This window comes from Rhabdaerophilum calidifontis (assembly GCF_008641065.1).
Taxonomy (GTDB): Bacteria; Pseudomonadota; Alphaproteobacteria; order Rhizobiales; family Beijerinckiaceae; genus Rhabdaerophilum; species Rhabdaerophilum calidifontis.
This window is the reverse complement of the sequence record NZ_VTRS01000008.1, coordinates 57,672-114,789: the sequence shown is the minus strand read 5'-3', so window position 1 is coordinate 114,789 and position 57,118 is coordinate 57,672. Positions and strand designations below refer to the sequence as shown.

At 65.9% G+C, this 57,118-nt stretch carries 53 protein-coding genes and 3 pseudogenes (2 of these 56 only partly in view); 38 read left to right on the top strand and 18 right to left on the bottom strand.

Translation table 11 applies throughout. The annotated features are described in order from the left end of the window. From phnE to tnpC, 6 genes are all read left to right on the top strand, one after another. Positions 1-14 carry the 3' end of a phosphonate ABC transporter, permease protein PhnE gene (gene phnE / locus FWJ24_RS12785; RefSeq protein WP_150288230.1) on the top strand. It extends 1,024 nt beyond the left edge of the window, so 14 of the gene's 1,038 nt are visible here — the last part of the coding sequence; its start codon lies off the left edge, out of view; the stop codon is at positions 12-14. 10 nt (positions 15-24) lie between these two features. Then, complete coding sequence (locus FWJ24_RS12780; protein WP_150288229.1) at positions 25-459, top strand: phosphonate C-P lyase system protein PhnG; 435 nt, start codon at positions 25-27, stop codon at positions 457-459. A 17-nt stretch (positions 460-476) separates the two neighbouring features. After that, complete coding sequence (locus FWJ24_RS14665; RefSeq protein ID WP_166443696.1) at positions 477-638, top strand: hypothetical protein; 162 nt, start codon at positions 477-479, stop codon at positions 636-638. A 63-nt stretch (positions 639-701) separates the two neighbouring features. Beyond that, positions 702-1,085: an IS66-like element accessory protein TnpA gene (tnpA, locus tag FWJ24_RS12775; RefSeq protein ID WP_166443709.1), complete on the top strand. Its 384-nt coding sequence runs from the start codon at positions 702-704 to the stop codon at positions 1,083-1,085. Continuing rightward, a complete protein-coding gene (gene tnpB, locus FWJ24_RS12770) occupies positions 1,082-1,429 on the top strand; it encodes an IS66 family insertion sequence element accessory protein TnpB (protein WP_150288227.1) in 348 nt (115 codons plus the stop codon). Before tnpA ends, tnpB begins: the two co-directional genes overlap by 4 nt. Positions 1,430-1,491: 62 nt before the next feature. Then, positions 1,492-3,063: an IS66 family transposase gene (tnpC, locus tag FWJ24_RS12765; protein ID WP_150288226.1), complete on the top strand. Its 1,572-nt coding sequence runs from the start codon at positions 1,492-1,494 to the stop codon at positions 3,061-3,063. 146 nt (positions 3,064-3,209) lie between these two features. Here tnpC and FWJ24_RS12760 read toward each other — a convergent pair. From FWJ24_RS12760 to FWJ24_RS12740, 4 genes and pseudogenes are all read right to left on the bottom strand, one after another. After that, positions 3,210-3,505, bottom strand: a pseudogene (locus FWJ24_RS12760) (transposase); the annotation flags it as partial. A gap of 62 nt (positions 3,506-3,567) precedes the next feature. Next, positions 3,568-4,754 (bottom strand): annotated as a pseudogene (locus FWJ24_RS12755) (IS3 family transposase); the annotation flags it as partial. 25 nt (positions 4,755-4,779) lie between these two features. After that, complete coding sequence (locus FWJ24_RS12745; RefSeq protein ID WP_166443707.1) at positions 4,780-6,888, bottom strand: putative bifunctional diguanylate cyclase/phosphodiesterase; 2,109 nt, start codon at positions 6,886-6,888, stop codon at positions 4,780-4,782. Further along, positions 6,863-7,684: an alpha/beta fold hydrolase gene (locus FWJ24_RS12740; protein WP_150288222.1), complete on the bottom strand. Its 822-nt coding sequence runs from the start codon at positions 7,682-7,684 to the stop codon at positions 6,863-6,865. Before FWJ24_RS12740 ends, FWJ24_RS12745 begins: the two co-directional genes overlap by 26 nt. A gap of 436 nt (positions 7,685-8,120) precedes the next feature. On the opposite strand from FWJ24_RS12740, the gene FWJ24_RS12735 reads away from it, so the two are divergent. Together FWJ24_RS12735 and FWJ24_RS12730 are read left to right on the top strand one after the other, a co-directional pair. Next, a complete protein-coding gene (locus FWJ24_RS12735) occupies positions 8,121-9,329 on the top strand; it encodes an IS256 family transposase (RefSeq protein WP_150288249.1) in 1,209 nt (402 codons plus the stop codon). 146 nt (positions 9,330-9,475) lie between these two features. Then, positions 9,476-11,221, top strand: coding sequence for a methyl-accepting chemotaxis protein (locus FWJ24_RS12730; RefSeq protein ID WP_150288221.1), 1,746 nt, complete (start codon positions 9,476-9,478; stop codon positions 11,219-11,221). 225 nt (positions 11,222-11,446) lie between these two features. On the opposite strand, the gene FWJ24_RS12725 is transcribed toward FWJ24_RS12730, so the two are convergent. Then, a complete protein-coding gene (locus FWJ24_RS12725) occupies positions 11,447-12,790 on the bottom strand; it encodes an IS1380 family transposase (RefSeq protein ID WP_150288220.1) in 1,344 nt (447 codons plus the stop codon). 131 nt (positions 12,791-12,921) lie between these two features. Between FWJ24_RS12725 and FWJ24_RS12720 the strand changes: the two genes are divergently transcribed. The 8 genes and pseudogenes from FWJ24_RS12720 (at position 12,922) to FWJ24_RS12690 (ending at position 23,674) form a co-directional block, all read left to right on the top strand. Further along, positions 12,922-14,124 (top strand): IS256 family transposase, encoded by a 1,203-nt coding sequence (locus FWJ24_RS12720; protein WP_150288219.1) that lies wholly within the window; start codon positions 12,922-12,924, stop codon positions 14,122-14,124. Positions 14,125-14,218: 94 nt separating this feature from the next. Next, a pseudogene (locus FWJ24_RS14845) lies at positions 14,219-14,378 on the top strand (integrase core domain-containing protein); the annotation flags it as partial. A 106-nt stretch (positions 14,379-14,484) separates the two neighbouring features. Further along, positions 14,485-15,972, top strand: a complete 1,488-nt coding sequence (locus FWJ24_RS12715) for a methyl-accepting chemotaxis protein (RefSeq protein ID WP_166443706.1) — start codon at positions 14,485-14,487, stop codon at positions 15,970-15,972. Positions 15,973-16,816: 844 nt separating this feature from the next. Further along, complete coding sequence (locus FWJ24_RS12710; RefSeq protein ID WP_150288217.1) at positions 16,817-17,695, top strand: substrate-binding domain-containing protein; 879 nt, start codon at positions 16,817-16,819, stop codon at positions 17,693-17,695. Next, positions 17,692-19,161, top strand: a complete 1,470-nt coding sequence (locus FWJ24_RS12705; protein WP_150288216.1) for a sensor histidine kinase — start codon at positions 17,692-17,694, stop codon at positions 19,159-19,161. The genes FWJ24_RS12710 and FWJ24_RS12705 overlap by 4 nt, the downstream gene beginning before the upstream one ends. Next, positions 19,151-20,491: a sigma-54-dependent transcriptional regulator gene (locus FWJ24_RS12700; RefSeq protein WP_150288215.1), complete on the top strand. Its 1,341-nt coding sequence runs from the start codon at positions 19,151-19,153 to the stop codon at positions 20,489-20,491. Before FWJ24_RS12705 ends, FWJ24_RS12700 begins: the two co-directional genes overlap by 11 nt. A 177-nt stretch (positions 20,492-20,668) precedes the next feature. Then, positions 20,669-21,193 (top strand): arsenate reductase (azurin) small subunit, encoded by a 525-nt coding sequence (locus tag FWJ24_RS12695; protein ID WP_150288214.1) that lies wholly within the window; start codon positions 20,669-20,671, stop codon positions 21,191-21,193. A gap of 15 nt (positions 21,194-21,208) precedes the next feature. Beyond that, positions 21,209-23,674: an arsenate reductase (azurin) large subunit gene (locus FWJ24_RS12690; protein ID WP_150288213.1), complete on the top strand. Its 2,466-nt coding sequence runs from the start codon at positions 21,209-21,211 to the stop codon at positions 23,672-23,674. Between the two features lie 105 nt (positions 23,675-23,779). Here the strand turns inward: FWJ24_RS12690 and FWJ24_RS12685 are convergent, their stop codons facing one another. Continuing rightward, a complete protein-coding gene (locus FWJ24_RS12685; RefSeq protein ID WP_150288212.1) occupies positions 23,780-24,373 on the bottom strand; it encodes a UbiX family flavin prenyltransferase in 594 nt (197 codons plus the stop codon). Positions 24,374-24,384: 11 nt separating this feature from the next. Further along, positions 24,385-25,908 carry a UbiD family decarboxylase gene (locus FWJ24_RS12680; protein WP_150288211.1) on the bottom strand — a complete coding sequence of 508 codons (1,524 nt, stop codon included), beginning with the start codon at positions 25,906-25,908 and terminating at the stop codon, positions 24,385-24,387. Positions 25,909-26,020: 112 nt separating this feature from the next. Here FWJ24_RS12680 and ubiT point away from each other — a divergent pair, with 112 nt between their 5' ends. The 8 genes from ubiT (at position 26,021) to FWJ24_RS12640 (ending at position 34,323) form a co-directional block, all read left to right on the top strand. After that, positions 26,021-26,581 carry a ubiquinone anaerobic biosynthesis accessory factor UbiT gene (ubiT, locus tag FWJ24_RS12675; RefSeq protein WP_150288210.1) on the top strand — a complete coding sequence of 187 codons (561 nt, stop codon included), beginning with the start codon at positions 26,021-26,023 and terminating at the stop codon, positions 26,579-26,581. Next, a complete protein-coding gene (ubiU, locus tag FWJ24_RS12670) occupies positions 26,578-27,570 on the top strand; it encodes a ubiquinone anaerobic biosynthesis protein UbiU (protein WP_150288209.1) in 993 nt (330 codons plus the stop codon). The genes ubiT and ubiU overlap by 4 nt, the downstream gene beginning before the upstream one ends. 10 nt (positions 27,571-27,580) lie before the next feature. Further along, the gene (ubiV, locus tag FWJ24_RS12665; protein ID WP_150288208.1) at positions 27,581-28,468 is read left to right on the top strand and encodes a ubiquinone anaerobic biosynthesis protein UbiV; all 888 of its coding nucleotides are present in this window, start codon (positions 27,581-27,583) and stop codon (positions 28,466-28,468) included. 142 nt (positions 28,469-28,610) lie between these two features. Beyond that, on the top strand, positions 28,611-30,536 hold the full coding sequence (locus FWJ24_RS12660) for a TonB-dependent receptor domain-containing protein (protein WP_166443705.1): 1,926 nt from the start codon (positions 28,611-28,613) through the stop codon (positions 30,534-30,536). A gap of 30 nt (positions 30,537-30,566) precedes the next feature. Further along, positions 30,567-31,562, top strand: coding sequence for an ABC transporter substrate-binding protein (locus FWJ24_RS12655; protein ID WP_166443704.1), 996 nt, complete (start codon positions 30,567-30,569; stop codon positions 31,560-31,562). A 6-nt stretch (positions 31,563-31,568) separates the two neighbouring features. After that, on the top strand, positions 31,569-32,381 hold the full coding sequence (locus FWJ24_RS12650; RefSeq protein ID WP_150288206.1) for an ABC transporter permease: 813 nt from the start codon (positions 31,569-31,571) through the stop codon (positions 32,379-32,381). Then, a complete protein-coding gene (locus FWJ24_RS12645) occupies positions 32,378-33,127 on the top strand; it encodes an ABC transporter ATP-binding protein (RefSeq protein WP_150288205.1) in 750 nt (249 codons plus the stop codon). The genes FWJ24_RS12650 and FWJ24_RS12645 overlap by 4 nt, the downstream gene beginning before the upstream one ends. Continuing rightward, positions 33,124-34,323 (top strand): NnrS family protein, encoded by a 1,200-nt coding sequence (locus tag FWJ24_RS12640; protein WP_150288204.1) that lies wholly within the window; start codon positions 33,124-33,126, stop codon positions 34,321-34,323. Before FWJ24_RS12645 ends, FWJ24_RS12640 begins: the two co-directional genes overlap by 4 nt. Positions 34,324-34,332: 9 nt before the next feature. Here FWJ24_RS12640 and FWJ24_RS12635 read toward each other — a convergent pair whose 3' ends face one another. Together FWJ24_RS12635 and FWJ24_RS12630 are read right to left on the bottom strand one after the other, a co-directional pair. Next, a complete protein-coding gene (locus FWJ24_RS12635; protein ID WP_150288203.1) occupies positions 34,333-34,785 on the bottom strand; it encodes a globin family protein in 453 nt (150 codons plus the stop codon). A 170-nt stretch (positions 34,786-34,955) separates the two neighbouring features. Further along, entirely contained in the window at positions 34,956-35,954 is a 999-nt protein-coding gene (locus tag FWJ24_RS12630) for an alpha/beta fold hydrolase (protein WP_150288202.1), read from the bottom strand. Positions 35,955-36,283: 329 nt separating this feature from the next. Here FWJ24_RS12630 and FWJ24_RS12625 point away from each other — a divergent pair, with 329 nt between their 5' ends. Beyond that, positions 36,284-36,760 (top strand): hypothetical protein, encoded by a 477-nt coding sequence (locus tag FWJ24_RS12625; RefSeq protein ID WP_150288201.1) that lies wholly within the window; start codon positions 36,284-36,286, stop codon positions 36,758-36,760. Positions 36,761-36,769: 9 nt separating this feature from the next. Here the strand turns inward: FWJ24_RS12625 and FWJ24_RS12620 are convergent, their stop codons facing one another. Then, the gene (locus FWJ24_RS12620; RefSeq protein ID WP_150288200.1) at positions 36,770-37,084 is read right to left on the bottom strand and encodes an ArsR/SmtB family transcription factor; all 315 of its coding nucleotides are present in this window, start codon (positions 37,082-37,084) and stop codon (positions 36,770-36,772) included. Between the two features lie 76 nt (positions 37,085-37,160). On the opposite strand from FWJ24_RS12620, the gene FWJ24_RS12615 reads away from it, so the two are divergent. The 7 genes from FWJ24_RS12615 to FWJ24_RS12585 all read left to right on the top strand — a co-directional run bounded on the left by FWJ24_RS12615 (position 37,161) and on the right by FWJ24_RS12585 (position 45,581). Next, complete coding sequence (locus FWJ24_RS12615; RefSeq protein WP_150288199.1) at positions 37,161-37,364, top strand: YgaP family membrane protein; 204 nt, start codon at positions 37,161-37,163, stop codon at positions 37,362-37,364. 20 nt (positions 37,365-37,384) lie between these two features. Then, positions 37,385-38,371, top strand: a complete 987-nt coding sequence (locus tag FWJ24_RS12610; RefSeq protein WP_150288198.1) for an efflux RND transporter periplasmic adaptor subunit — start codon at positions 37,385-37,387, stop codon at positions 38,369-38,371. Further along, complete coding sequence (locus tag FWJ24_RS12605) at positions 38,368-41,619, top strand: efflux RND transporter permease subunit (RefSeq protein ID WP_150288197.1); 3,252 nt, start codon at positions 38,368-38,370, stop codon at positions 41,617-41,619. The genes FWJ24_RS12610 and FWJ24_RS12605 overlap by 4 nt, the downstream gene beginning before the upstream one ends. A 126-nt stretch (positions 41,620-41,745) precedes the next feature. After that, positions 41,746-43,017, top strand: a complete 1,272-nt coding sequence (locus FWJ24_RS12600) for an FAD-dependent oxidoreductase (RefSeq protein WP_484335830.1) — start codon at positions 41,746-41,748, stop codon at positions 43,015-43,017. Between the two features lie 12 nt (positions 43,018-43,029). Beyond that, positions 43,030-43,380 carry a DUF5368 family protein gene (locus FWJ24_RS12595; RefSeq protein WP_150288195.1) on the top strand — a complete coding sequence of 117 codons (351 nt, stop codon included), beginning with the start codon at positions 43,030-43,032 and terminating at the stop codon, positions 43,378-43,380. A 132-nt stretch (positions 43,381-43,512) separates the two neighbouring features. Next, positions 43,513-44,136: a cob(I)yrinic acid a,c-diamide adenosyltransferase gene (gene cobO, locus FWJ24_RS12590; protein WP_150288194.1), complete on the top strand. Its 624-nt coding sequence runs from the start codon at positions 43,513-43,515 to the stop codon at positions 44,134-44,136. Then, on the top strand, positions 44,133-45,581 hold the full coding sequence (locus FWJ24_RS12585) for a cobyric acid synthase (RefSeq protein ID WP_246155683.1): 1,449 nt from the start codon (positions 44,133-44,135) through the stop codon (positions 45,579-45,581). The genes cobO and FWJ24_RS12585 overlap by 4 nt, the downstream gene beginning before the upstream one ends. 9 nt (positions 45,582-45,590) lie before the next feature. On the opposite strand, the gene bluB is transcribed toward FWJ24_RS12585, so the two are convergent. The 7 genes from bluB to FWJ24_RS12555 form a co-directional block, all read right to left on the bottom strand. Then, complete coding sequence (gene bluB, locus FWJ24_RS14660; protein ID WP_166443703.1) at positions 45,591-46,220, bottom strand: 5,6-dimethylbenzimidazole synthase; 630 nt, start codon at positions 46,218-46,220, stop codon at positions 45,591-45,593. After that, positions 46,217-47,173 (bottom strand): threonine-phosphate decarboxylase CobD, encoded by a 957-nt coding sequence (gene cobD, locus FWJ24_RS14655; protein WP_166443702.1) that lies wholly within the window; start codon positions 47,171-47,173, stop codon positions 46,217-46,219. The genes bluB and cobD overlap by 4 nt, the downstream gene beginning before the upstream one ends. Next, a complete protein-coding gene (gene cbiB, locus FWJ24_RS12575) occupies positions 47,173-48,123 on the bottom strand; it encodes an adenosylcobinamide-phosphate synthase CbiB (RefSeq protein ID WP_246155678.1) in 951 nt (316 codons plus the stop codon). The genes cobD and cbiB overlap by 1 nt, the downstream gene beginning before the upstream one ends. Before the next feature lie 115 nt (positions 48,124-48,238). Next, positions 48,239-49,027 (bottom strand): ABC transporter permease, encoded by a 789-nt coding sequence (locus FWJ24_RS12570; RefSeq protein ID WP_246155677.1) that lies wholly within the window; start codon positions 49,025-49,027, stop codon positions 48,239-48,241. Next, positions 49,024-49,914: an ABC transporter permease subunit gene (locus tag FWJ24_RS12565; RefSeq protein ID WP_150288192.1), complete on the bottom strand. Its 891-nt coding sequence runs from the start codon at positions 49,912-49,914 to the stop codon at positions 49,024-49,026. The genes FWJ24_RS12570 and FWJ24_RS12565 overlap by 4 nt, the downstream gene beginning before the upstream one ends. Before the next feature lie 3 nt (positions 49,915-49,917). Further along, positions 49,918-51,096, bottom strand: a complete 1,179-nt coding sequence (locus tag FWJ24_RS12560) for an ABC transporter ATP-binding protein (RefSeq protein WP_150288191.1) — start codon at positions 51,094-51,096, stop codon at positions 49,918-49,920. A gap of 18 nt (positions 51,097-51,114) precedes the next feature. Next, a complete protein-coding gene (locus FWJ24_RS12555) occupies positions 51,115-52,212 on the bottom strand; it encodes a polyamine ABC transporter substrate-binding protein (protein WP_150288190.1) in 1,098 nt (365 codons plus the stop codon). Positions 52,213-52,393: 181 nt separating this feature from the next. On the opposite strand from FWJ24_RS12555, the gene FWJ24_RS12550 reads away from it, so the two are divergent. The 3 genes from FWJ24_RS12550 (at position 52,394) to FWJ24_RS12540 (ending at position 55,262) form a co-directional block, all read left to right on the top strand. Further along, positions 52,394-53,296: a transketolase gene (locus FWJ24_RS12550; protein ID WP_246155676.1), complete on the top strand. Its 903-nt coding sequence runs from the start codon at positions 52,394-52,396 to the stop codon at positions 53,294-53,296. A 98-nt stretch (positions 53,297-53,394) separates the two neighbouring features. Further along, positions 53,395-54,360: a transketolase family protein gene (locus FWJ24_RS12545; RefSeq protein WP_206110844.1), complete on the top strand. Its 966-nt coding sequence runs from the start codon at positions 53,395-53,397 to the stop codon at positions 54,358-54,360. A 71-nt stretch (positions 54,361-54,431) separates the two neighbouring features. Continuing rightward, entirely contained in the window at positions 54,432-55,262 is an 831-nt protein-coding gene (locus FWJ24_RS12540) for a DUF2793 domain-containing protein (protein ID WP_150288188.1), read from the top strand. A 60-nt stretch (positions 55,263-55,322) separates the two neighbouring features. On the opposite strand, the gene FWJ24_RS12535 is transcribed toward FWJ24_RS12540, so the two are convergent. Continuing rightward, complete coding sequence (locus tag FWJ24_RS12535; protein WP_150288187.1) at positions 55,323-55,778, bottom strand: Rrf2 family transcriptional regulator; 456 nt, start codon at positions 55,776-55,778, stop codon at positions 55,323-55,325. Positions 55,779-55,879: 101 nt separating this feature from the next. Here FWJ24_RS12535 and FWJ24_RS12530 point away from each other — a divergent pair, with 101 nt between their 5' ends. The 3 genes from FWJ24_RS12530 to FWJ24_RS12520 form a co-directional block, all read left to right on the top strand. Then, a complete protein-coding gene (locus FWJ24_RS12530; RefSeq protein ID WP_246155675.1) occupies positions 55,880-56,317 on the top strand; it encodes a group III truncated hemoglobin in 438 nt (145 codons plus the stop codon). A 68-nt stretch (positions 56,318-56,385) separates the two neighbouring features. Beyond that, positions 56,386-56,643, top strand: a complete 258-nt coding sequence (locus FWJ24_RS12525) for a DUF2249 domain-containing protein (RefSeq protein WP_150288185.1) — start codon at positions 56,386-56,388, stop codon at positions 56,641-56,643. A gap of 56 nt (positions 56,644-56,699) precedes the next feature. Beyond that, positions 56,700-57,118, top strand: partial view of a hypothetical protein gene (locus tag FWJ24_RS12520; RefSeq protein ID WP_150288184.1) — the start only. 937 nt of this gene lie beyond the right edge of the window; 419 of the gene's 1,356 nt are visible here — the first part of the coding sequence; its start codon is at positions 56,700-56,702; its stop codon lies off the right edge, out of view.

Here is a 57,118-nt window from a genome sequence, read left to right as displayed (position 1 = left end):
GGCTGATCGGATAAGGACACTGAAATGAGACCGGAAAGAGAAGACTGGGCCATCGCCCTTGCCGCCGCTGACATCGCCAAGGTGGCGGCACTGGCCGACCGCATCCGCGCCCGCGCCACGGTGGTGGAGCCGCTTGCCCCACCCCGAGAAGGGCTGATGCTGATGCAGGCGCGCGACAGCGTCGCGGGCGTCGCGTTCCATCTGGGCGAGATCCCAATGGCGCGCGTCCACCTGCGTCTGACCACAGCGGAAAGCACAGCCGAGGGCGGTGCGGCGCTGATGAGCGATGATCTGACGCTGGTCACCCGGCTGGCCATTCTGGACGCTGCCCTTTCCACCGATTTGCCAGAGGCCCCCGAGATCGAGGCATTGATTGCTGAAGGGATGGCCTGTCCCCCGTCAGCACTGGCGGGACAGGATCGGGTGATTTGTGAAGGGAGGATTTCTGGCTCATCGTAGCTAATCAAGGAGCGAAGATGAGACAAAAATCCGGGCCGGATAAAGCGCCGGCAGAACAAGTGGTGAAGGATATCCGGCGGGCGACGCGCCGGCAGTTTTCGGCGGAGGAGAAGATCCGCATCGTTCTCGAAGGTAAGCGTCCGGTGAGTGCACCTTTCCGATTTCGGGCGAACAGCTGAAGTTACGTCACTAAATCCGTATTTAGCGACGTCACGAGGGTTCGGGTGGGACGGTTGGAGATATTGACGGGTGTCGAGCGCCGTCGTGGCTGGTCGGAAGAACAAAAGCGCGCGATCCTGCTCGAGGTCGCGACGAGCGGTCTGGGTGTTTCCGCCGTTGCGCGACAGCACGATATCCTGCCGCAACAGATTTACGCCTGGCGCCGTGCGTTTCGCCTTGCGGCAGCGGGGGACCAGGTTACCCCGTCGTTCCTGCCGGTGACGATCGTCCCAGCGTCGGAAGAACCTCCGCGATCTGACCGGTCAGGAGAGTGTGAGAAGACCGGCAGAGCCATCCGTGGCGGGAAGGTCGAGATCCGCTGCAAGGGTGGTCGTGTCCTGAAGTTCGACCATTCGCTCGATGCTGCGACCTTGCGGGCTCTTATCCGCGCGGCAGAAGAGGCATGATCGGGCCAGGATCTGGTGCCCGCGTCTATCTGGCCTGCGGGACGATCGATATGCGTAAGGGGATCGACGGTCTCGCCGCGCTGGTTCAGGCGGACTTGCGGCAAAAGCCGTCCTCGGGCGCGGTGTTCGCCTTCCGCGGCCGGCGGGGGGACAGGATCAAGCTTCTGTTCTGGGACGGTCAGGGCTTCTGCCTCTATTACAAGGTTCTGGACAGAGGCCGCTTCCCCTGGCCTTCGGCGGCAGATGGGACGGCAAGGCTGACGGCAGCTCAGCTGGCGATGCTGTGGGAGGGGATCGACTGGCGACGACCATCCTGGTCGGCGCCGCCCGCAAGATCGGCATAAAAACGAGTGATTCCAGCGTGATATGAGTATCGCCGCCCGGGCAAATCAGCTATGCTTCGCTGATGATCCCGGCTGCCTCCAACCTGCCTGATGACGTCGATGCCCTCCGGGCCATCATCGTGACGCAAGCACGCGAACTGGCCGAACAGACCCGGCGATTGCAGGCGCGGGACAGCCTGATCGAGACCTTGAAGGCGCAACTGGCGTTACTGCGGCGCTCACGCTTCGGGGCTTCTTCTGAGAAGGTCGATCGCGCCATCGAGCAGCTGGAACTGGCGCTTGAAGAGATCGAGGCTTCGGCATCTGAAGGGGCCGCGCCCATCCCCGCCGGGGAACGAGAAGCCCTCCGATCAAAGCCGTCGCGTCAACCCTTGCCGGAACACTTGCCGCGTCACGATGTGGTGCACGAGCTGGCGGATTGCGCCTGTCCGGCCTGTGGCGGCAGGAACTTCCTGAAGGCAGGCTCCACGATCAGCGAAGTACTGGATTATGTGCCGGCCTCGTTCCGGGTTGTCCGTCATCATCAGCACCGCTTTGTCTGCAAGGGGTGCGATACGACGGTCACCGCGAAGATGCCGGCGCCGCCGATCGAACGCGGCAAGCCCGGTCCGGGGCTCATCGCGCATGTTCTGATCAGCAAATACTGCGATCACCTTCCGCTCTATCGCCAGTCCGGGATCTATGCCCGCGAAGGTGTCGATCTTGCCCGCTCGACGATGGCCGATTGGGTCGGAAAGGCGAATGGGTTGCTCACCCCCCTGATCGGAGCCTTGCGGGATCATGTGTTCGCGGCAGAGCGGCTGCATGGGGACGATACGCCCGTTCCGGTTCTCGAGCCGGGCAAGGGCTCGACCAAGACCGGTCGTCTCTGGACCTATCTGCGCGACGGGCGGCCATGGGCCGATCCTGTGCCGCCCGCTGTCTGTTACTTCTACTCACCCGATCGCAAAGGCGAACATCCCCGGGGCCATCTTGCGACCTTCCGGGGTGTGCTTCACGCCGACGGTTATGCCGGCTTCAGGGAACTCTACGAACCGCGCAAGCATGGCGAGCCGGCATTGATCCGGGAAGCGGCGTGCATGGCGCATGTGCGGCGCAAGTTCTTCGATCTGACGGTTGCCGGGCCCGCGCCCGTTGCCGAGGAAGCCCTCCAGCATATCGGCGCCTTCTACGATATCGAGGCCACGATCCGCGGAGCCCCGCCTGACCGACGACGGGAGGTTCGGCAACAGGAGATCAGGCCACGCTTCGAGGCCTGGCGGCTCTGGCTGGACGGGGTGTTGAAGCAACTGCCGCGCAAGTCCGGGACGGCGGAGGCGATCCGCTATGCTATCACCCGATGGGAAGCCCTCGGACGCTTTATCGACGATGGCACCATCGAGATCGATAACAACGCGGCCGAACGGAGCATCCGGCCGATCGCGCTCGGCCGCAAGAACTGGCTCTTCGCGGGATCCGACAAAGGCGGGGAGCGTGCCGCCGGCATCCTGTCACTGATCGAAACCGCGAAGCTCAACGGCCTCGATCCGGAGGCCTATCTGCGAAACGTCCTCAGCCGCATCGCCGACCACCCCATCAACAGGATCGACGATCTTCTCCCCTGGAACATTAAGCCAATGCCGTCAGAAGCGTGACCGGACGCTTACGGTATGGCTTGCGGATGCGCTGGCGCGCATCGCCGACATGCCCCAGAAACGCCTGTCCGAGTTGCTCCCTTGGAACTGGAAAGCCATCCGAACCGAGTCGAAAGCAGCGTAGCCGCGGCCCACGCCGGATGGTTACACCTCATGTCACGTCCCTCGCGAAGTAGGCTGCGGCCTTTTTTAGGATGTCGCGCTCCGCCTTGAGCTTGGCGACTTCCCGCCGCAGCTTCTCGATCTCGAGCTGCTCGGGCTTCATCTGGCCATGTCCGGGAAATGCCTGCCCTGGATCGGCGGCCAATTCCTTCACCCATTTGCGAAGGACATTCTCGTGAACATCCAGATCGCGCGCCGCCTGGGCGACGCTCACACCGCGTTCCCTGATCAGGCGAACCGCCTCGACCTTGAACTCACGCCCAAACCGTCTTCGCTGCATATGCCACCTCCGGCTTCATGAAACACCCAATCTCGGTGTCCACAAAACCGGCAGCAGGCCAAGTCTTCGATCCATTCCGGGATCAACCGGAGGGTCGTTTCTGCCTCGGGAAGGATGGTGCAGCGGGCATAATCGCGCTTTAGGGTTTTGACGAAGGCTTCCGAGATGCCGTTGCTTTCTGGCGAACGCACCGGGGTGAAGGCAAGCGTCAGGCCCAACGCGGTGGCCGTTGTGGCCGTTTCCTTTGCGATGTAGGCACTGCCATTGTCCGAGAGCCATTCAATCGGATGCGGCGTTTTCGTATTTCCGAAGCGCCGCTCGACGGCTTCCACCATCAGATCGCGCACCATTTCGCCGGATTTGCCAGCATGCGCGACCGCCGAATGGGCGATGATTTCCCGGTCGCAGGCATCGATGACGAAGAGCACGCGGACGATATCGCCGTTGCGGCATGTGAGTTCGAGATGATCAGAGCACCAGCGGATATTTGACCGCAGGGCAATGACCACACCCTCATGGGTTCGCGCCGGGCGCAAAGCGGTATGCCGGGTCAACACCATCGCGTGGGCCTGCATGATGCGGAGAACCCGCTTGCGATTGACCGGCTCGAGGCCTTCCTTGCGCCTTTTCCGGTTCAACAGCGCCGCGATCCGGCGATAGCCATAGGTCTGACGCGCGCTCACCAGCTCTCTGATCGCCGGCAACAGCGCGATATCCTCCGGCTTCGCATAGGGGCCGCGTGGAAAGGGGCTTTCCGGGGAAGGCGCCTGCTGGTCCCGTCTCGCCTTCTCGGCCAGATTGGAGCGTGCGACGCCCATGACATCCGCGACGGTCTTCATGGCGAACCCTCCTCGTCGAACGAGCTCAGCCGCAAGGCCTGTTTTTTTGGGTTCGCGATGGCCAGCGCCTCCTTGAGGATTTCAGCCTCCATCGTTTTCTTGCCGAGCATGCGCTCAAGGTCACGAACGCGCTTCTCGAGCTCGCGAATGCGCGAGGCCGCGACAACGTCCTCATCGGCCTGGACGGCGACCGTGCCGCCCTCCAGCATGCGCCGCTTCCAGGCGAAGAGTTGGCTTGGTGCGATGCCCGCGCGTCGCGCAACCAGCGAGACAGAATGGCCGGGCTGCATTGTCTCTTCGACAAGCCGGACCTTCTCGGCAACCGACCAACGGCGCCGTCGCTGAACCGAGGTGATGACCTCAACGCGGGGTTTCGAGAAATTCGGATCAGAACTCATAGTCATAATCATAGGCGTATGCCTATGCCTTATCGAGCTATGCCCACTGTCCGGTCAAAACAGGGTGCAGTCCAAAGCGCATCAGATCGGATTGTCTTGCAATGTCGACCGCCTGATCGAGCTTGACTGGCTTTCCAAAAAAATATCCCTGGGCAATAAGCGATTGGAATGATTTCAAAAATTCGACCTGTTCAAGAGTTTCAATCCCCTCAACGACAATTTTCTTATTGATACTACTCCCCATGCCAATAATTGATCTGAGGATACGAAGGGAGTTTTTCGATTTGAGATCGGATATAAAGCTGCGGTCGATTTTGATCACATCGAATGGGAATTTGGAGAGGTAACCGAGAGATGAATAGCCGGTGCCGAAATCATCAATGGCAATAGTAATTCCATGTGCACGTAGGCGTTCAATCATGGCCTGGAAGGTCGGATTAAGCTCCAAGAGCACACTTTCTGTCAGTTCTATCTCGAGCGCTCCATGCGCGAGATCAAGTGATTTCACCCCTTCAAGAACGAAAGGGACAAAGTCAGGATCTCTGAATTGCAGAGCTGAAACATTGACAGCAACTTTCGTGTTGCCATGCATTCGCTTTGCAAATTCGCAAGCGCGCGCCATGACCCAGCGCCCGATTGGGCGGATGAGCCCATTCGCTTCGGCAATCGGGATGAATTCAAGCGGTGGAACAAGCCCTTTGGTCGGATGATGCCAACGAAGAAGAGCCTCAAACCCAACAAGGGATCCATCGTGAAGATTGTACTGAGGTTGAAAGACCAGGAAAAACTCGTCCTGTTCGAGCGCCAGTTTTAAGTCGCGATCGAGTTGCTTGGTATTCTTCCGATCAACATCCAGCCGTAGATCAAACCAGGCGAAAGCATTTCTCCCTGCCGTCTTGGCTGCATACATGGCAAGATCTGCTCGTCGTAGGACTTCGCTGGAAGCGGTAAGGTCGTCGCTATCATAACGAGCCAACCCGACGGAGACACCAAGGATCACTTCGTTCCCGTTGGACAGGCAGATGGGTTGCCGGATCGATTCGATAATCGAACCAACAAGATCCTCGATCTCGTCTGCTTTTTTGTCGAAGAACAGGATGGCAAACTCGTCACCGCCCAGTCGTGCAACAAAGGCCTGGGTTTCCGAGCATTGCGCCCGCAACCGCTTGCCGATTTCCACTAAACAGTCATCGCCAGCACTATGCCCGTATTGATCGTTGACGTCCTTAAAGAGATCGAGATCGAGATAAGCAATGGTTACATCGTTCGCATTGGTCTCGGTCTGACGAGCGAGTTCGCTCTGGAAGTAGGCCCGGTTTGCCAAGCCCGTCATCTGATCAATATGGGCTGCACGCCATAGTTCGATCTGACGATGATGAGCTTCGGTGACATCCTGGAGGAAGCCCTGGATCACGGGCTCTCCCAGATGGTTCAGACGGTGTTGCGCTACAATTTTAAATCGACGAACTTGATCGGGCGGGGCGCCAAAGTCGGCTTCTTGAACCATCGGTTCCCTGGTGCCATCTGGTCGGTCAATGAACGCCATGATCGCCCTTCGTAATTCAGGCGCAAGCGGACGAAGTGCCACTTCGAGGCTGACCTCGGCATCTTTGGCGATGCCGTATAACTCATAGATCCTGTCAGACCACAGCATCCGTTTCGTTTTGATCTCATAGGTCCAGGCACCGAGACCGGAAAGAGTCTCGAGTTGCGCAAGCCATGATGCCCGTCTTTCGGCATCCCTTTTCAAAATTGATAGTTGCTCTTCGTAAGAACGTCGCTCAGTCGCAGGGAAAATGATAATGTCGTAAAGTCTCGTCGTCGTATTTGGCCGAGCCGCTATGTTAACGAGAACAGGTGCTGGCTCCTGCTCGGTTAGGATAGTCAGCGCGATTTCCTGACACGATCCCTTGATGTGCAGAAGCGGCAGCAAGATGCTCTCAAAATAGATCTGACTGGGTTTAGAGAAAATTTGTGAGAGACGGCATCCTTCAACATTTTTCTCAGTCAATTCGGAAAGTTGATGGAAGACCTTATTGGCTCTTACGATTGAAAACGAGCTATCGACAACGGCAAGCGCGCAGGGCGCGCAATGCCAATCATCCGCACTTTGAACACGATCAATTGATGGTTGCGGACGACCCAACATAATTTCTGATCTCTCTGATGACGTCGGTCGGGTGGCTCATATGGGGGCAGTGTCCCGCGGCAATGAGCTCGACAAGTGTCGCATTTTGCATTTTTGCGTCGATGTATCGCCCCACGTTTCTGGGTGCGATCAGGTCGTCGGAACATTGAATGATCAGCGACGGTGTGATGACATCAGCGAGATCTGCCCGGTTGTCGCCCCAGAAGGTCAATGCCGCAAAAAATTCTGCAAAAACCGGGTTTGTCCGGCAGAAACTCGCTTCTAAAGTCCCTGAGAATTCCGGACGATCGGGATTGCCCATGACAAGAGGCGCAAAATCCTGAGCCCATCCCAAGTAGTTTGAGCGCATCGCATCGATCAAGGCTTCAATATCTGTTGCTTCAAAGCCGCCATAATAATCTTCTCCGTCATTGATGTAACGCGGTGAAGGTCCGATCAAGACAAGGCGTTTGAAGAGATCTGGACGTTTTTTGGCGGCGAGCACACCGATGATAGCGCTCACGGAATGTCCAACGAATGTAACTGGTTCAAGACCTATCTGTTCTGCGATTTCGACGAAATCGTCGGCATAATTGTTGAGCGTTTGGTAACGTTCGTAGCTGAAGCCTGCGCGATCAGAATTACCAAAACCCATTAAGTCGAAGAGAATTACCTTATTCGAGCTTACAAACGCGGGCGCAACGTCTTTCCACATGGTTTGATCGCAGCCCATTCCATGGGCAAACACCATGGGATCACTGACGGCGCCAAGTGTTTTGATTGCAAATTTCTTGACCAGGCCTTGCGCGTTCATTCAAGGGTCTCGGCACTCTCAAACTCAGATCCGTGTCTTGATGTCTGGACTATAATCCTTAAAAATCATTCCGACGGGGCGCGGGATACCCGACCGTCAGGTGCCAAAGTTAGCGTCCCATTGGCGTCTGATCGACCGCTGACAAAAATTGAAGTTAACGTACTGTAAACGTCTCAGGGTCGGTCACAAGCGCCGCGCGATCCACTTGGTCGTCAAAATTCCTGCTCCAGCGCAGCCCCCGCGCAACACCGAACGACTGCTTTAGGGGCAAGAAGAAGAAGATCGGAGGGCCCGGTAGCGTCCCCGAACGTGGTGTAATTTCCGGTGGATTTTGGGGCGCAAAAATCGCGCTCTGATCGGTGTAGCGGGGGTGGTCATCGCGACAGGCGGTTTAGGGTGGAGTTGTCCGACTTCACATCTTCACCGGAGAGCCACGATGACCAACGAGAGACTTGCACTGAATGATCTTCTGGAAAAGGCCGGCGACGGGGATTTCCTCCGCACTGTCGCCGAGAGCGTGTTGCAGTTGCTGATGGAGGCCGATGTCGATGGCCTGATTGGCGCCGGGCGGCACGAGCGCAATGCCGAGCGCATGACCTGGCGTAACGGCTATCGCGACCGGACGCTGGATACGCGGCTGGGATCGTTGAACCTCAAAATCCCGAAGTTGCGCGCCGGCAGCTACTTCCCGCCGTTCCTGGAGGCGCGCAAGACGACGGAGAAGGCTTTGGTGGCGGTCATCCAGGAGGCGTGGATCGGCGGCGTCTCGACCCGCCGCGTCGATGAACTGGCGCAGGCGATGGGCCTGTCCGGCATCTCGAAAAGCCAGGTCTCCAAATTGTGCAAGGAGATCGATGAGCGGGTGAAAGCCTTCCTCGACCGCCCGCTTGAAGGCGACTGGCCCTATCTGTGGCTGGATGCTACGTACCTCAAGGTGCGCGAGGGTGGACGCATCGTCTCGGTCGCTGCGATAATCGCCGTTGCCGCCAACACCGATGGCCGGCGCGAGATCGTCGGGCTCGGCATTGGTCCCTCGGAAGCCGAAACCTTCTGGGCCACCTTCCTGAAGGGGCTAATGAAGCGCGGCCTGCGGGGGCTCAAGCTCGTCATCTCGGACGCCCATGAGGGCCTGAAAGCCGCCATCCAGCGCGTGATCGGCGCGACATGGCAGCGCTGCCGCGTTCACTTCATGCGCAATGCCCTTGCTCATGTTCCGAAGGGCCAGCACACCATGGTCGCCGCCGCCATCCGCCAGGCCTTCATCCAGCCTGATCGTGAGGCCGCTGGCCAGGTCTGGCGGCATGTCGCCGATCAGCTCCGGCCACGCTTCGAAAAGCTGGCGCGGCTCATGGATGAGGCTGAGCATGATGTCCTCGCCTACATGGGATGCGCCGCCCAGCATCGCACCAAGCTCCACAGTACCAATCCGCTCGAACGGCTGAACAAGGAGGTCAAGCGCCGCGCCGATGTCGTCGGAATCTTCCCCAACGAGGACAGCATAATCCGCCTGATCGGCGCGGTCCTCATGGAGCAGAACGACGAATGGCAAACACAAAACCGATACATGCAGATCGAGGGCTTCGCCGACCAGACCGCCGTCGCAGCCCCGTTCCCTACACTTCAGATTACACCCAAGGCAGCCTGAAAATGGCCACCTCCGCTAAACCCGAAAATTACACCACATTGACGGACGTGACCGAGGGCCCAAAAAATCCGCGGAGCGAGCCAAAATTCATAGGGAACTATTCACTATTTGCGCTCAACCTCTGGTTATTGGCTGGGGGATGACCGATGAAACAAGCTGTTTCGCATGTCGGGGGCCGGGGGAACTGGTTCTCGAACCTGAAGTTGACCTACAAGATCATGCTGGTGCTCGCGGTGTTGCTGACACCCATGGCCGCCTCGATCGTCTACTCGATGCGGCAGGTGGCATCGGCGGATCAGAAGCTCGATCACGTCATTGACCAGCGCCTTCCAACCGTCCTGCATCTTGCAACGATGGCGTTTGAGTTGGCCGATTCTTTTGGCGCGATGCGCGGATATATGCTCTCGGGGGAACAATCTTTCCGGGAGTCACGGGCGTCGTCTTGGACATCGCTTGAACAACACAGAGCCGCCTATCGCGAAGAGGCAAAGACATTCACGAACCCGGTCAATCGCCAGCGCTGGGCCGAACTCGACCCGTTGCTGTCTGAGATCCGTTCCATTCAGGACAAGCTGGAGGCCTCGATCCCTCCCGGGACCCGCGCCAGCGACGAGCAGGTCAAACTTTTGACGCAGACGCTGGGGCCCAAGGCCCGCCGCGCTATCGAGATCATCGAGGGCGACGGCAAGGGCGATGAGGGGCTCACAAAGCGGCAGGTTGCAACTCTTGTTGGTGAAACCAAGGAAGCAAAAGCCGTCATCGACCATATGGAAATCGCGAACGAGATCCTCGGCGGTGTTTCCTTGCTCATCGCTGTCGCGGTCGTGTTCCTGATCTTCAGGACGATCGCCCGGCCCATCGTTGCGATGACCGCTGCGATGCGGGCTGTGGCGGCGAAGGACTACGCCACCACTATCCCCGCCGAAGGCCAGCGCGATGAGCTGGGCGATATGGCCCATGCTCTTGCGACGTTCCGGGACGGCCTGATCGCCAATGACCGGATGGAGGAAGAAGAGGCCCGCCGCCGCGAACAGCAAGAGCAACGTGCGCGCGCCATCGAAAGCGCGATCGCCGACTTCGAGCGAACGGCCGAGAGCGTCATGTTGACCATCTCGTCCGCGTCAACCGAACTCGCCGCAGCCGCCAACGACCTTTCGAACTCGGCCCAGGAATCGACGATGGAAGCGGCCAGCGTCGCCGCCGCATCCCATCAGGCCAGCGCCAATGTCAACGGCGTCGCCGCCGCGGGCGAGGAACTCAATGCCACTGCTGGCGAAATCGCCCGGCAGCTGGGCGCCGCTACCCAATCGATCCGCACGGCGGTGGAGCGGATGCGCGCAACCGATACCGAGGTTCAGGCTCTCGCCATCGCAGCCGACAAGATCGGCTCGGTGGTCGAGCTCATCAACAACCTCGCCGCGCAGACCAACCTTCTTGCCCTGAACGCCACGATCGAGGCCGCCCGTGCTGGCGAAGCCGGCCGTGGCTTCGCGGTGGTTGCATCCGAGGTCAAGAACCTCGCGGCGCAAACCTCCAAGGCGACCACCGACATCGCCACGATCGTGAGCGAGATCCGGAGTGTCACCAACTCGACGATCGACTCGATCCAGGCCATCGATGGCAACCTGCAAACCATTGACCGGGTCAGCACCGAGATCTCCGGCACCGTGGCGCAGCAGCAGACCGCAACCCTCGAGATTGCCTCCAATGTGCGTGAGGCCGCGCAAGGCACGGAGGATGTCTCCCGCTCGATCGCCCATGTCTCGAGTGCTGCCGGCAACACCGCAGCCGCCTCCAGCCAGGTCCTGAGCGCCGCGACGGAACTCTCGCAGCAGGCCGAGAGCATGCGCGAGAATGTGTCGAAGTTCCTCGCCGAGGTGCGCGCAGCGTAACGCCGGCGTCCGATTGTGTCGATCGATACGGCGCCCAGATTTTCTGTTGGGCGCCCCACTATCCTGTCTTATTCACCATTGTGGTTCGTTCCGGTCTTCGCCGATCTCCGGCTTGCGTAGGACGCGGGTTTCCGTTGCGTGTTTTTCACCGCTTCAGGGACTGGAACATGGGGGAACGCGCTGGAGGGATGGACCGGGTTCAGGAGGGGCGTCGTGCCCCTTCGGTCATGAGGGTGCGGCCTTGAGTGCACCCGCGATGTGACGGAAGAGGCCAGCATCCGGGCAGGCGCTGGCAAAGGCGATGCGGATGCAGGTTGCCTTTTCGGTGATGCGGGCGGCGATCTTGATGAGCCTGAGGCGGATGGTGTTGAACTCGGCTGTTGCGAGGGGCTGAGCCTTCGGGATGGCCTCGCGGACGGCGAGGATCAGCCAGTAGGCGGCGGTATGGAGGATGAGCCGCATCTGGTTGGCGTTGGCCGCGCGGCAGGAGGTGCGATCGGACGCCAACTGGCTCTTGTGGAGCTTGATCAGGTTCTCGGCCTGCCCGCGCGCGCAGTAGAGATCGGCATAGAGCCATTCGGGCGTGCCATGGGTGATGCTGGTGACGATATATCGGATATCGAGACCGAGTGGTGTTGCCTCGATCCGGGCGGCGACACGCCGCTCGTGGCTCCAGGATCGAGCAGCATGGGTCGTCTCGGTGAAGCCGCGCACGGTGTCCTGGTTGCCGGTTGCGCGGGTCACGCGGATATCATCGGCGATTGTCTCGACCTTGGCGGCAAGCGCCTTTGTCCCGGTGAGGCCGAAGACATAATCGGCGCCGTTTGCCTCGCACCAGTCCATGACCTCCGGCCGGCCATAATGGCCATCCCCGCGTATCGTGATGCGGGTCTTTGGCCAATGGCGGCGGATGGCACGAACCAGCCGGCGGATATGGCCGCGCCCCTCGCGGCCTGAGGGTGTCTTGCCCGGCCGCAGGATCACAGCGACGGGGCGGGACGTCGCGGTATCATAGACATGGATCGGCAGGAAGCAGCGCTCGTCATGGTGGGCGTTGAACAACGAGAGTTGCTGGTGGCCATGGACGACATCGACCGTGTCGTCGATATCCAGCACGATCGCTTCGGGCGGGGCGGGATAGCTCGCACAGTAAAGATCGACCATGACCCGGCCAAGCCGAATGAGATCGCGAAGGGCCGGCGTGTTCTCGAGCCGGGATACGGTCGGCTGGCTCGCCAGCGCCGCGCCGCTCTCCGGCAGGTGCCCGCAGGCGAGCTTCAGGGCGGGATCGGTCCTGAGTGTATCGAGATCATCGGCATCCTCATAACCACAGGCGATGGCGAGGATGCGCGCCAGAAGGATCCGGGAGAGCGGGTGCGTGATGCGCGTCGGATCGCGCCGATCGGGGATCGCGGCGGCAAGCCGCTCGGCAATGCCGATCCGACGCGCGGCGGCAGCCAGAAGCATCACACCCCCGTCCGAGGAAAGTCGGCCGCCATCGAATGCGGCTGTGATCTTCCGCCCGGCGACGGCTGGAAAAGCGAAGGAAAGACTCGTATCATCGGTCATGGCGGATGTCGTTTGCGGAGATGGCGCGGATCGGATCGGTCTAAGCAGCTAAATCCTACGCGATATCATACCGTTAGGGACTGTCGTGAATCTTGTGCTTGGGGCCATACTGCTGCCGATGGAGGGCGCATATGGCAATCAAGAAGGACATACTGGATCAGCTTCTGGCAGGGCGTGATCCGAAAGACGTTTTTGCCAAGGACGGCTTGCTCGACGATCTGAAGAAGGCGCTGGCGGAGCGGGCGTTGAACGCCGAGCTGGATGATCATCTCGAGGGCGAGGCCGCGGCGGGCAAACCGAACCGTCGCAATGGCTTTTCGAAGAAGACAGTTCTGACCGAGACGTCGAAGCTCGACCTGCGGATCCCGAGGGACCGCGAGGGCAGTTTCGATCCGAAGCTGATCGCACGGTATCAACGCCGGTTTCCGGGCTTCGATACGAAGATCATCTCGATGTATGCCCGGGGGATGACGGTGCGCGAGATCCAGGGCCACCTGATGGAACTTTATGGCCTCGACGTCTCGCCGGACCTCATTTCCACGGTGACCGACGCGGTGATGGAGACCGTTGCCGAATGGCAGAACCGACCACTGGAGACGAGCTATCCGCTTGTTTTCTTTGACGCCATGCGCGTCAAGATCCGCGACGAAGGCCTCGTACGCAACAAGGCAGTTTATCTCGCTTTGGGCGTGCAAGCCGATGGCACCAAAGACATTCTCGGCATCTGGATCGAGACGACGGAGGGCGCGAAGTTCTGGCTCCGGGTGATGAATGAGCTCAAGAACCGCGGTGTCGAGGATATCCTGATCACGGTCGTCGATGGCCTCAAGGGCTTCCCGGAAGCCATCAATGCGGTGTTTCCGCAGGCGCTGGTGCAAACCTGCATTGTGCATTTGATCCGGCACAGCCTCGAATTTGTCTCGTGGAAGGACCGGAAGCCGCTCGTGCCGGCTCTGCGCGAGATCTACCGCGCGAAGGATGCCGATGCCGGATTGAAGGCCCTGGAAGCCTTTGAAGCCGGCGATTGGGGCAAGAAATACCCCGCCATCACGGGGGCATGGCGCCGGAATTGGGATCGGGTCATCCCGTTTTTTGCCTTCCCGGAGGCCGTCCGGAAAATCATTTACACCACGAACGCCATCGAGGCGCTGAATTCATCACTGCGTCGCGCCGTGAAAATCCGCGGCCATTTCCCAACCGACGAGGCCGCGATGAAGTTGATTTTTCTCGTCTTGCGCGATGTCGCCAAAGATTGGAAAATGCCGGCTCGCGAATGGACCGAAGCAAAGTCCCAATTCGCGATCCTGTTCGAGGAGCGGTTCAAAATCGCATGAGGCTCAACCCGCCCCGAGCACAAAATTTCTGATAGTTCTTACCGTTACGCTACATCCGCCAACCCAAAATCAGCCTCGTCGTGAATAAGACGGGCTAAAGCGTGATTATGCCCGCTGCACCATCCTTCCCGAGGCAGAAACGACCCTTCCGGTTGATCCCGGAATGGATCGAAGACTACAACGAAAGCCACCCGCACTCAGGCCTGCGCTTCCTCTCGCCACGAGAGTTCAGGCAAAGGGCCGAATGTGCGTAACCTCAACCCGCTCCCTGTCCGGGAAAATGGGGTGCACTCCACCACAATTTTAATCATTTTTTTGGATAAATATACAAAATTAAAGCATGGAATAATGGAGAGGTCCATGCTGCTCAACTTCAAACGGAAAACTGGTTTCGCCAATCAATTCCAGGAATTTCGGCTGGTCCTTGAGGCGGTGCCAACAGCAATCATGATTTGCGATATCAGCGATTTCAATATCGTCTACGCAAATCCGAAGTCGATCGAACTGCTTGAAACGATCAAGAGCGAATTGCGGATCGACCCATCAAATATCGTCGGCTGCTCGATCGATGTTTTCCACAAGAACGCAAATCACCAGCGATCAATGCTATCGAGCTTCAAGAACCTGCCGCACCGGACGACAATCCGGCTTGGCAAGGAATTCCTGGATCTGCACATTGTTCCGTTGGTCAACCAGAGCAGAAAATACTCTTACGCCATCCTGACATGGAATGTTGTGACCGCGGCAAAGCAGAAGGAAGCCGATACCGAGCGCCTGTTACAGATGATCGATGATATGCCGATTAACGTGATGACGTGCGATCCGGTCGAATTCAAGATCAACTATGCTAACAAGACCAGTATCCAGACGCTCGAAAGGATCGAGAAACATATCCCGATCAAAGCGCATGAGCTCATAGGCTCGACGATTGATGTCTTCCACAAGAACCCTAGCCACCAGCACCGGATGCTCGCGGACACGTCACGCTTGCCGCATACGGCGAATATCCGCGTCGGGCCAGAAACGCTGAACCTGAAAGTATCCGCCATCCGCTCAAAGGACGGCACCTATCTCGGTCCGATGCTGACCTGGGCCATCATCACGGAGAATGTCCGGATGGCGGAAGGCGTGACCACGGTGGTGAGCGAGCTCAACCAGACCTCCGGCGCCATGGCCCGGTCCGCTGAGAGTATGACGGCAATTGCCGAACGCGCGCAGGATATGGCAGCCACCGTTTCGTTCGCTACAAATGAAATGGCGTCTGCAATCAACGAGATCGCGCTCAATGTCCAGAACGCTTCGCAGATGACTCAGGCCACCGCCGAGCGGGCCAACCGGACCGACGGAACCGTGAAGACGCTAGCCGATGACGCGGCCCAGATTGGCTCGATCCTCGGGGTTATCGAGAACATCGCCGCGCAGACCAACCTTCTCGCGCTGAACGCCACGATCGAGGCGGCGCGTGCTGGCGAAGCTGGCAGGGGCTTCGCAGTGGTTGCCGCGGAGGTCAAGGCCCTCGCGCAGCAGACGGCGCGCTCGACAAGCGAGATCAAGGCACGAATCGAGGCCATCCAGGGTTCGACCGGCGCAACCGTCAATGCGATCCAGGAAATCGCCCGCGACATTGCCGAGTTGAACAAGATCACGATCCAGATCGCCGCCGCGGTAGAGGAGCAGACCGCATCGATCAGCGAGATCAACGCCAACATGGCCGGCGTTTCGGAAGCCGCGCAGCATGCCGGCCAATCCGCCGGCGAGGTCAGGGAAGTCGCGAAATCCCTTGATGGCCAGTCCGACCGACTGAATGTCGAGGTCACGAATTTCTTGTCTAGCTCGCGCTCGCTCTGATCGGTTCGACCAGGAAACCGGCCCGGCCGCACAGAATGCCGGCCCCGGAGGAGCCTGACGGTCGCGCTGCAAGAACAGTGATGGATCGAGACGCCATGCGCGGCACAGGTCGCCATTGCATCCACTGCTGCAGATTTTGACCCACAGAGACGCCTCTGGAAAGCAGTATGTTTGGGCGATTGCTGATCCAGTCCCCATGATACCAGATCTCATGAAATGTGGCTCCACGGATTACCTGAAGCGGCCGCGATGTGAATTATGGATGGCAAACGGGGCAATATTTGCAGTGCAGTTTGCCTTGATGACGGATTTGCCGCTGACGCCTGTCGGGTCGTAGCGAAGTGATCGAAGGATGAGGTGCAAGCGAGTCGGCTCCTGTCGCTTGCGGCGATTTACGGGAAAGCTCGGCGTGGCGATGCCGCCCGAACCGGTGGCGTGACCGTGCAGATCAACACCTTCGGTAAGCCAACGGTATTGGTCTTTGAAAATTATGACAATAAATCAATGATATAAGTGTTATCGCTTTCATCCTTTCGGGCGCGCCATTGTCTTCCAACAATTCCGAATTGAAAGAACGCGTGGAAACGCGTGGACTTGGCTGCCGCGCGCCGCGATTTTCTGGACATTCAGATGCGATGTCTCCGACGGGAATAAATCCTGTCGCGCTTGGGCGCCGAGCCGGAGGCTCCGTCCTGTCGCAAACTAAAGGCGTTCCACATTCGGCCATGCTCAATTAAGCTCGCGGCCGGCAATAAAAGATACGAGGCCAGGCCGGGCGGAGGAGCGACCAGTGGAAGCAGCGCATCCCGTGGCGCGGCGCGCAACGGCATACGCACCTGATGCCATGTCAACGTCCGGCATCGGACGCCGACGGTTTCTGGCTCAATGCGGCGGGCTCATCGCCGGCGGCCTATCTGCAGGTCTGGCGCGAGCCGATGCCCGGCCGCTGCGCTTCGGGCTGACCCCGGTTTTCCTCAACAATGATCTCGAACTGCTCGGCCGCCTGCGCGATTACCTCGCCACGGCCTGCGAAGCACCGTTGCAACTCGTGACCCGGCGGACCTATCAGGAGATCACGGCGCTCCTGGTCTCGGGCCAGCTGGATGCGGCCTGGATATGCGGCTACCCGTTCGTCGTGTTCCGCAAGGAACTCGAACTGGTCGCCGTTCCGGTCTGGCAAGGCCGGCAGGAATATCAGAGCTATCTGATCGGCCGCGCCGACCGGCATTTCGCCGCGATCGGCGATCTGCAGGGCGATGTCCATGCCTATTCGGATCCCGATTCCAATTCGGGCTATCTTGTGACCGCGGCGGCACTCGTCGAGGCGCGTTTCGAACCGTCGACTTTCTTCCGCAGGAGCTTCTTCACCTATGGCCACCGCAACGTGATCCGTGCGGTGGCCTCGGGCCTTGCACAATCGGGCAGCGTCGACGGCTATGTCTACGAGGTCGTCGCCCGCCTTGAGCCAGCGCTAACCGCCGGCCTGCGGGTGCTGCGCCGATCCGAATGGCTCGGCTTTCCGCCGATCGCCGCACCGGTCCGCGAACCGGTGCCGGGGCGCACGGCGATGCTGCGGCGGGCGCTCGAACGAATGGACCGCGCAGATACCGGGCGCGCCGTGCTCAGCCTGCTCCAGCTCGACGGGTTCAATGCCGGAAATCCGGCGCTGTTCGACGGGATCGGCCGCAAGATCGCGATGCTTGCCAAGGGGGCTGTGCCATGACCTCCGGAAGCATCCCGCACCGCGCCCCCCCTGCGATGCCGCTCGTCATCAAGGTTCCGCTCATCGTCGCCACGCTCATGATCGCTGTGAGCGTGGCAGTGACATTCCAGGTCTTCGCCCGCCTCGTCGAGACGCAGGAACGGACCCTTGCCGACCTCACGGAAGCCTATCTCGATGGCTTGTCCTCCTCGCTGCTGCCGCATGTGCAACGGGACGACAACTGGGAGGTCTTCGACAGTCTCGAGCGCTCACGCGCGCTCTATCAGGGCATGCGGGTCACGACGGTAATCGTCGTCCGGCCAGACCGGACCATCCTTGCCTCGACCGATCCCATACGCTTCGCCACCGAGGCAATCGTGCCCGATGCACTGGGCAGCCCGGAGAATGCAGGCAGCGTGAGCCAGATCTCGCTCGATCTCGCGCCCCGGACATGGCTCACGCGCGCCCTGGCCTTTCAGGGCCGAACCATCGGCACGATCCATGTCGAGGTCGATCTCACCCATCTGCGCGCCGAACGGCGGAAGGTGCTCGGCGTGCTCGTCGCCACCAATCTCGCGCTCACGCTGCTGTTCGCGTTCCTGGGCTGGTGGCTGGTCCGGCGCATGCTCTCGCCGCTTCGTGTCCTGGCGCGGCACATGGAACTGGATGCTGCCGGCGCGCTGGTGCCGATCACCATCGATCGTCAGGACAGGCCTGGCAGCGAGTTCGACCGCCTCTTCCGGCGATTCAACGCCATGGCGCAGGCCATGGAGGAACGCGAGCTGCTCAAGGCGCGGATCGCCGAGGAGGAGCGGCTGGCGAGCCTCGGACGCCTCTCGAGCATTGTCGCGCACGAGATCAACAACCCGCTCGGTGGCTTGCTGAACGCGGTGGATACGCTGAGAACGCATGGCCACCGGCCAGCCGTCCGCGAGAACGCGGTCGGATTGCTGGAACGGGGGCTCAACAATATCCGCGATGTCGTCGGCATGACGCTCGCCATCTATCGCCCGGACCGCGATCCGCGCCCCGTGCGCAGGAAGGATATCGACGATCTGCGCCTGCTCGTCGAGGGCGCCGCCTTGCGCCGCCATGTCAGCCTGATCTGGCGGAACAGGCTCGAGGACGGGAGCGGGATTCCGGCCGGCCCGTTGCGGCAGATCCTGCTCAACCTCGCGCTGAACGCCATCCAGGCGACCCCCGCTTCGGGAACGGTGACGGTCGAGGTGGCTCATCACGACAACCTGCTGCGCATGACCGTCGAGGATGGCGGTTCCGGTCTGCCGGAGCCCGTGCGCCAGATCCTCGTGGCCGGGCGGCCGTCTCTGGTGCCTGGGGTCGGCAGCGGCCTTGGCGTCTGGGTGGTCGCGCGACTTGTCAGCGATCTGGCCGGGCGGATCACCGTGCCACGCAACGGTGTTGGCGGCACACGCATCGAAATCGTCATGGCAGACACCCCAAAAGCGGAGATCAAGCATGTCGCCTGAGCCGCAGCACTTCCTGGATGGTCGCCGGATCCTGCTCGTGGAGGACGATCCGATCATGGGCGAATCGCTGGCGCAGCGGCTCGCCATCGAGGGCGCCAAGGTGCGCTGGCTGAGCAATGGTTCGGAAGCGCTGCGCCACTTCTCCCATGCCGCGCCGGAACTGGTGATCTGCGATATCCGCCTTCCGGACATGTCGGGTGAAGAGGTCTTCCGCAAGCTGGCCGATGGCGGCGCCAGCGCGCCCTTCCTGTTCATCACCGCGTTCGGCGATATCGACCAGGCCGTGCGCCTGACGCGGGCCGGCGCCGGCGATTACATGGCGAAGCCATTCCAGATGGATACGTTCCTTGGCAGGGTGAAGAGCCTGATCCGCTCGCGCGCAGATGAAACCGGGGCGCCCGTCCTCGGCGGCACACCGGAAATGCTGCGTATCGAGGCCATGCTGCGCCGGCTTGCCTCTTCGCCCGCCACGGTGCTGCTTACGGGCGAAACCGGCACCGGAAAGGAAGTCGCCGCGCGCTTCCTCCACGCCGTCTCGCCTCAGGCGCGTAAACCGTTCATCGCGGTCAATTGCGCTGCCATCCCGAATGATCTGCTCGAAAGCGAGATCTTCGGGCACGAACGCGGCGCTTTCACCGGCGCCGACCGGCGGCATCTCGGCTATGCCGAGCGCGCGCAGGACGGCGTGTTGTTTCTCGACGAGATCGGGGAGTTGCCCGATCGGCTTCAGGCCAAGCTGCTGCGGCTGATCGAGGAGCGGAGCTTCTCGCGACTCGGCGGCGAGGCGATCCTGCCCCTGCGCGCGCGGCTGCTGGCCGCGACCAACCGGGATCTGGAACAGGCCGCGCGGGAAGGACGATTTCGCGCCGATCTCTATTACCGGCTGGCGGTGGTCTCGGTCGATCTGCCGCCGCTCCGCGAGCGGCGCGACGACATCCCCTGGCTCGCCGGGCAATTCTTCGACGCCAGCCTCGATCGCGACCGCAATATCCTGCGGGGCTTCTCCTCGCTGGCGATCGAGGCGGCGCTGGCGCATGACTGGCCGGGCAATATCCGCGAGTTGCGCAACCGGGTCGAACGGGCGGTGGCGCTCGCTCCTGGCGAGTGGATCATGCCGGCGGACCTGTTTCCCCAACGCCGCGGCGACGCGTCGGCGCAAGCCGATGCCGGCACGCTGAGCGCCGCCCGCGATGCCGCCGAGCGGCGGCGGATCGAAAGCGCCCTGCGGGAAACGGGGGGGCATGTCGGCGCAACGGCACGCCTGCTCGGCATCTCGCGCACCACGCTCTGGGAGCGCATGCGGCGGCTCGGCATCCACGCCGCGCAATGATGTCCGGATTTCCGGACATGATGCGGCGCATCATGTCCGGGCAAGCGGACAGCGCGCATGACCGCGTACGCCCCTAAGGTTATAACCTGTTGATCATACTGATGATTGCCGCCATTGCCCCGCTGGCACATTCCTTGGACAGCCTTCGCCAAGACAAAGACGTCTTGGGAGGAAGCGATGTCGAAGAGATGCGACCTGAAAATCGATATGGGGCGGCGGCTCTTTCTGCGCGGCGGCGCCGCCGTGGCCGCCGGCGCCGCGGCCACGGTTGCCGGCCAGGGGCTGGCAGAAGCGAAGCCGCTGCCGGCGCTGGTTGACTACCCGGCGAGGAAGCTCGCCAACGTCTCCCAACTCAAGCCCAACGAACCGTTCGATGTCGCCTATCCGGATGCGGATGCGCCGGGCGTGCTGCTCAAGCTCGGCAAGCGCGTGGAAGGCGGGGTCGGGCCGGATGGCGACATTGTCGGCTTCTCGACGATCTGCCCGCACAAGGGCTTCCCGCTCGCCTACAACAAGTCCGACCGCACGCTGAACTGCCCCGGCCATTATTCCCGCTTCGATTGCGAGGCCGGCGGGCAGCAGATCTGGGGTCAGGCGACCCAGAACCTGCCGCAATATGTGCTGCGGGTCGCCGCCAATGGCGACATCACCGCCGAGGGTATCGACGAGCTGCTCTACGGGCGGCTGAGCAACGTTCTTTGATCGGGAGGCATGACCATGGCTTACAAGCGTCAGATCGATCGTCTCCCCATCATCCCGAAGGATGCCAAGGAGCACAACGTCACCTGTCATTTCTGCATCGTCGGCTGCGGCTACAAGGCCTATACTTGGGATGTGAACAAGCAGGGCGGCCCGGAACCGGCCAACAACAAGTTCGGCGTGGATCTTGCCAAGGCACAGGCCGGGCAGGATGCCGCCTGGTATTCGCCCTCGATGTTCAATGTCGTGCGCCAGAACGGGCGTGACGTGAACCTCGTCATCATGCCGGACAAGGCCTGCTCGGTGAATTCGGGCCTCGGCTCGGTGCGCGGCGCGCGCATGGCGGAAACCTCCTATTCAAAGCCGCGCGGCACGCAATTGCATCGGCTTACCTCGCCGATGGTCTGGCGCTATGGCCAGATGCAGCCGACCTCCTGGAACGACGCGCTCGATCTCGTCGCGCGCGTCACCGCCACGGTGATCAAGGAGCAGGGCGAGGACGGGCTCTTCGTCTCGGCCTTCGACCATGGCGGCGCCGGCGGCGGCTACGAGAACACCTGGGGCACGGGCAAGCTCTATTTCGAGGCGATGAAGGTCAAGAATATCCGCATCCACAATCGCCCGGCCTACAATTCCGAAGTGCATGCCACCCGCGACATGGGCGTGGGCGAACTCAACAATTGCTACGAAGACGCGCAGCTCGCGGATACGATCGTCTGCATCGGCGCAAATCCGCTTGAGACGCAGACGAACTACTTCCTCAACCATTGGGTGCCGAACCTGCGCGGCGCCTCGCTGGAGCTGAAGCGCCGCGAGATCCCCGGCGAAGCCCATGCGCCGGGCCGGATCATCATCATCGATCCGCGCCGGACGGTGACGGTCAATGCCTGCGAGGTCGAGGCCGGCAAGGACCGCGTGCTGCATCTCGCGCTCGAAAGCGGCACCGACATGGTGCTGTTCAACGCGCTGATGACCTATATCCACGACAAGGGGTGGACGGATAAGGCGTTCATCGCCGCCTCGACCAAGGATTACGACAAGATGATCGCCGCCAATCGCACCTCTATCGAGGAGGCGGCGCGCATCACCGGGCTCGTTCCAGCGGATATCATCAAGGCCGCGACCTGGATCGCCGAACCGAAGGACGGCGGCAAGCGCCGGCGCGCGATGTTCGCCTACGAGAAGGGCATCATCTGGGGCAATGACAATTACCGCACCAACGCCGCGATCGTGAACGTGGCGCTGGCGACCGGCAATGTCGGCCGGCCCGGCGGCGGTGTGGTCCGCCTCGGCGGCCACCAGGAAGGCTATTCGCGGCCCTCGGATGCACATGTCGGCCGGCCAGCGGCCTATGTCGACCAGCTGCTGATCAACGGCAAGGGTGGGGTGCATCACATCTGGGGCTGCGACCATTACAAGACGACGCTCAACGCCACCCTGTTCAAGCAGGTCTACAAGAAGCGCACCGACATGGTGAAGGACGCGATGTCCACCGTGCCGGCCTCGGACCGCAAGGGGCTCGTCGACGCCATCGTTGCGGCGATCAAGCAGGGCGGGCTGTTCGTGGTGGATGTCGACATCGTGCCGTCGCAGATCGGCCAGGCCGCGCATGTCTGGCTGCCGGCGGCGACCTCGGGTGAGATGAACCTTACCTCGATGAACGGCGAGCGGCGCATGCGGCTTGTCGAGCGCTACATGGACCCGCCCGGCGATTCCATGCCCGATTGCCTGATTGCCGCACGAATCGCCAACCATATGGAGCGCGTACTGCGCGAAATGGGCGATGCCGCCTATGCCGACAAGTTCAAGGGCTTCGACTGGAAGACCGAGGAAGACGCCTTCATGGACGGCTACCACAAGCACGAGAAGGGCGGCACGCACGTGACCTATGCCCGGCTCAGGGCGATGGGCACCAACGGCTTCCAGGAGCCGGCGATCGACTTCAAGGACGGCAAGATCATCGGCACCAAGCGCCTCTATTCGGATGGCAAGTTCGGCACCAAGGACGGCAAGGCGATCTTCATGGAGGCCAAATGGCGCGGTCTTCAGGCGCCTGGCAAGCAGACGCAGAAGAACAAGTTCGCCTTCCTCATCAATAACGGGCGGGCGAACCTCGTCTGGCAATCGGCCTATCTGGACCAGCACAACGATTTCGTGATGGATCGCTTCCCTTATCCGCTGATCGAGATCAACCCGGCGGACATGGCCGAACTCGGCCTCAAGCAGGGCGATCTCGTCGAGGTGTTCAACGATGACGGCGCGACGCAGGCGACCGTCTATCCCACGCCCTCGGCGAAGAAGAAGCAGGCCTTCATGAAATTCGGATACCCGACCGGCGCTGTGGGCAACGTCGTCAATTCCGGAACCAATGAGCTGATCCTGCCGAACTACAAGCAGACCTGGGCCAATATCCGCAAGCTTGCGGATGCACCGGAAGGGACGAAGGGCATCACCTGGAAATCCCAGGAATATACCGCGGGCTAAACCAGCCTCCGCAAGGGCCCGGGCATGGACCGCGCGGGCCCTTGCCTCGCCTGTTCCGGACCTCGCCATCAGGGCGATCGCGGTCGCCAATCAGTCGCCGGCGGATCAGGGCCGCGCCGATGCCTCCGGCTCCCAGGCCCGCGCAGCGGCAGGGAAGACCCGCAGCAGGTCGATCGCGCGGGCGGCGATCTGATCGACGATCTCGGCAACGCTCGCCGGCCGCAGGTAGAAGGCCGGAACCGGCGGCATGACGATGGCCCCCATCTCCGTGACCGCCGCCATCGCGCGGAGATGCCCAAGATGCAGCGGCGCCTCGCGGGCGACGAGAACGAGCGGCTGGCGCTCCTTGAGCCGGACATCCGCCGCGCGGACGAGCAGGTTGTCGGCGAGCGAATGCGCGATCGCGGCGAGCGTGCGCATCGAACAGGGCGCCACGATCATCCCCGCCACCGGAACCGAGCCGGAGGCGATCCCGGCGCCGATCTCGCGGATGCCGTGCCGGCGCGCGGCCCGCGCCGCCAGGGCGGCCAGCGCGCCGGGCCCGATCTCGGCCGCGAGCGTGCGCCGCCCGGCATCGGAAACAACGAGATCGACCTCCGCGCCGCAATCGGCCAGCCGCTCGACGACCCGGCAACCGATCGCCGCGCCAGACGCGCCGCTGATGCCGACGACGATGCGGGGCGCGCCGCCCCCGCGCATGCCCCCTCCGTTCATGACACCTCCGGCGCCCTGCCGCCGATCTCGCGCAGGATCGCGGGCCAGAGCGTATCGACCCGCCGCGTCACCGCGTCGGACATGGCGAGCACGCGGCCCCATTCGCGCGTCGTCTCGGCGCCGATCTTCGTCGTTGCATCGATCCCGAGCTTGCCCCCGAGCCCCGGCTCGGGCGAGGCGAAATCGAGGTAATCGATCGGCGTGTGATCGAGGGACATCAGGTCGCGCGCGGGGTCCATCCGCGTCGCGAGCGCCCAGGCGATGTCGCGCCAGTCGCGGACATCGATATCGTCGTCCACGACGATGATCAGCTTGGTGTAGCTGAATTGCGGGAGCAGGCCCCAGAGCGCCGTCATCACCCGCCGCGCCTGGCCGGGATAGCGCTTGTCGATCGCGACGAAGGCCATGCGGTAGGAACAGGCCTCGGGCGGCAGCCAGAGATCGCGGATTTCGGGGATCTGCTGGCGGATGGTCGGCAGCGCGAGATCGTTGAACACCGCGCCGATCACCGAGGGTTCGTCCGGCGGGCGTCCGGTGAAGGTGGTGAGATAGACCGGCTCGGCCGCCATGGTGATCGCCGAGATCCGCAGGACCGGGAAGGATTCCACGCTGTTGTAATAGCCGGTATGATCGCCGTAAGGCCCCTCGGGCGCTGTTTCCGCCGGCGCAACCCAGCCTTCGAGCACGATTTCAGCATCCGCCGGCACCAGCAGCGGCACGCTCAGCGCCGGCGCGAGCCGCGGCCTCTCGCCGCGCAGCACACCGGAGAAACGCAGTTCCGAAACCGTCTCGGGCAGGGGCAGCGCCGCAGCGAGCAGCGTCGCCGGATCGGTGCCGATCGCCACCGCCACCGGCATCGGCTCGCCGTGTGCCTGCCAGACGCGGTGGTGCTTCGCGCCGCCGCGATGCGCGAGCCAGCGCAGGATCGCGCGGTCCCGTCCCAGCACCTGCATGCGGTAGATTCCGGTATTGTAATGCGCGCTGGCGTCCGGGGCGACCTCCGGCGGGCGGGTGATGACGAGCGGCCAGGTGATCAGCGGCGCGGGTTCGCCCGGCCAGCAGGTCTGGACCGGCAGCCGCGCCAGATCCACATCCGCCCCCAGGAAGCGGCGCGCCTGGCAGCGCGGAGCGGCGACGAGGCTGGGACGTGTCGCCAGCGCGGCGCGGAGCTGCGGCCAGCGCGAGACCGCATCGCGCATGCCGTCGATCGGCGCCGGAGCGCGGAGATCGGCGAGGAAGGCGCCGAGTTCGCCGATCCGCCCGCGGGAAAGCCCGAGCCCGGCGGCCACGCGCTCCTCGGTGCCGAACAGATTGGTCACCACCGGCATCGATGCCGGCGCGCCATCGACATGCGCCGCCGCGAATTCCAGCGCCGGGCCGCCTTGCGCCAGCACGCGCCGGTGCAGCTCGGTCATCTCGTGAACGAGGTTGACCGGGCTCGCGATCCGCGCGCTCTCGCCGCGCCCGCGCAGGAAGCGCAAGAAGGCGCGCAGATCCTGGAATGCCGGAAGCTCCCTCACCGGCTTCTCCTCTCGCCGCCTCAGACACGCCGGCCTGCCTGCGCCGCGAAATCGCATTCCGCGTTGAGCTAGCTCAAGGATGCGCCGGATCGGCGCGCCTAAGGGCTTGCCCATGTCCGAGACCATGCCGATCCCCCGGCTGCCGCCGCTCGCCGCCCTGCTGGCGGGAGGCGTGCCATTCGCACTTGTCGACCACGTGCTCGGGCGCCTCACGGCCGGCACGGCGCGACGGCACGATGCACTCTTCGCCCGGCTCGGCGACAAGGCGCGGGCAATCTTCCTGATCGACCCGACCGACCTGCCCTTCGCCATCATGCTGCGGCCGGACCCATCCGATCTCCGCGTCGAGGCGCTGGATCGCCGGCGTGCCTCCGGCTGGGACGCGCGCATCGCCGGCCCGCTCGCCGCGCTGCTCGGCCTCGTCCACGGCGCCTATGACGGGGATGCGCTGTTCTTCTCGCGCGACCTCGTCGTCGAGGGCGATACCGAAGCGGTGCTCGCATTGCGCAACGCGATCGACGATGCCGAGATCGACCTTGCCGAGGAAGTGCTGGCGCTGGCCGGCCCGCTGCGCCGGCTGGCGGAACCGCCCTTCCGGCGCCTGCTACCGCTGGCCGAGCGGCTGAGCGGCGTCGCGCTGACGCGGATCACGCCGGAAAGGGGCTGGCGATGACCCAGGCGCGACTCGAACTCGTCTGCCCCGCGGGCACCCCGGCCGCGCTGCGGACCGCCATCGATGCCGGGGCAGACACCGTCTATTGCGGCTTCGCGGACGAAACCAATGCCCGCAATTTCCCCGGCCTCAATTTCTCGCGCGCCGAGATGGCCGAGGGCATCGCCTATGCCGATGCGCGCGGCGCGAAGGTTCTCGTCGCGATCAACACCTTTCCGCGCGCCGGCGCCGAGGCCCTGTGGCACGGCGCCGTCGCCGATGCCTATGCCGCCGGCGCGCATGCCGTCATCCTCGCCGATCTCGGGCTGCTCGCCCATACGGCAGAACGGCATCCGGGCCGACGGATCCATCTTTCCGTGCAGGCCGCGGCGGCGAATGCCGACGCGATCAATTTCTACGCCGCCGCCTTCGGGGTGAAGCGCGTGGTGCTGCCGCGCGTGCTGAGCGTGCAGGAGATCGCCGCGATCAACCGCGAGATCTCGGTCGAGACCGAGGTGTTCATCTTCGGCGGGCTCTGCGTGATGGCGGAGGGGCGCTGCGCGCTCTCCTCCTACGCAACCGGCCGCTCGCCCAACATGCACGGCGTCTGCTCGCCCGCGAGCCATGTTGCCTATAGCGAGGAGGGGGCGGATCTCGTCTCGCGGCTCGGCGGGTTCACGATCCATCGCGTGCCCAAGGCGGTCGCGGCGCCCTATCCCACCCTGTGCAAGGGCCATTTCACCGCCGGGGATTATGCCGGCCATGTCTTCGAGGATCCGGTGAGCCTCGACGCGGCGGCGCTGATCCCGCAGCTCGCGAAAGCCGGCGTCCGGGCGCTGAAGATCGAAGGGCGGCAGCGTTCGCGCGCCTATGTCGCCGAGGTGGTGCGGACGTTCCGGCAGGCGGTCGAGGCCGAGGCAGCGGGGCTGGCCATTCCGGCGAGCGACCTGCGGCGCCTGACGGAAGGCCAGCAATCGACCGCCGGCGCCTATCGCAAGACCTGGCGCTGAGGAGCGCGGCATGGAACTCAATGTCGGACCGCTGCTCTTCAACTGGCCGGCGGATGCCTGGTCGGATTTCTACGCCCGGGTCGCCGACGAGGCGCCGGTCGACCGGGTGATCCTCGGCGAATTGGTCTGCTCGAAGCGGCTCCCCTTCTATGCCGACCGCATCCCGCAGGCGATCGAGCGGCTCGAACGCGGCGGCAAGCAGGTGGTTCTCACCTCGCTGGCGCTGGTGACGCTGCCGCGCGAGCGCCGGGCCGCCGCCGCCCTGCTCGCGCCCGACGGCATCGAGGTCGAGATCAACGACCTCACCCTGATGCGCTGGGTCGAGCCCGGCCGGCGGTTCTCGATCGGCCCGCTCGTCAATGTCTATAACGAAAGCACGCTGCGCTATCTCGCCGGGCAGGGCGCGCGCGCGATCTGTCTGCCGCCGGAACTGCCCTTCGCTTCGGTCGAGATCCTCGGCAAGGCCGCGGGCGCGGCCGGGATCGGACTCGAGATCTGGGCCTTCGGCCGCGTGCCGCTCGCGATTTCGGCCCGGTGCTACCATGCGCGGATCCACGGCCTGACGAAGGATTCCTGCCAGTTCGTCTGCGACCGCGACCCCGACGGCCTCGATGTCAAGACGCTCGACGCTCAATCCTTCCTCACCGTGAACGGCGTCCAGACCCTCTCCCATAATTGCACGAACCTCGCCGGCGATCTTCCCCGGCTCGCGGAGGCGGGCGTCACCGCGCTGCGCCTCTCGCCGCATAGCGGGGATTTCGTCGGCGTGACGCGCGTCTTCCGCGCGGCCGCCGAGGGCCGAATCACGGCCCCGGAGGCCGAAGCCCGCCTCTCCTGCCTGATCCCGCCGATGCCGCTCTCACGCGGCTTCCTGTTCGGCGATCGCGGCGCGGCCTGACGCATCTTTCCAAGCAGACCTTGCGCCAGATCAAATCCGCGACTACGGATCTCTATTAAATAGACTATTAAAGTCTATTTTAAAATCACTCTAAAGTGAGGCGGGCATGCGTGTGGGTTGTGGGGCAAGGACCGAGATAAGGGTGGCCGGGGTCGGGATCGGCCTCGCCTTGACGGGAATCCTGCTGGCGGGAACGGCGCTGGCGGCGGATGCGGCACGCAAGCCGGCCGCGCCGGCCGCGACGCCCGCACCGGCGATCCCGACGACCGAGCCGCTCTACAACCCGACCGGGGGCCCCGACCAGCGCAACCCGTTCCGGACCGACATCGCCCAATGCTCGCAATGGTATGGTGGTCCGGCGGGCACGCTGACGCCGGCAGGTGCCCAGCCGCCGGCGGTGCCGATGCCCGGGATCCACGGCATGGTGGCGTCCGGCGGCAGCAGCGCCTGCGGGCGCTGGGAGGCGCTCGGCCAAGCCTCGATCTTCAAGGACGGCGCGTTCCTGCGCGCGATGCATTACCGCGAGAAGGCCAGCAGCTACACCGCACCCGGCGGCGCCAACGTGCCCTATGGGCATGAGCGCTCGGTCTATTCCGGCGGCTTCGGCTTCGCGCGGCCGGACGGCTCCTTCCTCGCGCTCGACGCCACCCGCGCCGAGAAGCACGACATCCGCTATGCCGGCGCGCCGCTCGACACCCGCTATTTCGACGCGACGACCCTGATGCTGCGGAGCCGGCTCGCAGTGGATATGGGGCAGGTCCGGGCGCTGCGCTTCAACGCGAGCTGGACCGATTTCGACCGCGAGAACGACAATTTCTCCTATCGTCCGCTGGTGGGCGCCGCGACGCGCGCACGCTTCCACCGCCAGGTCACGACGCTGGACGCCGCCGCCGATGGGCGGAGTGGGGCGCTGGACTGGAGCCTCGGCTTCGCGTTCCGGCAGGATCATCGCGACGCGACGCGCTACCAGGGCCCGGCGCTTGCGGCACAATCCCCCGTGGTCGCGGACGGCACGGTCTCGATCTACGGCCTTGTCGCCGATGGCAAATACGCGCTCTCGGCCGGAAACCGCGTCATCGTCCAGGCGAAGCTCGATATCGTCTCGGCAACGCTCGACGGCATGGACCGCGCCGGCCTCGTCACGCCCGGTTTCGGCGCGACGCCAACCCCGCGCGCGCTCTTCGCCGCGACCTATGGTTATGGCGGCAGCGGCGCGGAGATCGAACTCAATCTCGGCGCCACCCTGCGCTACGAGCAGGATTTCGATGCCGTGCGGGGCCGCTGGTTCGCGGGGCTGAAGCGGGTGGTGCGCACCGCCGATCCGCGCGAGCGCTATTTCGTCAGCTTCACGCCGCCGAGCGGCGGGGCCCTCAATCCCGGCCCGATCCACCGCACCTGGATCGGCAATCCCGGCCTTGAGCCCGAGCAGCACCACATCGCCGAGCTCGGGTTCGGCTGGTCCGGCGGCGGCTGGGAGATCGCCGGGCGCGCCTATGGCGACCGTGTCACGGATTTCATCCTCTGGGATCGGGCGCGCGGGCAATCCGGCGTCACGCGCGCCGATCTCGTGAACGTGTTCCGCAATGTCGATGCGCTGATCGCCGGCCTTGAGGGCAAGCTGCGCTACCGCCTGGCACATGGCTTCTGGCTCGGGGCGGATGGCTGGCTGACCTATGGCGAGAACCTCACCGACCGCAGCGCCATCGCCCAGATCCCCGCCGCGGAGGCGCATCTGCGCGCTGGCTGGGCGCAGGGTCAGTTCGATATCGAGGCGCGCTGGCGGCTGGTGGCGACGCAGGATCGCGTCGATTCCTTCTTCCGCACCGGCTCCGGCACCGACGGGACAGGCCTCGCCGGCGCCCCGGCGCGGGCGCCGGGCTTCGCGACGCTCGACGCCGCGCTGGGCTGGAAGCCGCTGCCGAACCTCAAGGTGACGCTCGGCGTCGAGAACATTTTCGACCGGCGCTATCGCGAGCATATCGAGCGCACGGATATCGACGATCCCTTCACCTTCAACCCCACCGCGCCCGGGCGCTCCGTCTATGCCCGCGCCGTCGGCCGTTTCTGACCCCGCAATAATTCCGGAAAGGCTCTGCCCATGAATGCGCGGATATCCCGCCCCTCCCGCCGCGACACGCTCGCCGCCCTCACCGCCCTCGCGATGCCGGCCCTCGCCCGCCCCGCGCGGGCGGCGCCGCTGGCCGAACTGGTGCTGCACGGCCCGCCGGCCGGCGCCTCGATCACACTCGCCCATGCCGCCGCCACCGGCGCGCTTGCTGGCATCGCCGACAAGGTAAGCTTCAAGCCGTGGCGCAACCCGGACGAGATGCGGGCCGGGCTCACCTCCGGCACGATGCAGCTCGTGGTGATGCCGACGCTCAGCGCCGCGAACCTGTTCAATCGCGGGCTCGGGGTGCGGCTCGTCAACGTGATGACCAACGGGCTGCTCTATATCGTCGCGGCGGACCCGGCGATCCGCAGCTTTGCGGCTCTGAAGGGCAAGCGGGTCGCGCTGCCCTTCCGCAATGATACGCCGGAATTCGTCTTCAACCGGCTGATGCGTGAGCACGGCTTCGTCGCGGGCCGCGACCTCACGCTCGAGACCACCGGCACGCCGATCGAGGCGGTGCAGCTCCTGCTCGCCGGGCGGATCGATGCGGCGCTGGCGCCGGAACCGGCCGGCACGGCGGCGATGCTGCGCGGCGCGGTCGCGGGCAAGACGATCGAGCGCGTCATCGACATCCAGGCCGAATGGCGCCGCCTCGCGGGGCCAGCCGCCACGCTGCCGCAGGCCGGGCTCGCCGCAAGCCGGGGCTTCCTCGAAAGGCATGCCGACCTGCTGCCCGCCATTCAGGCCGCGCTGACAAAGGCGAATGCCGAAGTGCTGGCGGCACCGGCCAGAGCTGCGGGCAACGCCGCCTCGGCGCTGGACCTGCCCTGGCCGGTGATCGAGAAATCGATCCCCGTCTCGAATCTCGTCACGATTCCCGCCCGCGAGGCGCGGCCGCAGCTCGAAGCAATGTTCGCGCTCAACGCGGAGGCTGACCCGGCGCTGATCGGTGGTAAGATGCCACCGGCGGAATTTTACCTGTAGGGCGCGATGACAGAAGCGATCCTGGACAGGCTCGGCAGGCTGGGCCGGTTTTTCTGGTCCGGCTGGGCGGGGCTTGCCGGGCTCTCGCTTCTGGCCGCGCTGTGGCAGGCCGGGCACGAGGCCTATGGCGATTTCATCCTGCCGGCGCCGGCAGCGACGCTGCGGGCCGCCTGGGATCTGCTCGCCGAGCCGAAGCACTGGGACATCGCGCTGGCGACAATCCGGCGCGCCATGCAGGGTTTCGCCCTCGCCGCCGCGCTCGGCACCGCCACCGGGCTCGCGGCGGGCTATTCACCGGCGACGATGCGCATCGCAAGGCCGCTGCTGACGATCCTGATCGGCGTGCCGCCGATCGCCTGGATCGTGCTGGCGATGATCTGGTTCGGTTCGACGGACGGCACCATCGCCACCACGGTCGTCGTCGCGGCGGCCCCGGTGGTGTTCGTCGGCGCGGCGGAGGGCGCGGCGACGCGGGACCGCAGCCTCGACGACATGGCGCGCGTCTTCGGCGCCTCGGCGCTGTTCCGGCTGCGCTCGATCGGGCTCCGGCATGTCGCCGCGCATCTCTTCCCGGCGCTGGCGCTGGCGCTGGGCTCGGCGATCAAGGTGGCGGTGATGGCGGAACTGCTCGCCAATACCGGCGGCATCGGCGGCGCGCTGGCCTCGGCCCGCGCCAATCTCGACATCGCCGCCGCGCTCGCCTGGGTTCTGCTCGCGGTCGGCGCGCTGATCATGCTCGAATACGGCGTCCTGCACCCGATCCGCGCCGAATTCGAACGCTGGCGCGAGGCCGCGCGGCCATGGGGGGTTAAGCGGTGAACGCACTGACGCTCCGTGCGGTCGGCCATGCCTTCTTCGGCCGCACCGTGCTCGACGGCATCGATCTCGCGGTGGCGACGGGGGAGATCGTGGCGCTGGTCGGCCCCTCGGGCTGCGGGAAATCGACCCTCGTCCATATCGCGGCCGGGCTCGTCGAGCCGTCGCGGGGGCAGGTCGCGCGCGGCTACCGCCAGCACGGCATGGTGTTCCAGGAGCCGCGCCTGCTGCCCTGGGCCAAGGCGCGCGACAACATCGCCTATCCGCTCCGGATCTCCGGGCCGCGGCGGGCGGAACGCCGGCGCCTGGCGGAGGCTGCGGCCGAGCGTGTCGCCTTCGCGGCCGAGGATCTCGACAAATACCCCGCGGAACTCTCGGGCGGGATGCGCCAGCGCGTGGCGATCGCACGCGCGCTGGTCGGGGAGCCCGACTTTCTCTATTTCGACGAGCCCTTCACCGCGCTCGACGTCGCGCTCAAGCGCCGGATGCAGGATCTGGTGATCGAGGCAGCGCGCAAGGCGCGATTCGCGGCGCTGTTCGTGACGCATGACCTTGCGGAAGCGGCGCGGATCGCGCATCGCATCGCGGTGCTCGATGCCGGCGGCCGGGGTATCGCCGGGTTTCGCGCGCTGCCGGGGGCGCCGGGCGAGCGCGATGCCCGCCTGCTCTTCGACCTCGTTCAGCATTTCGAGCACGCGGACGCGCTGTTCCGCCATATCCACGATGTCGATGAGCGGAGGATCGCGTGAAGCCGCCCACCCGCCCGCCGGGACTGGCCGCCGTGCTCGGCGACGAAGGATTGCGGCTGTTCTTCCCGCTCGCGGCGCTGCACGCGGCGCTCTGGCCCTTCCTGTGGGCGGCGCTGCTCGGCTTCGACCTGCCGCTCGCCCGCAGCGTGCCGCCCGCGCTCTGGCATGCGCACGAGATGATCCTCGGCGCGTTCGGCGGCGCGCTGATCGGCTTCCTGACGACCGCGATCCCCGAATGGACGGATACAGCCCGGCCGCGCGGCCGGACGCTGTTCGTGCTCGCCGCCATCTGGGGCCTCGCGCGCCTGATCGGGCTGCCGGGCGCGGATGCGCTCGGCATGGTGGCCGCCCTGGCCGACATTGCCTGGCTCGGCTGGCTGATCGTGTTCGCCATCCGCGTCTCGCTCGCACGGCGCACGGAAAGGCTTCTCGCCTTCATCGGCTGGCTCGCCGCGCTGCTCGCCTGCGAGATCGCGATCCGGGCCGCCTTCCTCACCGGCGATATCGCGATGGCGCAGGACGCGCTGCGGATCGCCGGGCTCGTCTTTCTCGGGCTGCTCGGCCTTGCGCTCGCGCGGATCACGACGCCGATCACCAATCTGGTGCTCGATCCGAGCGAGGAGACGGCGCCGTTCCGGCCGCATCCCGGCCGGCTCAATCTCGCGCCGGGGCTGCTCGCCCTGCTGATCGCCGGGGAGATCGCCGGCCTGTCGCCCGCCGTCACCGGCTATCTCGCGATCGGCGCGGGCGCCGCCTTCCTCGACCGGGTGGCGGAGGGTTTCGTCGGGCGGGCGGGGCTGCGGGCGGAATTGCTGGCACTGGCCGGCGCGAGCCTGCTCGCGGGGCTCGGCCTTCTCGCGCTCGGCGCGAGCCGGCTGGGGGCGCCCTGGCCCGCCGGTGCCGGGCTGCATCTCGCCTTCATGGGCGGGCTGGGGCTCGGGGTTCTGGCGGTCTTCGCGCTGGCGGGGCTGCTGCATACCGGCCAGTCGCTCGGGCTCGACCGGAGCACGCGGCTCGCGCTGCTGCTGCTCGTGCTCTCGGTGCTGCTGCGGGTGGCGCCGGATTTCGGCTTCGCTGTGCCGGGGCCGATGCATCTGCTCGCCGCGCTCACCTGGCCGGCGGCCTTCCTGATCTGGCTGCGCCGCTACTGGCCGCTGCTCTCCGATCCGGCGACGCTCGAGCGCAAGCCGTGCTGAGCCGCGCGATCAGCGGAAGATGGCGCCGGCCTTGATCTCCACCATGGCCCGTTCGAGCCGCAGCGCGCGCTGGCCGGGTTCGGGGGCGGCGAACGCATCCAGCAGCAGATCCTCAATGCGGCCGGCGAGTTCCGTCACCGCGGCTGCCGCATGAAGCGGAAAGCAGGCGAGGCTTGCCTCGAGAAAGATCCGGGCGAAGGCACGGATCTCCGCGGGAGCGACCTGCGGCAGGGATGCGAAGGCGCGCTCGATCCCGTCCTCCGGCGGGCGCTCCTGCAACAGGATGCCGAGCCAGAACGCAATCAGATCCTGCTCGAACGCGAACCAATGATTGCCGATCATCCTGTCGAGCAGCGGGCGCAGCTCCGAATCGCGCCGCAGCCGCAGCGAGAATTCCTCGATCAGTTCGGGGATCGTCTCGTCCTCCAGGAAGATCGACGGATCATGCGGCAGGCACGGCATCGCAACGCCCCGAAGCGGCAAGCAGGCCGCGAACCGACGCGCGGACAGGTCGCGCTCTATACATCTATTTAAAATATTTCTTATTCCGCGACAAGAGCGAAGCGGCAAAAGCGGGGCGGCCTTGGCCGCCCCGCTTGTCTTTCCGGTCATGGGGACCGGGATCCCGTCGCTCAGCGGCGCAGGAAGGCCAGGAGGTCCTGGTTGAGGCGTTCCTTATGCGTCTCGGCAAGGCCATGCGGCGCACCGGCATAGACCTTGAGTTCCGCGTGCGGCACGAGCTTCTTCGCCGCATGGGCCGAGGCATCGATGGGGACGATCTGATCGTCATCGCCATGGACGATCAGGGTCGGCCGGTCGAACTTCTTCAGATCCTCGGTGAAGTCGGTCTCCGAGAACGCCTTGATCGAATCGAAGGTGTTCTTGTGCCCGCCCTGCATGCCCTGGAGCCACCAGGCATCGATCACGCCCTGGCTCGGCTTGGCGCCGGGGCGGTTGTAGCCGAAGAACGGGCCGGAGGCGATGTCCCGGTAGAGCTGGGCGCGGTCGGCGATCGCGGCGGTGCGGATTCCGTCGAACACCTCGATCAGTAGACCGCCGGGATTGGACGCCTTCTTGACCATCACCGGCGGCACTGCCGAGATGAGGCCGAGCTTCTTCACCCGCCCGGTGCCATGCCGGCCGACATAGCGCGCGACCTCGCCGCCACCGGTCGAGAAGCCGAAGGCTGAGATGTCGCGCAGGTCGAGCGCGGCGATCACGTCGGCGAGATCATCGGCGTAATGGTCCATGTCGTTGCCGTCCCAGGGCTGGCTGGAACGGCCATGGCCGCGACGGTCATGGGCGATGACGCGGAAGCCCTGGCTGGCGAGGAAGAAAGCCTGGCTCTCCCAGCTGTCGGACGAGAGCGGCCAGCCATGGCTGAGCGTGACGACCGGCCCGTTCTTCGGGCCCCAATCCTTGAAATAGAGGCTCACCCCGTCGCGGGTGGTGACGATGTTGCCGTTCAGCGCCGGCTTGCCGGCACGGGAGACGGCCGGCGCGGCCGGCTTCGTCCGGGCGGCGGCCTCGCCGCCCGGCAGCAGCACCGGCGAGACGGCGGCGGCACCCGCGAGCGCGGTCAGAACCTGGCGGCGACCCGGAAGGCTGTCGTTTTCGATGCGGTCGGACATGGAAAGATTCCTTTGCTGGGATGACCGATGGAAATCGGGCGATCGCCTCGTCTGTTCATCAGCGATTAGATAGTAAGCGATTTAATAGCGAGACCCAGTCCGCCTGTCAATACGCCGCGATTGTTTATCGTGCGATTTATTTTGGGCGCCTGATTTACGCCCGCCTGCTCCACACCCCACCGTGAGGAACCGGCACCCGCGCCCCTGCACGGAATGTGCGGATCATCGCAGATGGAGACGACGGCGGATTGACAACAGAATCCATGCATGAAAAGATATATTGATTATATTTCTTATTTCCCCCCAAACCGCCAGCGCGGAGGATGACCATGCTGGATGAAAGCCCGTCCGATCTCGCCGCGCCCGCCGCCATTCGCCCCGCGCATGATCGGGTCATTCCGCCCGGCAACGCCCGGGCTCAGGCCTTTCTGGCCCCGGATGCCGCACTGGTGGCGGCGGAGGACCTCGCCTTCACCATGGCCGTGGCGCTGCGCGGCCATGGCCATCTCGGCAATGTGCTGACGCATGTCGGCGGCGATTGGATCCGGATCGAGCGTGCGTTGCTCGGCCTGCTGCGTCCGCAGCTCCCCGATGGCGGATATCTGCTGCTCTCCCCGCTTCAGCAGAACCTGCTCGAGATCTTCTGCGCGGAGCGCGGAACCACCGGCAAGATCGCGCGGCCCTTCCTAGACGCGCTGCTACACCGGCTGCTGGCCCCGGAAGCCGCGCGCCAGGTGCTCGACATGCTGGACGGCCTGCACCTGCTCGCCTGCATCCTCCATCGCCGCCGCCGGCGGCGCGGCTAATCGCCCGGATCAGCCGCAGAAGGCGTCGCGCAGCACCCCGACGACATGCGCCACGACCGGGCTGGCGATGGCATAGATCACGCGCTGGCCCTCGCGCCGCGCCTCGATCAGCCTTTCACCGCGCAGAAGCGCCAGTTGCTGGCTCGCAGCCGCCTCGCGCATGCCGAGCGCCCGCGCGATGTCGCCGGACGAACACGGCGCCTCGAGCAGCAGGCACAGGATGCGCAGACGCGGGCCGTGCCCCATCGCGCGCAGGAGGCGGGCGGCCTCGTCGGAGGCCACCACCAGCGCGTCGGATGCGGCGAAATCCAAGGTCGGCTCCATCTCTGAAATTCATATTTGCATAAGTAAGAAATAACGAATATGTATGTCGTCGTCAAGGCAGCTTCCGGAGTTCCTCATGTCGATCGACAACGCCGTTCTCGTCTTCGCCGGGCTGATGGTGCTGGTCTCCCTCGCCCTCGCGCATTTCGTCTCGCCGTGGTTCCTGGCCCTCACCGCCTTCGTGGGGCTGAACCTGATCCAGGCGGGGTTCACGGGCTTCTGCCCGGTCGCGATCCTGTTCCGCAAGCTCGGCCTCAAGGCCGGCTGCGCCTTCCGCTGATCCCCGCGGCGGATTCCGCAATGCCCCGCGCCAACCGTCCTCCCTTCCGCCTCGGCCTCGCAATACTGCTCGTCGCGGCATCCTCCGCGACGGCCGGCGAATTCGAGATCCAGCCGCTTCGCGTCATCGAAACCAAGGCGGTGGTCGGCCGGGTGGAGACGCGTGATGTCGTCCCCGCCCGGCCGCGCATCGGCGGCACGCTGGTGCGGCTGGAGGTGACGGAGGGCGACGCCGTGCGCGAGGGACAATCCATCGCCACGGTCATCGACGACAAGCTCGCGCTCCAGTTCCGCGCCGCGGAGGCGCGGATCCGGGCGCTGGCTTCGGAGGAGGGCAATGTCCAGGCGGAACTCGATCGCGCCCGGACGCTGCTCGAACGCGGCGCCGGCACCCAGCAGCGCGTCGATCAGGTCCGCACCCAGCTCGCGGTGATCCGCAACCAGATCGCGGCCGCCGAGGCCGAGAAGGCGGTGATCGGCCAGCAATCCGAGGAAGGCGCCGTGCTGGCGCCGATCTCGGGCCGGGTGCTCAAGGTTCCCGTCACCCGCGGAGCCGTGGTCATGCCGGGCGAGCAGATCGCGCTGGTGGCCGGCGGCGGGTTCTTCATGCGCCTTGCGCTGCCGGAACGGCATGCAGGCCAGCTCAAGGCCGGTGCCGCCGTGCCGCTCCATGCCGAGAACGGCGAGACACGCACCGGCCGGCTCGCGAAAATCTACCCGCAGATCGAGAACGGCCGGGTGATCGCGGATGTGGAGATCGCGAGCCTCGGCGATTTCTTCGTCGGCGCCCGGGTGCTCGCGGAGGTGCCGGTCGGCGAGCGCCGGGTGCTGGCCGTGCCGCGGGCCGCGGTCCGGACCGAATCCGGCATCGATTTCCTCACGCTGGCGACGCCCGCCGGGCCACGCGAGGTGACGGTCATTCTCGGCCGGCCGCTGGACCTCGCCGGTGCGTCGGGCGTCGAGATCCTCTCCGGCCTGCGGCCGGGAGACCGCGTGGTGATCCCGTGACGGCGCCCAGACCCGGCCTGGCCGGCGCCCTGGCGCGCGCCTTCATCGCCTCGCCCCTCACGCCGCTGTTCCTCATCGCGGCACTCGCGCTTGGCTTCGTCGCGCTCCTCGCGCTGCCGCGCGAGGAGGAACCGCAGATTTCCGTGCCGATGGTCGATATCCATGTCCGGGCCGACGGGCTTGCGGCCGAGGATGCCGTGAAGCTCGTCACCGAGCCGCTCGAAACCATCGTCAAGTCGATCGCCGCCGTCGAGCACGTCTATTCCCAGACGCGCGACGACGCGGCGGTGGTGACGGCGCGCTTCCGCGTCGGCACCTCGGCCGATGCCGCGATCCTGCGCGTGCATGAAAAGATCCGGGCCAATCTCGACCGGATCCCGGTCGGCATCCCGGAGCCGCTGATCGTCGGGCGCGGCATCGACGACGTGGCGATCCTCGTGCTGACGCTGGCGCCGAAGCCGGAAGCCGCCGGGCGCTGGAGCGCGAACGACCTGACCCGCGTGATGCGCGCGGTGCGGACCGAGATCGCGAAACTGGAGGATGTCGGCCTTACCTATCTTGTCGGAGAGCAGCCCGAGGAGATCCTGATCATCCCCCGGCCGGACAGGCTCGCCAAGGCGGGGCTCACGCTCCAGGCGCTTGCCGCCCGGATCGAGGGCGCGAACCGGGCCTTCCCCGCCGGAACCATCCGGGAGCGCGGGCAGCAGATCGCGCTCATCGCGGGCCAGACGCTCGCGACCACCGAGGAGATCGGCAACCTCCTCGTCACGACGCGCAACGGGCGGGCTGTCTATCTGCGCGATGTGGCGGAGATCAGGCTCGCCACCGACACGCGCGAGCACCGCGTCTTCCATCTCGCGCGCGACGGGGACGGCGCGTTCCGGCGCCTGCCTGCGGTCTCGCTCGCCATCGCCAAGCGCGCCGGCGCCAATGCCGTGACGATCGCGGAGCGGGTGAAGGAAACGGCGCGCCGGCTTGAGGGCGGCGTCATCCCCGCCGATCTCGATCTGCACGTGACCCGCGATTACGGCGAAACCGCCAGCGAGAAGACCAACGAACTCCTGTTCCATCTCGGGCTCGCCACGGTCTCGATCGTGGTGCTGGTCTGGTTCGCGATCGGCCGGCGCGAGGCTTTCGTGGTGGCGATCGTCATTCCGGTCACCATCCTGCTGACGCTGTTCTCGGCCCATCTCATGGGCTACACGCTCAACCGTGTCAGCCTGTTCGCGCTGATCTTCTCGATCGGCATCCTGGTCGATGATGCAATCGTCGTCATCGAGAACATCGCGCGCCACTGGGGCCTCCATGACGATCGCAGCCGGACCGAAGCCGCGATCGACGCCGTGGCCGAAGTCGGCAACCCGACGATCGTCGCGACGCTGACGGTGGTGGCGGCGCTGCTGCCGATGCTGTTCGTCTCCGGGATGATGGGGCCTTACATGAGCCCGATTCCGGCGAACGCCTCCGCCGCGATGATCTTCTCCTTCTTCGTCGCGGTGATGGTCACGCCCTGGCTGATGGTGCGGGCGGGCGCCGCCGGGCCCGGCCATGCGCCCGATGGCGGGCAAGGCGGGCGGCTCGGCGCACTCTATGTCCGCATCGCGGCGCCGGTTCTGGCCTCGAGACGGCGGGCCTGGCTGTTCCTGCTGCTGGTGGCGGCCGCGACCCTGGGCTCGCTCGGCCTGTTCTACACCCGCCACGTCACCGTCAAGCTCCTGCCGTTCGACGACAAGCCGGAACTCGCGGTGATGCTCGATCTGCCGCGCGGAACCGCCGTCGAGGAGACCGACCGCGCGCTGCGGGAGATCGCCGAGGCGCTGCGGCCGGTCGCCGAGGTTGAGCATGTGCAAAGCCATGCCGGAACCGCTGCCCCATTCAATTTCAACGGCCTTGTCCGCCATTCCTATCTGCGCGCCGAGCCGCATCTCGGCGATCTCCAGGTCAATCTGCGGCCGAAGGGCGCGCGGCACCGGACGAGCCATGCCATCGCGCTCGACCTGCGCACCCGCATCGGGCAGGCGCGGCTGCCGGAGGGGGCACGGGTCAAGATCGTCGAACCACCGCCGGGGCCGCCGGTGCTCGCAACCCTCCTTGCGGAGATCTACGGTCCCGATGCCGAAACCCGCCGCAGGGTGGCGGAGAAACTGCGCCAGACCCTCGCGGAGATCCCCTTCATCGTCGATATCGACGACAGTTTCGGCACCCGCGCCGACAGGCTGCGGCTCGCGATCGCCGATGACCAGCTCGATTTCTTCAAGGTCGAGCAGCGCGATGTGTTCGAGACGATCCGGCTGTTTCATGGCGGCACGATCGTCGGTTATTCGCATCGCGGCGGCGGGCGGACGCCGATCCCCATCCGGCTCGGGCTCGACAAATCCGGCGGCGTGATCGACGAGCGCGCGCTCTCGATCCCCGTTCCCGCCAACCTGCTGCCGGGGGACCGCTCGACGGTGGAGCTCGGCGACGTCACGCGGATCCGCCGCGAGACGTCGTCCTTCCCGGTGTTCCGCCGCAACGGGCGCCCGGCGGAGATGGTGACGGCGGAACTCGCCGGGGCTTTCGAGGCGCCGCTCTACGGCATGCTGGCGGTGCAGCGCGCGATCGAACAAGCCGATTGGCAGGGCCTGCCGAAGCCGGTGATCCGCCTCAACGGCCAGCCCGAGGATGTCTCGCGGCCGGTCCTGCTCTGGGATGGGGAATGGGAGGTGACCTGGGTAACCTTCCGCGACATGGGCGCGGCCTTCGCGGTGGCGCTTCTCGGAATCTACATCCTGGTCGTCGCGCAGTTCGGCTCCTTCAAGCTGCCGCTCGTCATCCTGACGCCGATCCCGCTGACCTTCATCGGCATCCTCCTCGGACACTGGGCATTCGCCGCCCCGTTCTCCGCAACATCGATGATCGGCTTCATCGCGCTGGCGGGAATCATCGTGCGCAATTCGATCCTGCTTGTCGATTTCATCCGCCATGCGCGACGGAGCGACACGCCGCTCCGCGCGACCCTGCTCGAGGCCGGCGCCATTCGCTTCAAGCCGATCCTGCTCACGGCGCTCGCGGCGATGATCGGCGCGGTGACGATCCTGACCGATCCGATCTTCCAGGGGCTCGCGATCTCGCTCCTGTTCGGCCTCGCCTCCTCGACGCTGCTCACCGTGCTCGTGATCCCCGCGATCTATATCGTCCTGCGCGGAGAGAAGCAGAACACGCGCCAACGAAATGAAACCATCCTGCCTCGAAGCGAATTGTCTTAATTATAACAGTACATTGCACAAAAAATGGGCCAAGGTAGAGAATATAACAGGCATTCTGCGCATCGCATGGAGGAAACAATGGGCCTATATCTCAATCCTGAACCATCGCGCCGAAATATCCTTGGATTGCTTGCGGCGGCAGGGGCCGGAATCACCGCCCGGCCTGCGCATGCAGCGCCGAAGGTCGCGAGCCGGGCACGGATCGTCATTGCCGGCGCGGGCGCCGCGGGGCTGGCCGCGGCCTCCCGGCTCGCCGCCCGGCTCGATGGCGCCAGCATCACGCTGATCGACGCGCGCAAGGCGCATTTCTACCAGCCGGGCTTCACGCTGATCGCCGCCGGGCTCAAGCCGAAAGCCTATGCGATCTCGGCAACGCGCGATTATCTGCCGGCCGGGGTCATGCTGATCGAGGACAGCGTTGCGGTCTTCGAACCCCAGGCGAACCGGGTCCGGACCGTCGCCGGCACGGTGATCGATTACGATTTCCTGATCGTCGCGACCGGGCTCCAGCTCGATTACGGCGCAATCGCCGGCATGGAGACCGGGCTGATCGGTCGCGAGGGAATCGGCTCGGTCTATGCCGGGCCGGACGCGGCGGAAGCGACCTGGCGCGAGATGGCGCGCTTCACCGAGAAAGGCGGGATTGGGCTGTTCCATCGCCCCGAGACCGAGATGAAATGCGCCGGTGCGCCGCTGAAATACACTTTCCTGACCGATGACAGGCTGCGCCGCGCCGGCACGCGTTCCAAGTCCAAGCTGATCTACGCCGCGCAGAACCGGGCGCTGTTCTCGGTTCCGATCGTTTCGGAGAAGGTGAGGATGCTGTTCGAGGAGCGCGACGTGGCGATGGTTTACGACCATGTCATGACCGCGATCGATCCGGGGCGGCGCATCGCCACCTTCCGGACGCCGAACGGCCCGGCGGAGATCGGCTACGATTTCATCAATGTCATCCCGCCGATGCGGGCGCCGGAGGCCGTGCGCCGCAGCGGGCTCGGCTGGCAGAGCGGCCCCTTCGCCGCCGATGGCTGGCTCGAGGTCGATCCGGCAACGCTGCGCCACCGGCGCTTCCCCAACGTGTTCGGCATCGGCGATGTCGCGGGCGTGCCGAAGGGGAAGACCGCGGCAAGCGTGAAATGGCAGGTGCCTGTCGCGGTCGATCATCTTATCGGCACGATCGAGGGACGCATCTCCACTGAAACTTATGCCGGCTACACATCCTGTCCGCTCATCACCCGGATCGGCCGCGCGATGCTGGTCGAGTTCGACTACAACAACAACCTCGTGCCGTCCTTCCCCGGCGTGATCGCGCCGCTGGAGGAACTCTGGATCTCCTGGGTGATGAAGGAGATCGCCCTGAAGCCGACCTATATCGCCATGCTGCGCGGACAGGCCTGAGAGGAGGCGGAGATGAAGCAACTGGACCCGATGGTTTTCATCGCCGTTTTCCAGGAGATGCTGGGCGGGCTGTTCTGGCCGCTCGTCGTCTTCATCGTGCTCGGCGCGCTGGCCTTCATCGCCGTCATCATCCGCGATCGAGGCATCAACAGCCATTGGCTGGTCCGCGCCGAGTTCGTCGCGCTGCTGGGCGGTTTCGTCGGCGTTGGGCTGATGCTCTGGGCCACCGCGTCGAGCCCCGGCGACCTGCTCGGCGGCCCGATCGACTGGCTGCTCGCGGCCGCGATCTGGATCGCAGGGGCTGCCGGCGCCGCGATCGTGAGCTATGTCGGGCTGAGCCTCGCCCATCATGCGCGGCGCTGAGGCGGGGCCGGTCCTGGGGCCCCTCGCCTTCATGGCCCGGCTGACCTAGGATCCCGGGGCCCGGCGACTCGGCCGGGCGCCCCCGCAGCGCACCGCATGCGCCGGGGCCACGCTCCCCGGGAAGGATCCGCCATGAGCCCGTCGACACCCAGCGCCGAGAATATCCGCCATGCCGAGAAAATGGCGAAGATCAAGGCGGCGCGGGACAGGATCATGGCCGGCAAGACCGATTCCAAGGGGCTGATCATCGTCCATACCGGCGCCGGCAAGGGCAAGTCCTCGGCCGGGTTCGGGATGATCATGCGCTGCATCGCCCATGAGATGCCCTGCGCCGTGGTGCAGTTCATCAAGGGCGGCTGGGAGACCGGCGAGCGCCGGCTGATCGAGCGCCATTTCGCGCATCTCTGCCGGTTCCATGCCATGGGCGAGGGCTTCACCTGGGAGACGCAGGACCGCGCGCGCGACATCGCCGCCGCCCGCAGCGGCTGGGAGGTGGCCAAGGCGCTGATCCGCGACCCCGCAATCCAGCTGGTGATGCTCGACGAGATCAACATCGCATTGCGCTACGATTATCTCGACATCGCCGAGGTGACGGCCTTCCTCCAGGCCGAGAAGCCGCCGCTGACGCATGTGGTGCTGACCGGGCGCAACGCAAAGCCGGAGCTCATCGAGATCGCCGATCTCGTCACCGAGATGAGCCTGGTGAAGCACCCGTTCCGTGCCGGGATCAAGGCGCAGAAGGGCGTCGAATTCTGATGCGAGCCCTGATGGTGCAGGGCACCGGCTCGAATATCGGCAAATCGCTGCTGGTGACGGGCCTGTGCCGCGCGGCGCGTGCCCGCGGGCTCATCGTCCGTCCGTTCAAGCCGCAGAACATGTCGAACAACGCCGCCGTCACGGCCGATGGCGGCGAGATCGGCCGCGCCCAGGCGTTGCAGGCGCTTGCCTGCGGGGTCGAGCCGCATTCCGACATGAATCCGGTGCTGCTCAAGCCAGAGACCGATACCGGCGCGCAGGTCATCCTCCAGGGCCGCCGCCACGCGACGCTCAAGGCACGCGATTACGCGGCGTTGAAACCCGCGCTGCTGGCGCCGGTGCTGGAGAGCTTCTCCCGGCTGCGGCAGGGCGCCGATCTTGTCCTTGTCGAGGGCGCGGGTAGCCCGGCCGAGATCAATCTGCGCGCCCATGACATCGCCAATATGGGCTTCGCGCGCGCGGCCGGCGTGCCGGTGGTGCTGGCGGGCGACATCGATCGCGGCGGAATCATCGCGCAGATCGTCGGCACCGCCGCCGTGCTGGCGCCGGAGGATGCCGCCCTGATCCGGGGCTTCCTCGTCAACAAGTTCCGCGGCGACCCGGCGCTGTTCGCGGATGGCTACCGGATGATCGCCGACCGCACCGGCTGGCGCGGCTTCGGCGTGCTGCCCTTCTTCCCGGACGCCGCGCGCCTGCCGGCCGAGGATGCGCTCGACCTGCCGCCCCCACGCGGTGCGGGCGGGCTGCATGTCGCCGCCCTCGCCTTCCCCCGCATCGCCAATTTCGACGATCTCGATCCGCTCGTGCAGGCGCCGGGCGTGCGCCTGACCCTGGTGCGGCCGGGCATGGCGATCCCCGGCGATTGCGCGCTGGTGATCCTGCCCGGCAGCAAGTCGACCCGGAGCGATCTTGCCTTCCTCCGCGCGGAGGGCTGGGACATCGACCTGCGCGCCCATGTCCGGCGCGGCGGGCGGGTGCTAGGCCTGTGCGGCGGCTACCAGATGCTCGGCAGGGCGATCCACGATCCGGAGGGGCTCGACGGTCCGCCCGGGGCGAGCGAAGGGCTCGGTCTGCTCGATGTCGAGACCGTGATGACGCCGGAAAAGCGGCTGACGCGCGTCTCGGCCAGCCATGCCGCGACCGGGGCGGCGCTCTCGGGCTACGAGATCCATCTCGGCCGCACCGAGGGGGCGGATTGCCGACGCCCCTTCGCCCTTGTCGCCGGCGCGGCGGAAGGCGCCGTCTCTGCGGAGGGGCGCGTCTGCGGCACCTATCTCCACGGCATCTTCGCCGCGGATGCGTTCCGGACCGCCTTCCTCGACGGGCTCGGCCATGCCGGCGGGCGCTATGATTATCCGGAGACGATCACCCGCGTGCTCGACGCGCTCGCCGCGCATTGCGAGCGGCATCTCGATCTCGACGGATTGTTCGCGCTGGCGGCGTGACGGGCACCCTCACGCCTCGGACCAGGGGGTGGGGCTGTTTTCCTGCCAGCCGCAGCGATGGATCAGCGGCAGATCGTCATCCGCCAGCGCCGGCCGGCCGAGGCAGAGATAGGCCGTGAAGCGCCAGCGCGCCGGCACGGCGAACAGCGCCTCGACCGCGCGCGGATCGAGGATCGAGACCATGCCGAGGCCGATATTCTCCGCCCGCGCCGCCAGCCAGAGCACCTGGATCGCCATCGCCGTCGATTGCGCCAGCGTCTCCGGCATGGTCCGGCGGCCGAGCCCGTGCCCGGCCTCGGGATCGAGATCGGTGAAGACCGCGAGCTGTTCCGGCGCGCAATCGAGCCCTTCGAGCTTGAGCCGCGCGTAGCATTCGGCCCGTTCTCCGGCATAGGCCCGCGCCGCCTCGGCGTTCTCGCGCGCGAAGATCGCCCGCATTTCCGCGCGCTTCTCCGGCGAGCGGACGCGCAGCACCCGCCAGGGGCGGGAATTGCCCACGGACGGGGCAAGATCCATCGCCGCGCGCAGGCGCTCCATGAGCGATTCCGGCAGCGGATCGGGCCGGAAATGACGGATATCGCGCCGCCAGCGCAGGATTTCGCGGAGGATATCCGCATCCGCTGCCGTGAACCGGGTCATGCGAGTGCCGCCGCCGCCATGGCAAGGCGCCGCCATTCCGGCTCCGCCCCCGGCAGGCCGAGGCGCAGCCAATGCGCCGAATAGGGAAAGATACGGCTCCAGATCCGCGCCTCGGCGAGGATCGCCTGCGCGCGGGGCGCATCCTCGCTCCGATAGAGCCGGAACAGCATCGTGCCGCCGATGCAGGGCAAGGGGATCAGTGCGTCGAGTCTGGCCGCGTCGTGGACGAGCCGCGCGGCCGTCTCCGAGCGCCAGCGGTCGTCGAGAAGCGCGGCGCGCCCGACCGCGATCGCCGCGCCCGAGACCGGCCAGGGCCCCGCCATCGCCACAAGCCGTGCGATATCCTGCGCTTCCCCGAGCGCGAAGCCGAGCCTGAGCCCGGCGAGCCCGTAGAACTTGCCGAAGGAGCGCAGCACCAGCAGCCCGGCGCGCCCGGCCCATGGCGCGAGGGACAAAGCCGGGTCGCCGTCGGCGAAGCTCTCGTCAACGACGAGCAGCCCGACCCGGCCCAAGAGGCCGAGCAATTCCTCCGGCGCGCGGGCGGCGCCGTCCGGATTGTTGGGGTTGACCAGCACGGCGATGTCGGCGCCGGCGAGATCCTCCGGCCGGCCAACCTCCTCGACGCGCCAGCCGGCGGCGGCGAGGCTCGCCGCGTGCTCGTTATAGGTTGGGGCGAGGATACGGGCGCATCCCGGCGCCCGCAGGCGCGGCAGCAGCTGGATCGCCGCTTGCGCCCCGGCCAGCGGCGCAAGCGGCGCCGCACTGGCATAGGCGTGCCGCGCGGCGGCCTTCAGACTTTCGAGCGCGGCGGCATCGGGGAGATCCGTCCAGCACGAGGCCGGCAGCGGCGGCAACGGATAGGCGAGGCGGTTGATGCCGGTGGAGAGGTCGAGCCATTCGCCGGGGCCGAAGCGGGCGCGCGCCGCGCCAAGATCACCGCCATGATCGCGCATCACATCCCCCACCAGGCCACGAGCAGCGCAACCGGCGCCGCAAGCAGCACCAGCGCGCGGCGATAAAGCCGCAGCCCGGCGCCGATATCCGCCGCGCCGGGATCGCGCGCGCCGGCATTGACATAGGGTTCTTCCGCGATCCGCGCACCGTAGCGCCGCGGGCCGGAGAGCCGCACCCCGAGCGCATCGGCCATCGCGGCTTCCGGCCAGCCAGCATTGGGCGAGCGATGGCGCGGCGCGTCGCGCAGCATGGCGGCGAGGCCGGCCCGCGGCCGGCCGGCAGCGAGCGCAAGCAGAAGCCCGGTCAGCCGCGCGGGAGCGAGGTTGACGAGATCATCGAACCGCGCCGAAGCCCAACCGAAGGCGGCGAAGCGCTCCGAACGATGGCCGATCATCGAATCGAGCGTGTTGACCGCCTTGTAGGCGGCGATGCCCGGAAGCCCCAGCAGCGCCCCCCAGAACAGCGGCGCGACCACCCCATCGGAGGCGTTCTCGGCCAGGCTCTCGATCGCCGCGCGCGCGATCCCGGCCGCATCCAGCGCTTCCGGATCGCGCCCCACGATCATCGCCACCGCTGCACGCGCCGCCGCGAGATCGCCCGCCGCCAGCGGCCGCGCCACCGCCGCCACATGCGCATCGAGCGCGCGCGCCGCGACGAGCGGCCAGGCGAAGAGCCCGACGAGGAGGACCCCGGCGAGCCCCGCCGGCAGCAGCGCCTCGACGAGGAGGGCCGGGCCGGCGGCGGCGGCGGTGACGAGGAGGAGCGTCGCGATCCCGCCGAGCCGGCGGCGGCGCGCGGAGGCGCCCTCCCGGTTGAGGCGCTGCTCCAGCGCCGTGATCAGCGCGCCGATCCAGACGACCGGATGGCGGATCCGCGCGAAGAATGCGCGCGGCCAGCCGATCGCGGCATCGACCGCAAGCGCCACCAGCATGGCCGCCGCCGCGCTCACGCTCCCCCTCCCGCCTCGGTTTCCGTTCCGGCCATGGCCCGCTCATGCGGATTCGCGGCACCGGTGGCAAGTCTTCCGGCAAGTGTTCGGCACGCGCCCGCTCCGGCGCGATCCGTCAGCCGCGCGGCAGGAGGTTGCGCTTGGCGATCAGCGAGGCGGCGACGAGAACCAGCGCCACGAGCGCGATCAGGATCGTCGAGGCGGCGTTGATCTCCGGCGTCACGCCCAGCCGAATCGCGGAATAGATCCGCATCGGCAGCGTGGTCGCGCCGGGGCCGGTGGTGAAGGAGGCGATGACGAGATCGTCGAGCGAGAGCGTGAAGGCGAGCAGCCAGGCGGCGGCGAGGCCGGGCAGGATCAGCGGCAGCGTCACGCTCGCAAAGACGCGCCAGGGCGGCGCGCCGAGATCCTGCGCCGCCTCCTCCAGGCTGCGATCCATGCCGACGAGCCGGGCCTGCACGACAATCGTCGCGAAACAGGTCGTCAGCGTCACATGCGCGATGGTCACGGTCCAGAAGCCGCGTTCCAGACCGGCGCCGACGAAGAGCAGCAGCAGCGACAGGCCGGTGATCACCTCCGGCATCACCAGCGGTGCCGCCACCGCGCCCGAGAGCAGCCCCCGCCCCGTGAAGCGGCCGAACCGCACCAGCGCGATCGCCGCCAGCGTCCCGAGCAGCGTGGCGAGGCTGGCCGAGAGCGCCGCGACGCGCAGCGAGAGCCAGAACGCGTCGATGAGCGCCGCGTTGCGCAGAAGGGCGCCGTACCAATGCAGGGAGAACCCGCCCCAGACCGTGACCAGCCGCGAGGCGTTGAAGGAATAGAGCACAAGCACCAGGATCGGCAGATAGAGGAAGCCGAGCCCCGCGACGAGCGCAACGAGATGGGGAGCGCGCAGCCCGTTCACGCCGCCGCCCCCTTCGCCAGCCGCTGGAAGAACAGGATCGGTCCGACGAGCAGCAGAAGCAGAAGCACCGCCACCGCCGAGGCCAGCGGCCAGTCCCGGTTCGAGAAGAAATCGGTCCAGAGCACCTTGCCGATCATCAGCGTATCGGGACCGCCGAGAAGATCCGGCACCACGAATTCCCCGACCGCCGGCACGAAGACCAGAAAGGCGCCGGCGAGGATCCCCGGCTTGGCGAGCGGGATCGTTACCGTGAGGAGCCGGCGCAGCGGCGGCGCGCCGAGATCGGCGGCGGCCTCGATCAGGCTGCGGTCGAGCCGCTCCAGCGCCGCGTAGACCGGCAGGACCATGAAGGGCAGGTAGGAATAGACGAGCCCGATCAGAACCGCCGCCTCGGTGTTAAGGATGCGGAGCGGCTCTGAAATCACCCCGAGCCTGAGCAGAACCAGGTTCAGCACCCCCTCCGGCCGCAGGATCGCGATCCAGGCATAGACGCGGATCAGGAACGAGGTCCAGAATGGCAGGATCACCAGCACCACCAGCGCCGTCTGCCAGCGGCGCGGCGCCGAAGCCATGGCATAGGCGAGCGGAAAGCCGACGAGCAGCGCGAGCAGCGTCGCCAGCGCCGCAAGCCGCAGCGAGGAGAGAAGAGCGTCGAGATAGAGCGAATCCGCGAGGATCACCGCGAAGGTCTCGCCGTCGAGCGCCGCGAGGAAAGCGCCGAGCCGCGACCAGCCCTCCCAATGCGGCGCATAGGGCGGCAGCGCCGGCGCGGAATCGGACAAGGCGATCCGAAGCACGATGGCGAAGGGGAGGAGGAAGAACAGCCCCAGCCAGAGTAGCGGCGGCCCCACAACGAAGAGCCGGAGGAGGCGGCGCGGCACGGCCATGGCTTAGCCTGCCAGCAGGATGCCGGCCTCGGCATCCCAGCTCAGCCAGACCCGATCGTCCCAGGCGAGCGGCCGCTCGACCCGCCGCGTGCGGTTCGCCAGCGCGACCTTGAAGAGCGGCCCGCCCTCGCCGCCGACCTTGACCTGGAACATCGTGAAATCCCCCAGATAGCCGATATCCCAGATCTCGCCGGCGAGCTTGTTGACGGCCTGCGGCGGCTCGGCATGGGTGATCGCGACCTTCTCGGGCCGCAGGGCCACCGTCACCGCGGCCCCCGGATGCAGCCCCGGCGGCGGATCGGCGATGATGACGAGCCCTTCCGGCGCCGTCCGGATCGAGACGAAGGCCTCCGACGCTTCCGTGATCGTCCCCTCGACGAGATTCACGTCGCCGACGAATTCCGCGACGAACCGCGTCGCCGGGTTCTCGTAGATCACTTCCGGCGGCGCGACCTGCGCGATCCGGCCGCCGGACATCACCGCGATCCGGTCGGCCAGCGCCATCGCCTCGTCCTGGTCATGCGTGACCATGACGAAGGTGAGCCCGAGTTCGGATTGCAGATCCATCAATTCGTATTGTGTCGCCTCGCGCAGCTTGCGGTCGAGCGCGCCGAGCGGTTCGTCGAGCAGCAGCACCTTGGGCCGCTTCGCGAGCGCCCGGGCGAGCGCGACGCGCTGGCGCTGGCCGCCGGAAAGCTGGTCCGGTCGGCGCCGGCCGAGCCCTTCCAGCTTGACCAGAGCCAGCATTTCCGCGACGCGCCGCGCGATCTCGGTCCGCGGCTGCCCCTCCTGGCGCAGGCCATAGGCGATGTTGTCCTCCACGCTCATATGCGGAAAGAGCGCATAGGACTGGAACATCATGTTCGTCGGCCGGCGATACGGCGGAATGCCGGCGAGATCCTGCCCATCGATGGCGATTCGCCCGGAATCCGGGGTCTCGAACCCGGCGAGCATGCGCATCAGCGTCGTCTTGCCGCAACCCGACGGCCCGAGCAGCGCGAAGAACTCGCCGGGATAGATCGCGAGTGTCAAATCGTCGACGGCGGTGACGCCGCCGAACCGCTTGGTGACGCCCTCGAAGGTAACGAGCGGCCGCGCGGCCGGATTCGCCCAGGGGGCGAAGGCACGGCGGATATTGCCGAGCGACTTGCGCGGTGGCACGGAAGGCGGGAGGCCGGCCATGACGGGCTCCAGGGGCGCCTAGCGCCCGGTTTTCACCCTGGTCCAGAGGCGGTTGACCGCCTTCTGCGTCTTCTCGTCATAGGGCGTGATCGTGTAGAGGCGCGCGAGCACTGCCGGGGGCGGATAGATGCCGGGATCCTTCAGGATTTCGGGATCGACCTGCGCCTGCGCCGCAAGATTGCCGGAGGCATATTGGATGAAGTTCGAGTTCTTCGCCGCAACCTCCGGCCGGTTGACGAAATCGATGAAGCGATAGGCCGCGTCCTTGTTGCCGGCATCGGCGGGGATGACGAAGCTGTCGAACCACATGAGCGCGCCCTCCTTCGGAATCGAATAGGCGATCTCGACGCCGTTCTTCGCTTCCCGCGCGCGCTTGCGCGCCTGGAGCACGTCGCCGGAATAGCCCACGGCAAAGCAGATGTCGCCGTTGGCGAGCGCGTTGATGTATTCGGAGGAGTGGAATTTCTGGATATGCGGCCGGATCTTCGCGAGCAGATCGGCCGCCTTGCGCAGATCAGCCTCCTTCTTCGAGTCCGGATCGAGCCCGAGATAGCGCAGCGCCGCCGGAAACATCTCCTCGGTGGCATCGAGCACATGCACGCCGCAATCCTTCAGCTTCGCGAGCCTGGCGGGATCGAACAGCACCGACCAGCTGTCGATCACCGCATCGGCGCCGAGCCGCTGCCGGACCTTGGCGACATTGTAGCCGATGCCGGTGGTGCCCCACATGTAATTGACCGCATAGACATTGCCGGGATCGTATTTCGCGAGCCGGCCGGTGATCTCCGGCCACATATGCTTCAGATTGTCGAGCTTCGCCCTGTCGAGCGGCTGATAGAGCTTCAGCGGAATGTGCCGCGGCAGGAAGGAAGCCGTGACCACGACGAGATCATAGCCAGTCTTGCCGGCGAGAAGCTTGGTTTCGACCGTCTCCATCTGGTCGAACGTGTCGTAGACGACCTTGATCCCCGTCTCCCGGGTAAAGGCTTCGAGCACGGCGGGGTCGACATAATCCGACCAGTTGAAGATCCTGAGCTGATCCTGCTGGGCATTGGCGGTCAGTGCCTGAAGCCCAAGCGTCGCGGCGAGCAGAATTCGGGTGGCGAAGCGCTGCACGGGAATCCTCCGGGAAAGAAAGGCTCGGCCGCCGGCCGATCAGCGGGGAGAGTAGCAACTCCCCGAACCGATGCAATCGGTCGCGACACGCGAAGGCGGAATCAGGCTTGATTTCCAAGGCTTGCCTGGGCGAGGCTCGCCGCACAGAGCCGGGACATCCGGCCGCTCCGGAGGAACTCCCATGCCGACCCCCGCAATGCCCGCTCTTGCGATGCCGGGCGCGAGGCGCCCGCACGGCGCCAATCTCAGCCTCGCGGAACGCGCCTACCGCATCCGCCGCCACGCATTGCGCATGGGCGAGGTGCAGGGCCAGGGCTATATCGCGCAAGCCCTGGGCGTGGCGGACATGCTCGCGGTCTCGTATTTCCACGCCCTGAATTATCGCCCGGACGAGCCGGAATGGGAGGGGCGGGACCGGTTCCTGCTCTCGATCGGGCATTATGCGATCGCGCTCTACGCGGCGCTGATCGAGGCCGGAATCCTGCCCGAGGGCGAGATCGAGACCTATGGCGCGGATGACAGCCGGATGCCGATGTCCGGCATGGCGGCCTACACGCCGGGCATGGAGATCACCGGCGGCTCGCTCGGCCACGGGCTCGGCATCGCGGTGGGCTTCGCGCTGGGGCTGAAGCGCAAGCGCAACCCGGCCTTCGTCTACAACCTGCTCTCGGACGGCGAACTCGACGAGGGCTCGACCTGGGAGGCGGCCATGGCCGCCGCCTCGCACCGGCTCGGCAACCTGATCGCCATCGTCGACGTGAACCTGATGCAGGCGGACGGCGTCTCGGTCGAGGTGTCGAATTTCGAGCCGCTCGAACCGAAATGGGCGGCGTTCGGCTGGCATGTGAGCCGGGTCGACGGCAACGACATTCCGGCCCTGGTCGCGGCCTTCGACGCGGCCCGCGCGCTGGCGGAACCGCGGCCGCGCGTCATCATCTGCGACACCAAGATGGCCAAGGGCGTGCCCTTCCTCGAAGCGCGCGAGCGCAACCATTTCCTGCGCGTCGAGGCGGATGAATGGGCGAAGGCGATAGACATCCTCGACGCCGCCCGCGACGCGGCGCTCGCGCGGGGAGACGCCTGATGACCCATGCTCCCGGTTTCACGCCTTCGGGCCTGTCGACGCGCGAATCGAAATCCACGCCCCGCACGGTCCGCCGCGGCCCCAACGGCGAAAGGCTGATGACCTCGGCGATGATCGCCTCGATCGCCGCGCCGGGCCAGCGCACCGCGCCCGCGCCCTTCGGCCAGGCGCTGGTCGAACTCGCGAAAACGAACGACAAGATCGTCGGGCTGACGGCGGATCTCTCGAAATACACCGATCTCCACGTCTTCGCCAAAGCACATCCGGACCGGTTTTACCAGATGGGCATGGCCGAGGCCGTGCTGATGAGCGCCGCCGCAGGGCTGGCGCGCGAGGGGTTCACGCCCTTCGCCACCACCTATGCCGTGTTCGCCTCGCGACGGGCCTATGATTTCATCTGCATGGCGATTGCCGAGGAGGCGCTCGACGTGAAGATCGTCTGCGCGCTGCCGGGGCTGACGACCGGTTACGGCCCCTCGCACCAGGCGACCGAGGATGTCGCGATCTTCCGCGGCCTGCCGAACATGACGATCATCGATCCGTGCGACGCGCACGAGATCGCCCAGGCGGTGCCGGCGATCGCGGCGCACAAGGGCCCGGTCTATATGCGGCTGCTGCGCGGCAACGTGCCGCTCATGCTCGATGAATACGGCTACCGCTTCGAACTCGGCAAGGCGAAGATGATCCGGGACGGCCGCGACGTGCTGGTGATCTCGACCGGGCTCATGACCATGCGGGCGCTGGAGGCGGCAGAAGCCCTGCGCAGGGACAATGTCGATGTCGCGGTGCTGCACGTGCCCACCATCAAGCCGCTCGATACGCAAACGATCCTCCGCGAGGCGGGCATTGGTGGCCGGCTGGTCGTGGTCGCCGAGAATCACACGATCGTCGGCGGCCTCGGCGAGGCGGTGGCCGCGACGCTGCTCCGCGCCGGCGTGACGCCGCGCTTTCGCCAGATCGCGTTGCCCGACGAGTTCCTCGACGCCGGCGCGCTGCCGACACTGCATGACCGCTACCGAATCTCGGCGGCGGCGGTCGCGGCGCAGATCAGGGAATGGCTCTGACGGGCACTTATCCCCGCATCTCCGGCTGCTCCTAGACTGGCGCGCGCAATCCCCGCGCGTCAGGAGCCGCCATGTCCACCACCCCCAATCTTGCCCTGCCCTATCTCGCGGCCGGCCAGGCCCAGAAGCACGTAACGCTCAACGAAAGCCTGCGCCGGCTCGATGCCCTGGTCCAGCTTGCGGTCGCCAGTCGGAGCCTCGCCGCGCCGCCGGCGAGCCCGACCGAGGGCGATCGCTACATCGTGCCCGCCGGCGCGACCGGCGCATGGGCTGGCCGGACAACCCAGATCGCCGCCTGGCAGGATGCGGCCTGGGCCTTCTACGCGCCGGAGACGGGCTGGGTCGCCTGGCTCGCCGACGAGGCGGGGCTCGTCGGCTTCGACGGCGCCGGCTGGGTCGCCGCCGGCGGAACGCTCCAGAACCGCCCGCTTGTCGGCGTCAACGCCACGGCCGATACGACCAACCGGTTGAGCGTGAACGCGCCGGCGACGCTGCTGAACCACGAGGGCGCGGGGCATCAGCTCAAGATCAACAAGGCGGCAGCCGCGGACACCGCCACGCTGCTGTTCCAGACCGGGTTCTCCGGCCGCGCGGAAATCGGGCTCGCGGGCACGGATGCCTTTTCGTTCAAGGTCTCCGCCGACGGCGCCGCCTGGTCAAACGCCATCCATGTCGCCGGCGACGGCAAGGTGGGGATCGGCGGCATCACCGCGCCCTCGGTGGCGCTTCAGACCGGCGGGCCGGTGCGGGTGGCGGGCTACACGGTGGCGGGGCTGCCTGCCGCCGCCGCCGCCGGCGCCGGCGCCATCGCCTTCGTCTCGAACGAGGCCGGCGGCGCGGTGCTCGCCTTCTCCGACGGCGCCGCCTGGCGACGCGTGACCGACAGGGCAGTGGTGGCCTAGGCAGGCCCCTTCCGACGGCATGAGATCGACCGGCCGCCGCGCGCTCGGAAAACGCGTTCGCTAGGCATCCGGATGCCGGGCACCGCCAGGCGGCACGGAATCGAGCATCAGCGCATCGGCCGAATGGCGCAGATCGGCGAGCGTATACTGGTCGAGCGCCGCCACGAACGCCGCAAGCCCGGCATTGAGGATGCGCGGCAGCCGGCAGGTTCCGGTGATCGCGCAGCCATTGCCGGTCGTGTAGCATTCGACCAGCGCGAAATCCGGCTCGGTGGCGCGCACCACCGCGCCGAGGCGGATCTCCTCCGGCGGATGCGCGAGCCGCAGCCCGCCGGAACGGCCGCGCACCGCGACCAGGATGCCGGCGCGGGTGAGCACATTGGCGACTTTCATCATATGCCCGCGCGAGACCCCGTAGCGCCGCGTCGCCTCCTCGATCGTGACCAGCCGATCCCCGGCCGCCTGCGCGAGCATCAGCAGGCGTAGGGCATAATCGGTGAGCATCGTCAAACGCATGTCAGCCCATCCTTAAAATCATAAAAAGGGTATATCTTTTGCCCTGCATCCGTGATAGAAATATTTTCAATCGATCTTTTACGCTTTGACCGACCGAACCCATGGCGATGCACCTGCCCCTTGCGAGAGATCCGCATCCGAAGGCGCCCGGTCTCGCAGTCGGGATCGACGAGGCGCTCATCGCGCGGATCGTCACGAGCTTCTACGGGATGGTCCGCCGCGACCCGGCACTCGGCCCGATCTTCGAGAGCCGGATCACCGATTGGGATGCGCATCTCGAGAAGCTCACGCGGTTCTGGTCGAGCGTCACGCTGCTGACCGGCGCCTACAAAGGCACGCCGATGCAGGCGCATCTCGGCCTGCCGGGCGTCGAGGACGTCCATTACGCGATCTGGCTCCAGCTTTTCGACGCCGCACTCGCCCGGCATTGCACGCCGGCGCAGGCGGAAATCTTCCGCAGCCGCGCCGTGCGGATGGCGGCGAGCTTCCGCCTCGCCGGACGCTCCGGCATCCGCCTGGAGGCCGTCACCTCCGGCTGAGCACCCCCGCGCTGCGGGCCGGTCGCACCGCAGCATCGGATCCCCATCGCGACCCATGGAGCCTGTCTATGTCGAACCCGGTCCAGAGCGAGGCCAACATCGTCGATGTCCGCGCGCTGGTGCCCGCCCAGCGGCATCAGAAGATCTTCCAGCTCGTGGCGGAACTGACGCCCGGCGCGGCCTTCGTGCTCGTCAACGACCACGATCCGAAGCCGCTCTATTACCAGCTCGAGGCGGAATATCCGAAGCAGTTCTCCTGGACCTATCTCGAGCGCGGTCCCGAGGTCTGGCGCGTCGAGATCGGCAAGGTCGCCGCGGCCGCCTGAGGCGCATCCCGCCCCGCATCCACTGGCGTGGATGCGGGGCCGTATCGGAGGTTCGCATGGTCGGCGTCTCGCTATCCCGCTGGACGATGTCCTATTTCAGCGCGGCGCTCGCGGCGCTGCTCGCGGCCGAGCTGCTGATGGCGCTCGGCTTCGGCTTTCCTGCCGCGCCGCTGCGCGCGCCGGAAACGCTCATCCTCGTCCATATCGTCGCGATCGGCTGGCTGAGCCTGCTGATGTGCGGGGCATTGCTGCAATTCGTGCCGGTGCTCGTCGCCTCGCCGCTCCGGAGCGCCTCGCTCGCATTGCCGGCATTGCTGTCGCTGCTCGGCGGTCTCGCGGCGCTGATCCTCGCCTTCCTGCAATTCGGGGGACGGATCCAGACCGGGCATCCGCTCTTCGCCTGTGCCGCGCTGCTGCTCGGGCTCGGCTTCGGGCTCGTGCTCTGGGCGCTCGCGCGGACCCTGCGCGCGGCGCC

Bases quoted from the DNA above. Each gene is read 5' to 3' on its own strand.
- FWJ24_RS12615 (WP_150288199.1), top strand. From the start codon at position 37,161: ATGTCGATCGACAACGCCGTTCTCGTCTTCGCCGGGCTGATGGTGCTG.
- FWJ24_RS12735 (WP_150288249.1), top strand. From the start codon at position 8,121: ATGACCAACGAGAGACTTGCACTGAATGATCTTCTGGAAAAGGCCGGC.
- ubiU (WP_150288209.1), top strand. From the start codon at position 26,578: ATGACCCAGGCGCGACTCGAACTCGTCTGCCCCGCGGGCACCCCGGCC.
- FWJ24_RS12700 (WP_150288215.1), top strand. From the start codon at position 19,151: ATGTCGCCTGAGCCGCAGCACTTCCTGGATGGTCGCCGGATCCTGCTC.
- FWJ24_RS12565 (WP_150288192.1), bottom strand. From the start codon at position 49,914: ATGGCCGTGCCGCGCCGCCTCCTCCGGCTCTTCGTTGTGGGGCCGCCG.
- FWJ24_RS12655 (WP_166443704.1), top strand. From the start codon at position 30,567: ATGAATGCGCGGATATCCCGCCCCTCCCGCCGCGACACGCTCGCCGCC.
- FWJ24_RS12730 (WP_150288221.1), top strand. From the start codon at position 9,476: ATGAAACAAGCTGTTTCGCATGTCGGGGGCCGGGGGAACTGGTTCTCG.
- FWJ24_RS12740 (WP_150288222.1), bottom strand. From the start codon at position 7,684: ATGAACGCGCAAGGCCTGGTCAAGAAATTTGCAATCAAAACACTTGGC.
- FWJ24_RS12630 (WP_150288202.1), bottom strand. From the start codon at position 35,954: ATGTCCGACCGCATCGAAAACGACAGCCTTCCGGGTCGCCGCCAGGTT.
- FWJ24_RS12525 (WP_150288185.1), top strand. From the start codon at position 56,386: ATGTCGAACCCGGTCCAGAGCGAGGCCAACATCGTCGATGTCCGCGCG.
- cobO (WP_150288194.1), top strand. From the start codon at position 43,513: ATGAGCCCGTCGACACCCAGCGCCGAGAATATCCGCCATGCCGAGAAA.
- cobD (WP_166443702.1), bottom strand. From the start codon at position 47,173: ATGCGCGATCATGGCGGTGATCTTGGCGCGGCGCGCGCCCGCTTCGGC.
- tnpC (WP_150288226.1), top strand. From the start codon at position 1,492: ATGATCCCGGCTGCCTCCAACCTGCCTGATGACGTCGATGCCCTCCGG.
- FWJ24_RS12715 (WP_166443706.1), top strand. From the start codon at position 14,485: ATGCTGCTCAACTTCAAACGGAAAACTGGTTTCGCCAATCAATTCCAG.
- FWJ24_RS12725 (WP_150288220.1), bottom strand. From the start codon at position 12,790: ATGACCGATGATACGAGTCTTTCCTTCGCTTTTCCAGCCGTCGCCGGG.
- FWJ24_RS12545 (WP_206110844.1), top strand. From the start codon at position 53,395: ATGACCTCGGCGATGATCGCCTCGATCGCCGCGCCGGGCCAGCGCACC.
- FWJ24_RS12690 (WP_150288213.1), top strand. From the start codon at position 21,209: ATGGCTTACAAGCGTCAGATCGATCGTCTCCCCATCATCCCGAAGGAT.
- FWJ24_RS14665 (WP_166443696.1), top strand. From the start codon at position 477: ATGAGACAAAAATCCGGGCCGGATAAAGCGCCGGCAGAACAAGTGGTG.
- bluB (WP_166443703.1), bottom strand. From the start codon at position 46,220: ATGACCCGGTTCACGGCAGCGGATGCGGATATCCTCCGCGAAATCCTG.
- FWJ24_RS12595 (WP_150288195.1), top strand. From the start codon at position 43,030: ATGAAGCAACTGGACCCGATGGTTTTCATCGCCGTTTTCCAGGAGATG.
- FWJ24_RS12535 (WP_150288187.1), bottom strand. From the start codon at position 55,778: ATGCGTTTGACGATGCTCACCGATTATGCCCTACGCCTGCTGATGCTC.
- FWJ24_RS12560 (WP_150288191.1), bottom strand. From the start codon at position 51,096: ATGGCCGGCCTCCCGCCTTCCGTGCCACCGCGCAAGTCGCTCGGCAAT.
- FWJ24_RS12720 (WP_150288219.1), top strand. From the start codon at position 12,922: ATGGCAATCAAGAAGGACATACTGGATCAGCTTCTGGCAGGGCGTGAT.
- FWJ24_RS12550 (WP_246155676.1), top strand. From the start codon at position 52,394: ATGCCGACCCCCGCAATGCCCGCTCTTGCGATGCCGGGCGCGAGGCGC.
- FWJ24_RS12635 (WP_150288203.1), bottom strand. From the start codon at position 34,785: ATGCCGTGCCTGCCGCATGATCCGTCGATCTTCCTGGAGGACGAGACG.
- FWJ24_RS12705 (WP_150288216.1), top strand. From the start codon at position 17,692: ATGACCTCCGGAAGCATCCCGCACCGCGCCCCCCCTGCGATGCCGCTC.
- FWJ24_RS12695 (WP_150288214.1), top strand. From the start codon at position 20,669: ATGTCGAAGAGATGCGACCTGAAAATCGATATGGGGCGGCGGCTCTTT.
- FWJ24_RS12610 (WP_150288198.1), top strand. From the start codon at position 37,385: ATGCCCCGCGCCAACCGTCCTCCCTTCCGCCTCGGCCTCGCAATACTG.
- FWJ24_RS12530 (WP_246155675.1), top strand. From the start codon at position 55,880: ATGGCGATGCACCTGCCCCTTGCGAGAGATCCGCATCCGAAGGCGCCC.
- FWJ24_RS12540 (WP_150288188.1), top strand. From the start codon at position 54,432: ATGTCCACCACCCCCAATCTTGCCCTGCCCTATCTCGCGGCCGGCCAG.
- FWJ24_RS12650 (WP_150288206.1), top strand. From the start codon at position 31,569: ATGACAGAAGCGATCCTGGACAGGCTCGGCAGGCTGGGCCGGTTTTTC.
- FWJ24_RS12685 (WP_150288212.1), bottom strand. From the start codon at position 24,373: ATGCGCGGGGGCGGCGCGCCCCGCATCGTCGTCGGCATCAGCGGCGCG.
- FWJ24_RS12625 (WP_150288201.1), top strand. From the start codon at position 36,284: ATGCTGGATGAAAGCCCGTCCGATCTCGCCGCGCCCGCCGCCATTCGC.
- FWJ24_RS12620 (WP_150288200.1), bottom strand. From the start codon at position 37,084: ATGGAGCCGACCTTGGATTTCGCCGCATCCGACGCGCTGGTGGTGGCC.
- ubiV (WP_150288208.1), top strand. From the start codon at position 27,581: ATGGAACTCAATGTCGGACCGCTGCTCTTCAACTGGCCGGCGGATGCC.
- FWJ24_RS12710 (WP_150288217.1), top strand. From the start codon at position 16,817: ATGTCAACGTCCGGCATCGGACGCCGACGGTTTCTGGCTCAATGCGGC.
- FWJ24_RS12780 (WP_150288229.1), top strand. From the start codon at position 25: ATGAGACCGGAAAGAGAAGACTGGGCCATCGCCCTTGCCGCCGCTGAC.
- ubiT (WP_150288210.1), top strand. From the start codon at position 26,021: ATGTCCGAGACCATGCCGATCCCCCGGCTGCCGCCGCTCGCCGCCCTG.
- tnpB (WP_150288227.1), top strand. From the start codon at position 1,082: ATGATCGGGCCAGGATCTGGTGCCCGCGTCTATCTGGCCTGCGGGACG.